This window comes from Pseudomonas sp. LS44, assembly GCF_024730785.1.
Taxonomy (GTDB): domain Bacteria; phylum Pseudomonadota; class Gammaproteobacteria; order Pseudomonadales; family Pseudomonadaceae; genus Aquipseudomonas.
In genome coordinates this window covers 572919-630589 of the sequence record NZ_CP102830.1, presented here as the reverse complement: position 1 = coordinate 630589, position 57671 = coordinate 572919, and the positions used below count along the sequence as shown (strand labels likewise).

General features: G+C 64.4%; 44 protein-coding genes and 3 pseudogenes (1 of these 47 only partly in view). 15 read left to right on the top strand and 32 right to left on the bottom strand.

The features are described from left to right. The 7 genes from NVV93_RS02830 to NVV93_RS02800 form a co-directional block, all read right to left on the bottom strand. Positions 1–723 carry the 5' portion of a magnesium transporter CorA family protein gene (locus NVV93_RS02830; RefSeq protein WP_258252949.1) on the bottom strand. The gene continues 225 nt to the left of window position 1, outside the view, so only the first 723 of its 948 coding nucleotides appear in the window; its start codon is at positions 721–723; its stop codon lies off the left edge, out of view. Between the two features lie 9 nt (positions 724–732). Then, a complete protein-coding gene (locus NVV93_RS02825; protein WP_258252948.1) occupies positions 733–2319 on the bottom strand; it encodes a RimK family protein in 1587 nt (528 codons plus the stop codon). A 747-nt stretch (positions 2320–3066) separates the two neighbouring features. Then, positions 3067–3504 (bottom strand): thioesterase family protein, encoded by a 438-nt coding sequence (locus tag NVV93_RS02820; RefSeq protein ID WP_258252947.1) that lies wholly within the window; start codon positions 3502–3504, stop codon positions 3067–3069. Then, positions 3501–4652, bottom strand: a complete 1152-nt coding sequence (locus NVV93_RS02815) for an iron-containing alcohol dehydrogenase (protein ID WP_258252946.1) — start codon at positions 4650–4652, stop codon at positions 3501–3503. The genes NVV93_RS02820 and NVV93_RS02815 overlap by 4 nt, the downstream gene beginning before the upstream one ends. A gap of 105 nt (positions 4653–4757) precedes the next feature. Beyond that, entirely contained in the window at positions 4758–4970 is a 213-nt protein-coding gene (locus NVV93_RS02810; protein WP_258252945.1) for a hypothetical protein, read from the bottom strand. Positions 4971–5321: 351 nt separating this feature from the next. Next, the gene (locus NVV93_RS02805; RefSeq protein ID WP_258252944.1) at positions 5322–5489 is read right to left on the bottom strand and encodes a helix-turn-helix domain-containing protein; all 168 of its coding nucleotides are present in this window, start codon (positions 5487–5489) and stop codon (positions 5322–5324) included. Between the two features lie 282 nt (positions 5490–5771). Continuing rightward, positions 5772–7175 (bottom strand): DUF1254 domain-containing protein, encoded by a 1404-nt coding sequence (locus NVV93_RS02800; protein ID WP_258252943.1) that lies wholly within the window; start codon positions 7173–7175, stop codon positions 5772–5774. Between the two features lie 121 nt (positions 7176–7296). Here NVV93_RS02800 and NVV93_RS02795 point away from each other — a divergent pair. Continuing rightward, a pseudogene (locus NVV93_RS02795) lies at positions 7297–7416 on the top strand (helix-turn-helix domain-containing protein); the annotation flags it as partial. A 117-nt stretch (positions 7417–7533) separates the two neighbouring features. On the opposite strand, the gene NVV93_RS02790 reads toward NVV93_RS02795, so the two are convergent. The 5 genes from NVV93_RS02790 to NVV93_RS02770 all read right to left on the bottom strand — a co-directional run bounded on the left by NVV93_RS02790 (position 7534) and on the right by NVV93_RS02770 (position 16431). Further along, positions 7534–8310 carry an SDR family NAD(P)-dependent oxidoreductase gene (locus NVV93_RS02790; RefSeq protein WP_258252942.1) on the bottom strand — a complete coding sequence of 259 codons (777 nt, stop codon included), beginning with the start codon at positions 8308–8310 and terminating at the stop codon, positions 7534–7536. Continuing rightward, positions 8310–9494, bottom strand: a complete 1185-nt coding sequence (locus tag NVV93_RS02785) for an acetyl-CoA C-acyltransferase (RefSeq protein WP_258252941.1) — start codon at positions 9492–9494, stop codon at positions 8310–8312. The genes NVV93_RS02790 and NVV93_RS02785 overlap by 1 nt, the downstream gene beginning before the upstream one ends. Positions 9495–9684: 190 nt before the next feature. After that, the gene (locus tag NVV93_RS02780) at positions 9685–11799 is read right to left on the bottom strand and encodes a 3-hydroxyacyl-CoA dehydrogenase NAD-binding domain-containing protein (protein ID WP_258252940.1); all 2115 of its coding nucleotides are present in this window, start codon (positions 11797–11799) and stop codon (positions 9685–9687) included. Positions 11800–11968: 169 nt separating this feature from the next. Next, on the bottom strand, positions 11969–13771 hold the full coding sequence (locus tag NVV93_RS02775) for an acyl-CoA dehydrogenase (RefSeq protein WP_258252939.1): 1803 nt from the start codon (positions 13769–13771) through the stop codon (positions 11969–11971). A gap of 143 nt (positions 13772–13914) precedes the next feature. Next, positions 13915–16431, bottom strand: a complete 2517-nt coding sequence (locus NVV93_RS02770; protein WP_258252938.1) for a LuxR C-terminal-related transcriptional regulator — start codon at positions 16429–16431, stop codon at positions 13915–13917. Between the two features lie 386 nt (positions 16432–16817). On the opposite strand from NVV93_RS02770, the pseudogene NVV93_RS02765 reads away from it, so the two are divergent. The 6 genes and pseudogenes from NVV93_RS02765 to NVV93_RS02740 all read left to right on the top strand — a co-directional run. Beyond that, positions 16818–17009: pseudogene (locus tag NVV93_RS02765) on the top strand (response regulator transcription factor); the annotation flags it as partial. Between the two features lie 246 nt (positions 17010–17255). Beyond that, positions 17256–19103, top strand: coding sequence for a DUF1302 domain-containing protein (locus tag NVV93_RS02760; protein WP_258252937.1), 1848 nt, complete (start codon positions 17256–17258; stop codon positions 19101–19103). A 12-nt stretch (positions 19104–19115) separates the two neighbouring features. After that, a complete protein-coding gene (locus NVV93_RS02755; RefSeq protein ID WP_258252936.1) occupies positions 19116–20489 on the top strand; it encodes a DUF1329 domain-containing protein in 1374 nt (457 codons plus the stop codon). A 111-nt stretch (positions 20490–20600) separates the two neighbouring features. Further along, complete coding sequence (locus NVV93_RS02750; RefSeq protein ID WP_258252935.1) at positions 20601–23174, top strand: LuxR C-terminal-related transcriptional regulator; 2574 nt, start codon at positions 20601–20603, stop codon at positions 23172–23174. 97 nt (positions 23175–23271) lie between these two features. Then, a pseudogene (locus NVV93_RS20080) lies at positions 23272–23394 on the top strand (AraC family transcriptional regulator); the annotation flags it as partial. A gap of 260 nt (positions 23395–23654) precedes the next feature. Continuing rightward, complete coding sequence (locus NVV93_RS02740; RefSeq protein ID WP_258252933.1) at positions 23655–23792, top strand: hypothetical protein; 138 nt, start codon at positions 23655–23657, stop codon at positions 23790–23792. Between the two features lie 91 nt (positions 23793–23883). On the opposite strand, the gene NVV93_RS02735 is transcribed toward NVV93_RS02740, so the two are convergent. From NVV93_RS02735 to NVV93_RS02710, 6 genes are all read right to left on the bottom strand, one after another. Then, positions 23884–24216, bottom strand: coding sequence for a hypothetical protein (locus NVV93_RS02735; protein WP_258252932.1), 333 nt, complete (start codon positions 24214–24216; stop codon positions 23884–23886). Continuing rightward, a complete protein-coding gene (locus NVV93_RS02730) occupies positions 24213–26027 on the bottom strand; it encodes a YfjI family protein (RefSeq protein ID WP_258252931.1) in 1815 nt (604 codons plus the stop codon). Before NVV93_RS02730 ends, NVV93_RS02735 begins: the two co-directional genes overlap by 4 nt. Beyond that, positions 26020–26277, bottom strand: a complete 258-nt coding sequence (locus NVV93_RS02725; RefSeq protein ID WP_258252930.1) for a hypothetical protein — start codon at positions 26275–26277, stop codon at positions 26020–26022. Before NVV93_RS02725 ends, NVV93_RS02730 begins: the two co-directional genes overlap by 8 nt. Beyond that, positions 26274–26480 (bottom strand): AlpA family transcriptional regulator, encoded by a 207-nt coding sequence (locus NVV93_RS02720; protein WP_258252929.1) that lies wholly within the window; start codon positions 26478–26480, stop codon positions 26274–26276. The genes NVV93_RS02725 and NVV93_RS02720 overlap by 4 nt, the downstream gene beginning before the upstream one ends. Positions 26481–26566: 86 nt before the next feature. Further along, complete coding sequence (locus tag NVV93_RS02715; protein ID WP_258252928.1) at positions 26567–27004, bottom strand: hypothetical protein; 438 nt, start codon at positions 27002–27004, stop codon at positions 26567–26569. Beyond that, positions 27004–28251: an integrase arm-type DNA-binding domain-containing protein gene (locus NVV93_RS02710; RefSeq protein ID WP_258252927.1), complete on the bottom strand. Its 1248-nt coding sequence runs from the start codon at positions 28249–28251 to the stop codon at positions 27004–27006. The genes NVV93_RS02715 and NVV93_RS02710 overlap by 1 nt, the downstream gene beginning before the upstream one ends. A 792-nt stretch (positions 28252–29043) precedes the next feature. Here NVV93_RS02710 and NVV93_RS02705 point away from each other — a divergent pair. From NVV93_RS02705 to NVV93_RS02695, 3 genes are all read left to right on the top strand, one after another. Beyond that, positions 29044–29286, top strand: a complete 243-nt coding sequence (locus NVV93_RS02705; RefSeq protein ID WP_258252926.1) for an exodeoxyribonuclease VII small subunit — start codon at positions 29044–29046, stop codon at positions 29284–29286. Continuing rightward, the gene (locus tag NVV93_RS02700) at positions 29283–30170 is read left to right on the top strand and encodes a polyprenyl synthetase family protein (protein ID WP_258252925.1); all 888 of its coding nucleotides are present in this window, start codon (positions 29283–29285) and stop codon (positions 30168–30170) included. The genes NVV93_RS02705 and NVV93_RS02700 overlap by 4 nt, the downstream gene beginning before the upstream one ends. A 205-nt stretch (positions 30171–30375) precedes the next feature. After that, positions 30376–31827, top strand: coding sequence for an amino acid permease (locus NVV93_RS02695; RefSeq protein ID WP_258252924.1), 1452 nt, complete (start codon positions 30376–30378; stop codon positions 31825–31827). 247 nt (positions 31828–32074) lie between these two features. Here NVV93_RS02695 and NVV93_RS02690 read toward each other — a convergent pair whose 3' ends face one another. Continuing rightward, positions 32075–32986 (bottom strand): phosphatase PAP2 family protein, encoded by a 912-nt coding sequence (locus tag NVV93_RS02690; protein WP_258252923.1) that lies wholly within the window; start codon positions 32984–32986, stop codon positions 32075–32077. 213 nt (positions 32987–33199) lie between these two features. Between NVV93_RS02690 and NVV93_RS02685 the strand changes: the two genes are divergently transcribed. From NVV93_RS02685 to dxs, 3 genes are all read left to right on the top strand, one after another. After that, positions 33200–36475 (top strand): carboxyl transferase domain-containing protein, encoded by a 3276-nt coding sequence (locus NVV93_RS02685; RefSeq protein WP_258252922.1) that lies wholly within the window; start codon positions 33200–33202, stop codon positions 36473–36475. Positions 36476–36706: 231 nt separating this feature from the next. Continuing rightward, positions 36707–37663: an alpha/beta fold hydrolase gene (locus tag NVV93_RS02680; RefSeq protein ID WP_258252921.1), complete on the top strand. Its 957-nt coding sequence runs from the start codon at positions 36707–36709 to the stop codon at positions 37661–37663. A 330-nt stretch (positions 37664–37993) separates the two neighbouring features. Further along, on the top strand, positions 37994–39883 hold the full coding sequence (dxs, locus tag NVV93_RS02675) for a 1-deoxy-D-xylulose-5-phosphate synthase (RefSeq protein WP_258252920.1): 1890 nt from the start codon (positions 37994–37996) through the stop codon (positions 39881–39883). Between the two features lie 153 nt (positions 39884–40036). Here the strand turns inward: dxs and NVV93_RS02670 are convergent, their stop codons facing one another. The 4 genes from NVV93_RS02670 to msbA form a co-directional block, all read right to left on the bottom strand. Continuing rightward, a complete protein-coding gene (locus NVV93_RS02670) occupies positions 40037–41248 on the bottom strand; it encodes an acyl-CoA dehydrogenase family protein (RefSeq protein WP_258252919.1) in 1212 nt (403 codons plus the stop codon). A 13-nt stretch (positions 41249–41261) separates the two neighbouring features. After that, on the bottom strand, positions 41262–42545 hold the full coding sequence (locus tag NVV93_RS02665) for an acyl-CoA dehydrogenase family protein (RefSeq protein ID WP_258252918.1): 1284 nt from the start codon (positions 42543–42545) through the stop codon (positions 41262–41264). A 110-nt stretch (positions 42546–42655) separates the two neighbouring features. Beyond that, the gene (gene hldE / locus NVV93_RS02660) at positions 42656–44077 is read right to left on the bottom strand and encodes a bifunctional D-glycero-beta-D-manno-heptose-7-phosphate kinase/D-glycero-beta-D-manno-heptose 1-phosphate adenylyltransferase HldE (protein WP_258252917.1); all 1422 of its coding nucleotides are present in this window, start codon (positions 44075–44077) and stop codon (positions 42656–42658) included. 35 nt (positions 44078–44112) lie between these two features. Further along, a complete protein-coding gene (msbA, locus tag NVV93_RS02655) occupies positions 44113–45921 on the bottom strand; it encodes a lipid A export permease/ATP-binding protein MsbA (RefSeq protein ID WP_258252916.1) in 1809 nt (602 codons plus the stop codon). Positions 45922–46035: 114 nt separating this feature from the next. Between msbA and NVV93_RS02650 the strand changes: the two genes are divergently transcribed. Then, on the top strand, positions 46036–47226 hold the full coding sequence (locus tag NVV93_RS02650; protein ID WP_258252915.1) for an O-antigen ligase family protein: 1191 nt from the start codon (positions 46036–46038) through the stop codon (positions 47224–47226). Next, the gene (locus NVV93_RS02645) at positions 47223–47882 is read left to right on the top strand and encodes a lipopolysaccharide kinase InaA family protein (RefSeq protein WP_258252914.1); all 660 of its coding nucleotides are present in this window, start codon (positions 47223–47225) and stop codon (positions 47880–47882) included. The genes NVV93_RS02650 and NVV93_RS02645 overlap by 4 nt, the downstream gene beginning before the upstream one ends. A gap of 147 nt (positions 47883–48029) precedes the next feature. On the opposite strand, the gene NVV93_RS02640 is transcribed toward NVV93_RS02645, so the two are convergent. The 9 genes from NVV93_RS02640 to NVV93_RS02600 are packed head-to-tail and all read right to left on the bottom strand — an operon-like array spanning position 48030 to position 57614. Beyond that, the gene (locus NVV93_RS02640) at positions 48030–48890 is read right to left on the bottom strand and encodes a glycosyltransferase (RefSeq protein ID WP_258252913.1); all 861 of its coding nucleotides are present in this window, start codon (positions 48888–48890) and stop codon (positions 48030–48032) included. Further along, positions 48887–50035 (bottom strand): glycosyltransferase, encoded by a 1149-nt coding sequence (locus NVV93_RS02635; protein ID WP_258252912.1) that lies wholly within the window; start codon positions 50033–50035, stop codon positions 48887–48889. The genes NVV93_RS02640 and NVV93_RS02635 overlap by 4 nt, the downstream gene beginning before the upstream one ends. Beyond that, a complete protein-coding gene (locus NVV93_RS02630; protein WP_258252911.1) occupies positions 50032–50943 on the bottom strand; it encodes a glycosyltransferase family A protein in 912 nt (303 codons plus the stop codon). Before NVV93_RS02630 ends, NVV93_RS02635 begins: the two co-directional genes overlap by 4 nt. A gap of 4 nt (positions 50944–50947) precedes the next feature. Further along, the gene (locus tag NVV93_RS02625) at positions 50948–52705 is read right to left on the bottom strand and encodes a carbamoyltransferase (RefSeq protein WP_258252910.1); all 1758 of its coding nucleotides are present in this window, start codon (positions 52703–52705) and stop codon (positions 50948–50950) included. A gap of 15 nt (positions 52706–52720) precedes the next feature. Beyond that, positions 52721–54187 carry a lipopolysaccharide kinase InaA family protein gene (locus NVV93_RS02620; protein WP_258252909.1) on the bottom strand — a complete coding sequence of 489 codons (1467 nt, stop codon included), beginning with the start codon at positions 54185–54187 and terminating at the stop codon, positions 52721–52723. Further along, a complete protein-coding gene (locus NVV93_RS02615) occupies positions 54184–54930 on the bottom strand; it encodes a lipopolysaccharide kinase InaA family protein (RefSeq protein ID WP_258252908.1) in 747 nt (248 codons plus the stop codon). Before NVV93_RS02615 ends, NVV93_RS02620 begins: the two co-directional genes overlap by 4 nt. Next, positions 54927–55664 carry a lipopolysaccharide kinase InaA family protein gene (locus tag NVV93_RS02610; RefSeq protein WP_258252907.1) on the bottom strand — a complete coding sequence of 246 codons (738 nt, stop codon included), beginning with the start codon at positions 55662–55664 and terminating at the stop codon, positions 54927–54929. The genes NVV93_RS02615 and NVV93_RS02610 overlap by 4 nt, the downstream gene beginning before the upstream one ends. Next, positions 55661–56491: a lipopolysaccharide core heptose(I) kinase RfaP gene (gene rfaP, locus NVV93_RS02605; RefSeq protein ID WP_258252906.1), complete on the bottom strand. Its 831-nt coding sequence runs from the start codon at positions 56489–56491 to the stop codon at positions 55661–55663. Before rfaP ends, NVV93_RS02610 begins: the two co-directional genes overlap by 4 nt. Positions 56492–56495: 4 nt before the next feature. Next, complete coding sequence (locus tag NVV93_RS02600; RefSeq protein WP_258252905.1) at positions 56496–57614, bottom strand: glycosyltransferase family 4 protein; 1119 nt, start codon at positions 57612–57614, stop codon at positions 56496–56498. Positions 57615–57671: the final 57 nt, after the last annotated feature.

Sequence of the window (57671 nt, the reverse complement as noted above, 5' to 3'; positions counted from 1 at the left end):
GTTGGCGTTCAGCAGATTGCCGCGCGCATCCATCAGCCCCGACAGCACCGAGGCATAGATTTCGGCCTGGCGGATGCACTGCTCGTTCTCGATGATCAGGTCGTCGAGCAGCGCCAGCGCCTCCGGCGGGAATTTCAGCCGCTCGCCTTGATCACGCAGCCGGCCCAGTACCGCACCATTGCTCTGGATGGCGTTCAGGTAGTAGATCAGGCTCTCGCTGAGGCCGAACATCTGCAGCAGATGCCGGTTGTGCAGGGTTTGGTTGAAGCGCTGCTGCAACTCGCGAGCGACCAGTTTGATGACCTTGAGGTGGCCCTGATAGTGATGAATGTTGCTCAGAAGCACTGCCAGCAGAATATCCAGCGGGCGATGCAAGTCGCGGCGCACGTGCAGGTCGCCGAGCAGGGAGTCGGCGTTGGAGATCAGAACTAGCTGGTTCGCGTTGAGCATCATGCCGAAGGACGAGACTTCGAAGGCGCAGCGCTCGTTGCCGGAGTAGCTTTCCGGGCGTTTCCAGATGAGGAACAGTGCCTCGGGAAGAAACTCGACGCGCGACACCTCGTCCGGATCCAGCGCCGAATCCAGGGTATGCGCATCCAGGCCGAAGCTGCGGCGCAGCCAGTCTCGTTCCTCGGCACTCGGTGCAATGCACAGTTGCAACGGGGCCGCATCGTCCTCGCAGGGCAGCAAGGCCCCGTCGTTCAGCAGGTAGCTCTGACGCATCTTGCCACCTCAGCGCGCGGCGCCACGTCGTTTGAGTTCGAGCCGGCGGACGAAGTCCTCCAGCACCTGCCGGTAAAGCTGGTCGCCCAGGTGGGCGTCCTCGATGCCGGCGTCGAGGTTGGGGTTGTCGTTCACCTCGATCACCTTGACGCTGCCGCCGACCTCTTTGAGGTCAACACCGTAGAGCCCATCGCCGATCAGGTTCGCGGTCTTCACCGCCAGATCCACCACCTCCTTGGGCGCATCCTCCACCGCTAGCGTGCGGCATTCGCCGATCACTTCAGTACCCTGGGCCTTGTGGTTAACGATCTGCCAGTGCCCCTTGGACATGAAGTACTGGCAGGCAAAGATCGGCTGGCGATTGAGCACGCCGATGCGCCAGTCGTACTCGGTGAACAGGAACTCCTGCGCCAGCAGCAGCACCGAGTGCTCGAACAACTCGCTACTGGCTGCGCGCAGCTGCTGCGGGTTTTCCACCTTGATCACGCCGCGTGAGAAGCAGCCGTCGGGAATCTTCAGGACCAGCGGAAAGCCCAGACGTTCGCCGACTTTGTCCAGTTCCTGGGGATTGTCACGGTAGAGGATCTCCGTGGCGGGCATGCTCAAGTCGTGGCTGCGCAGCAGGTCGGTGAGGTAGACCTTGTTGGTGCAGCGCAGGATCGAAGTCGGGTCGTCCATCACGATCAACCCCTCGCTCTCGGCCTTCTTGGCAAAGCGGTAGGTATGGTCGTCGACGCTGGTGGTTTCGCGAATCAGCAGCGCGTCGTATTCGGCCAGGCGTGAGTAGTCCTTCTTCTCGATCAGGTCGACGTCGACGCCCAGCATCTTGCCGACCCGTACGAAGTTCTCCAGAGCCTGAGCGTTGGAGGGCGGCAGCTCTTCCTCCGGGTTGTGCAGGATGGCCAGGTCGTAGCGCGTCACTTGGCGTGATTGCGGTGTACGCCAGACTTTGCGGCTGAAGCCATCGAGGGCTTGGGCAAATTGATCCTCCTGATTCTCGCGCAACTTGTGCAGTGAACCAGGGCGCAGACCAGCGATCTGCCAGCCGTCGCCTTTGCGGAAGTCGACCAGCAGGACCGGGCAGGGAAACGCCTCGAACAGCTGGCGAGCGATGTCCTGCAAGGGGGCCAGGTCGGTCTTGCCGAAGTACAGGCTGAGGGTGAAACCTTCGGTGTCGGCACACGGATGCTGCGCCAGCGCCTTCTCTAGCGATTTCTCCAGGTCGTCCAGCGCGAGGCCGTAGAGCGACTTGCGCGCCAGCTCGCTGACGGTGCGTATCGAGGGAATGACCCGGTGTCCGCGTGCTTCCGCCAGCAGCGAGCAGTAATAGCCGTGCCCCAGGTACTTGTAGTTGCGACACAGGTTGATCACTTGAGTCCGCTTGCCGCTCTCGCCACTGCGCGATTGCTCCAGGTACTCCTGCGCGGTGAGCATGTTTTCGCTGGGCAGGTAGGAGGACCAGTCCTCCCTGCGCTCGACGATGATCAGCACCTCGCTGGAGCCTTTCAACACCTCGGCGTTCTGTGCGATTGGCGGAAGCGCCTGCAGCTCACTGGTGAGGAGAGGATGGCAAAGATTGGCTTGTACCGAAGACATCTGTCTGACCTGTTCAGAAATTGACGTCCTCAATAAACCGCCAATTCCGGGAAATGTCTTCGCACTCTACGAAAGCTTTACGCCGGCGATTGGAAACCTTATGCCGACGCTTCACTGAAGCGCAGTTGTCGCCACCCGCCCAAGAATTTAGCAGTGGCTTAGACCTGGGTGCCAAACCTGACTGAGCCGATGGGGCAGAGCAAACGGATGGGTAACCACAGCGACGGCTGGACCTGCAACCGTCGCTATCGACCCCATTGCGTGGACTATCCCCGCTCCGGTAGACACTTCTGAGCGTCGACTGTTGGTTATTTGCACATCATCACCAGCGGCAGCTTCTGGCTGAATTCTGCCGTTGCTGACCGGCAAAGAACGGCCAGGAGTGGACTGTGGCTAACGTTCACGACCAACCTGCTATTCATCTGCGAAAACTGAATACTGCTCGAACGCACTCGCGCCCCGTCACAGGTTGGGCCACTCACCCCGACGTGCATCAGTCCGATACACGGCAGGGCTGTCACGCAGTTAGGGCGCAACCCCGCATGGTTACGGGCACTTGTAACGTTCGGCTTCGGAGAGGTCTGGGCGATTGCAGTCGATACTGCCGCTACCACCGCCCGCGGGTACCGTAGTCCTTCTCGGCCTTGACCTGGCAGGGGGTTCTACCCCATTACCCCTCGCTGATAGGGATACGAAGGAATCGGCGCGCCCCGCCAGCGTTGACGGGGAACGCCTGGGAAGCGAGGACTAGTCGGTCAGGGTGCTCAGCTCGGCGCGCACCAGTTGGGGGATGGCGACCGGCTTGTTGCTGGCCCGATCCACATAGACGTAGACCACGTAGCCGAGCGCGGACACCTCGGTCTCGTCATTGCGAAAGATGCCGAGCTCGTAACGGGCGCTACTGGTGCCCAGGTGGGCGATACGCAGGCCCACGGTCACCTGATCGGGGAAGGTGATCGGCGAAAAGAACGTGCAGCTCGACTCGACGATCAGGCCGATGACCGGGCTGTTGTCGATGTCCAGGGTGCCCTGCTCGACCAGGAACTGGGTGATCGCCGAATCGAAGAACGAGTAGTAGACGACGTTCTGCACGTGGCCATAGGAGTCGTGGTCGCCCCAGCGCGTGCCGAGGGTGTAGGAGCGTCGGAAATTCTCCCGGCGTGGACGGTGGGCTTTGGTGCTCATAGTACTTCTCGGTAGATGGCGCGTACGTCGTCCAGCTGGACCTCGCGCGGGTTGTTGCCGAGCAGACGCTGCTGCTTCATCGCATCCAGCGCCAGGGCTTCGATATCGACCTCGCCGATGCCCACGTCGCGCAGGCGGGTCGGCAGCTTCAGCTCGCCGGCCAGGCCGCCCAGGTGATCGGCCAGGGCGCGGGCTTTGTCGTGGTCGCTGCCAGACACATTGGGCAGGACAATCTCGGCCAGTTGCGCATACAGCGGTGCCACCGCATCCAGATTGAAGCGCATCACCGGGCCTAGCACCAGGGCGTTGGACACCCCGTGCGGCACGTGGAAACGCGCGCCGAGCGGATAGGCCAGGGCATGCACGGCGGCCACCGGCGAGTTGGCGAACGCCATGCCGGCCAGGCAAGCGCCAAGTAGCATGCTTTCCCGCGCCACCATATCGGTGCCGTCGCGGCAGGCTTGGTGGATGCTGCCGGAGAGCAGGCGCAGCGCCTCACGCGCCAGGCAGTCGGAAATCGGGTTTTTCAGGTTTCGGCTGGTGTAGGCCTCGACCGCATGGACCATGGCGTCGATGCCGGTCGCCGCGGTGATATGCGCCGGCAGGCCGAGGGTCAGATCGGCATCCAGCACCGCCAGGTCGGGCAACAGGGTCGGCGAATAGACCACGTTCTTCTCGCCGGCACCGGTGGTGACCACCGACACCGAGGTCACCTCGGAGCCGGTGCCGGCAGTGGTCGGCACCAGGATCAGCGGCAGACGGGCGCCCTTGCTCTGGTTGATCCCGTAGATCTGCGACAACTCTTCGCCGCCGCGCACCAGCAAGGCCGCCAGCTTGGCTGCATCCAGCGAGCTGCCGCCGCCAAAACCGACCACGCAATCCGCGTCGCAGGCCTTGCCGGCTTCCACCGCGGCGAGGATCACCGACTCCGGTGGGTCAGCCTGCACGTCGGCGAACACCTCGACCGGGACGCCCGCTTCGGCAAAACCGGCCAGCACGGGCTCGAGCAGACCGGCAGCCACGACGCCCGCATCGGTCACCAGTAGCACCGAGCTGCCGCCCAGGCCACGCACCTGGGTGGCGAGGCGGGTGGCGGCACCGCGCTCGATGACCATCGAGCGGGTGGTATTGAATGCCATCGATAGCATTGGGAAGAGCCTCAAAAGGATGACTTAGGCAGCCCTCACGCGGCGGTGTCGCGGAGAGCTCTTGAACGAGCCCCTTGAAACACAGGGCACCGTTTCCCCCTTATCTTATGGGATAGGCAAACGACTGTGTTTATGACTACCAGCGCAGTCAATGAACGGCTGGACTTCCTCAAGACTCATCGGGTTGCTCAGTCGGTAGACCCGCCACGGGTCGCCCTGATAGGGCTCGAAGTCATCATCCTTCGCCGAATAAACTTCCAGCCCACGGGCGCCTTCCCGGAACACCGCACCTTCAACCTCGTAGTATTTCTCACCCATAACGTCCTCCTTAACCACAAGATCATGTGGATGCGCGCACGGCGCCTTGGTCAACGGCGCAGAACCATGTTGATTAAACGGAAGCCCAGTCTCGGTCCACAGCTATAAACGGTCTCGGTCTCGGTCTCAGTTCCGGTTCACGACCACTGACGGTTTCGATTCGCGACTGCGCAATTGCATCGCACTTGACCGCCCAATTGCATTGCCGCTGACCAGTCAATTGCATTCGTGCTGACCACCGTTTGCATCTGACTTGACCAGTACACGCCGAAGAGGCGAACGGCAGAGAACGGCCAAAGGCAGCCCTTCAGGCTTAGAGAGCACTCGCCTCCTTCCGCGCAACAGCAACCGCTAAGGCGTGATCACAACCCCGCACTTGCGCCACTGTGCCGGCGTCTGTCCTGCGTGGGTTCTGAACAGCCGCACGAAGAAACTCACGTTCTCGTAGCCCACCTCGTAGGCAATCGCCTTGAACGACAGGCCGGTAGCCAGCAGCAGTTCTTGGCCTTGTCGATCCACACCTTCTGCACATAGAGGCTGGGTGGCAGCCGGGTCGCCTGTTGGAAACGTCGCTTCAGTGTGCGCTCGGCCAGACCGATTTCGCGGCCCATGCTCTCGATAGTGATGGCTTCGGCATAGTGCGACTCGATCCAGTTGCCACCCATCGACGGCTCCATTCCTCTCCAATCGAGACCGAAAAGGTCGGCATGAAGCTGTACTTGCCCAAGTAGCGCGGCCAAAGGCGATGAGGGAAAGACCGCGCAAGGTTGATAGATGGCGCACAACTGGTTTTCCTTGGTTTTATTCGGTTGGCGTCATGGCGGGTAATTGCCACTGCCCATTGCTCACTTCCGGCTTGGGCATGTAGATGCGTAGCACGCCATAGAAGGGGCCGTTGGGGGCGGGCAGCCAGTTGCTTTCCTTGGTCTTGCCGGGCGATTGCCGTTGCACATACAGGGTCAACCCACCATCGGCATCCTTCTTCAGGCTGTCGAGCATGCGCGAGTTGATCAGGTAACGATTGAGGGGGTTGTCGACCAGCAGTTTGCTTTTGCCGTCGTACATGGTCAGCGACCAGAAGGCCTTGGCTGGCGGTAGTTGGCCTTTCTTGAAGCGCAGCGTGTAGCTGTGGCTGGCGGCGTTGACTGGTTTGCCAGTGCTGTCGACGAAGTAGCCGATGTAGCTGGCCTCTTCGGAAGAGTTGCCAAAGATGCCCATGTTGGCACCGGCATAGCGGTACAGGTAATTGTTGTTGAGGTGCTGGCGGCTACCGAAGAGGTCGCCGCTGGTGACCTGGTGGGTGTCCACCTTGGCCTTCTTGAAGGCGGCGAATTCGCTCTTGCCGTCGTCGATACCGGCCTGCAAGGCCTTGAGCTGCTCGGCACTGAGGGTGCTTTCATCGAAAGACAGACCCGGGCCCACGTCGATCTTGGCGAAACGCGCCATCAGCGCCTTCTCGCTGGGGTGGCTGGGGGCAAACGCGAGCATGAAGTCGAGGTAGCGGAACAGCGCCGGCGTGGCGGACATGTCGGCTTGCGGCTTGGGCCAGTCCACCGCTGGAGCTGCGGCGATGGCCGGCTTACCGAGAAAGGCGCTGAGGGTCTTCACGCCATAGCCCTGCTGGATCTGCTTGACCTTGGCCAGGTCCTGGTCATCGAACAGCTGGGTGCGGTACAGGCCGTAGGCGATGGCGCTTTCGCTACGGAGCACGGCGTCGATCCCGGCGGGTTTCTCGCCCTGCCAGGCTGGTCCGGCGATCAGAAAGTTGCCACCTTTATTGCCTGTTGCGCGGGAGCCCAGGTAGGCAAAGTTCTGCGTATAGAGGTCGATCAGCTGGGTGGAGTAGTAGCGGCCCTCTTCGATGGCTGGCAGGGTCAGTACCAATGGCTCGGCACGCAGGTCCATCCAGATAAAGGAGTAGGGCGTGTCCGAGTTGGGGGTGACGAAGGCGCTGTCCTTGGGCGTGAAGATATTCGCCGTGTTGCCGATCTGGTTGAACGCGGCCTTGAAGTTCGGCCCATCTTTATCCACTGCCTGGGTGTAGAGGGTCTTGTACATCTCCACCACCGGGAAGCCGTACAGGTAGGCTTCCTTGGCGATGGCCCGGGCTTCGGCCGGGGTGGCGCTGAAGTCGGCGTGCGCCGCTGCGCTGAGCAGCAAGGAGATGCCGGCTGCTGCCAGGCTGTTGCGTGCAAGTGCGGTCATTGATTTGTGCTCCGATCCATTTGAGAGTTTTATCCGCTTCAATTATTCAGCCGGCATGACGGCCGGTGACTGCCAGCGGTTTCCAGCAGTTCCGGCTTGGGCCAGTAGTAGCGGATGTCTACTTGGCTTCTCCGAACAAAGCGCCTTTCAGCGCGCCTTCAAACGCTGGACCGGCATGACGCCAGGTCAATATCGCAGAAGCCACATTACGCCTTCAGGTAAGTCCTCACCTTCATGGTGAAATACTCGCGGCACACTTGGGCATGCCTAGGCAAGCCGGGGCGATTTATTAACCCCAACCGCAGTTACATAAAACGTAGGGGAGAGCCGTCTGCGCCCCTCCCTGAGCCGGGAAGCCCTACAACGAGCTCACCAGGTGCCCACCATCAACGGCCAACACACTGCCGGTCATGAACGCGCCGGCGTCGCTGGCGAGCAGCAGGAACGGGCCTTCCAGCTCGTGCAGGTTGCCCAGCCGGCCCATCGGCACGCTGTCGCGGATGTAGGCCTGGCCCTTTTCGCTGCTGAAGAACGCGTCGTTCATCTCGGTCTGGAAGTAGCCGGGAGCGATGGCGTTGACGCGGATATCGTGGCGCGCCAGTTCAAGCGCCAGCGACTTGGTCAGCTGCACCACGCCGGCCTTGGCCGCGCAGTAGTGGCTGTAACCGGTGCCGACGCGCAGGCCGAGGATCGAGGCGATGTTGACGATGCTGCCCGGCCGGTCGGCTTTGCTCAGGCGCTGGGCGGCAACCTGGGCGACGCGCCAGACGCCATCCAGGTTGGTCGACAGCATAGCGCGCCAGTCTTCCTCGCTGATTTCCAGCACGCGCTGACCGTTGCCGATGCCGGCGTTGTTGAGCACCACGTCGACCACGCCGAAGCGCGCCTCGGCGGCGTCGAACGCCGCCTCGACGCTGGCGCGGTCGGTGACGTCGAGGGCCACGCTGAGCGCTTCGCCGTTCTCGAACTCGATGTCGCGCTGCACTTCGGCGAGGCGTTCGCCGCGCCGCGCGGCGAGCACCACGTGGGCGCCGGCACGCGCGGCGACCCGCGCCAGGTGCGCACCGATACCGCTGGAGGCGCCGGTGACCAGCACCACCTTGCCGTTCAGGGAGAAGCTACGGAAAGCACTCATCACAACACCTCGAACAGGCCGGCAGCACCCATGCCGCCGCCGACGCACATGGTGATCACCACGTACTTCACGCCGCGGCGCTTACCTTCCAGCAGGGCGTGGCCGACCATCCGCGCGCCGCTCATGCCGTAGGGGTGGCCGATGGCGATGGCGCCGCCGTTGACGTTGAGCTTGGCCGGGTCGATACCGAGTTTCTCGGCGCAGTACAGCACCTGGCAGGCGAAGGCTTCGTTGAGTTCCCACAGGCCGATGTCGTCGACGCTCAGGCCGTGCTGCTTGAGCAGCTTGGGCACCGCCAGTACCGGGCCGATGCCCATCTCTTCCGGGGCCAGACCGGCCATGGCGATGCCGCGATACAGGCCCAGTGGTTGCAGGTTGCGCTGCGAGGCCAGGCGGCCATCCATCAGCACGCAGGCGCTGGCGCCGTCGGACAGCTGGCTGGCGTTGCCGGCGGTGATGCAGCCACCGTCGATCACCGGCTTGAGCTTGCTGAGGTCGCCGAGCACGGTCTGCGGACGGTTGCCTTCGTCGAGGCTGAGGGTGACTTCTTCGAAGCTGACCGCGCCACTGGCCTTGTCGACCACCTGCTTGGTGGCGGTAACCGGCACGATTTCGCCCTCGAACAGCCCGTCGCGCTGGGCGGCGGCGGTGCGCAGCTGCGACTGCAGCGAGTAGGCATCCTGCGCTTCACGGCTGATGCCGTAGCGCGCGGCGACCAGCTCGGCGGTCTGCAGCATCGGCATATAGGCGTGCGCGGCGTGGCGGGTGACCAGCTCGTCGCGCTCGGCCATCGCCCACTCCATGTTCTTGTTCTGCACCAGGCTGATGTGTTCCTGGCCGGCACCGATGGTCACCGCCATGCCGTCGACCATGATCTGCTTGGCGGCGGTGGCAATCGCCATCAGCCCGGACGCGCACTGGCGGTCGAGGGTCTGGCCGCTCACCGACAGCGGCAGTCCGGAGGCCAGCGCGGCCATGCGCCCGAGGTTCCAGCCGGCGGTACCGCCGGGCATCGCGGTGCCCATCACCAGGTCTTCGATCTCGGCGGCGTCGATCCCGGCGCGCTCGACCGCGGCGCGGATCGCATAGCTGGCCATGCTCGGCGACTTGAGGTTGTTGAACGCGCCACGGAAGGCCTTGGCGATCGGGGTACGGACGGTGGAGAGGATGACTGCTTCTTTCATTTGGAGTGGTCCTGGATGTGGGTGTTTGCTTCTGTTCCCTCGCCTCTCTGGGGTGAGGGTTAGGGAGAGGGATGGGCGTTCAGGTCAGCAACTGTGCGCGCCCGTTCCCCTCACTCCCAGCCCCTCTCCCGTAAACGGGAGAGGGGAGCTTGTGCGGCGTTTGCCTATGGCTTGTATGTGGTTGCTGCGTTCAGATCTTCTCGATACGGGTCTTGCCGGCGGCGACCAGGCGCTCCAGCAGCGAGGCCGGCTGGAACCACATTTCGCCGTAGACGCCGAGTTCCTTGCGGTAGCGCTGGATGCCGGCCAGCACCTTGTCCAGGCCGAGGGTTTCCGCGTAGTGCATCGGGCCGCCGACGTGCGCCGGGAAGCCGTAGCCGTTGATCCATACCAGGTCGATGTCGCTGGCTCGCAGGGCGATGCCCTCGTCGAGCAGCTGGATGCCTTCGTTGATCAGCATGAACAGGCAGCGGTCGTGGATTTCCACGTCGGTAATCTCGCTGCGCCGGGCGACGCCCAGCTCGGCGGCGGCGCGCGCGGCGATTTCCGCGACTTCCGGGTCTTCCTTGCGGTCACGGCCTTCGTACAGGTAGAAGCCGCGGCCGGTCTTCTGGCCGTAGCGGCCGAGCTTGTACAGCTCGTTGCCGACGATGTGGTAGCCCGCATCGTGGCTGGTGGCGGCCAGGTTGGATTGGCGCACCAGGAAGTTCACGTCGACGCCGGCCAGGTCGAGCATGGTCAGCACGCCCATGTTCAGGTCGAGGCCGGTGAGCACGTTGTCCACCTGCCCCGGGGTGGCGCCTTCGAGGACCAGGCGGTGTGCCTCGCGCGAGTAGGGTTCGAGCATGCGGTTGCCGATGAAACCGAAGCACACCCCGGAGACCACCGCCAGCTTGCCGATCTGCTTGGCGACTTTCATGGTGGTGGCCAGCACGTCCGGGGCAGTCTCGCGGCCACGCACCACCTCCAGCAGGCGCATGACGTTGGCCGGGCTGAAGAAGTGCAGGCCGATCACGTCCTGCGGGCGCCGGGTGAAGGCGGCGATCTGGTCGACGTCCAGCGACGAGGTGTTGCTGGCGAGGATCGCGCCCGGCTTGCACACCTGATCGAGACGGCGGAACACCTGCTCCTTGATCTCCATCTTCTCGAACACCGCCTCGATCACCAGGTCGGCGTCGGCCAGGTCGGCGTAGTCGAGGGTGCCTTGCAGCAGGGTCATGCGCTGTTCCAGCTGGGCGTCGCTGAGCTTGCCGCGCTTGACGCTGATCTCGTAGTTCTTGCGGATCTGCACCAGGCCGCGGTCCAGCGCCTCGCCCTTGAGCTCCAGCAGCTTCACCGCGATACCGGCGTTGGCGAAGTTCATGGCGATGCCGCCGCCCATGGTGCCGGCGCCGATCACCGCGACCTTGTCGATCTTGCGCAGCGGGGTGTCGCTGCCGATGCCGGGGATCCGCCCGGCTTCGCGCTCGGCGAAGAACACGTGGCGCAGCGCGCGCGATTCGGCGGAGGCTTCGGCCTGTTTGAACAGCGCGCGCTCCTCGGCGAGCCCTTCGCTGAGCGGCAGGCGGCAGCTGGCCTCGACCGCGGCGACCACGCGACGCGGCGCCTGGCGGCTCTTCCAGCGCGGCGCGTTGGCGGCGAGGAACTGGCTGAAGAAGTCCGCGGCGATGCTCTCGCCCGGGTTGGCGAACGGCGTGGTGCGGCGTGCCGGAGCGTTCTGCGCGATCAGCTCGCGGGCCAGTTCGCGGGCGCTGTCGAGCAGCGCCTCGGGGCTGCCGGCCAGGCGGTCGAGCAGGCCCAGTTCGAGGGCGCGTGCGGCGTTCATCGGCTGACCGGAGAGCATCAGGTCCAGCGCCGGCTCGACGCCGATCAGGCGCGGCAGGCGCTGGGTGCCGCCGGCGCCGGGCAGCAGGCCGAGGTTGATTTCCGGCAGGCCGAGGCGTGCCTTGGGCTCGCCAACGCGGTAACCGCAGGCCAGCGCCAGCTCCAGGCCGCCGCCGAGGGCGAAGGTGCCGATCGCGGCGATCAGCAGCTTGTCGATGCTGGTCAGACGCACCAGCACGTCGGGCAGCGAGGGCGCGGCGTGCGAAGCGCTGCTGCCGAATTCGGTGATGTCGGCACCGGCCGAAAACACACCCGTGTCGCCGTGCAGGATGATGGCTTTCACGCTGGCGTCGGCGGCAGCGCGTTCGCAGGCGTCGAGAATCGCGGCGCGCAGCGACTGGCCGAGGGAGTTGACCGGCGGGCGGGCCAGGCCGATCAGTGCCAGGCCGTCTTCGAGGCGGTAATTGATCAGGTCGCTCATGATGATTCCCTGTAACGTTTGAATACGGTTGATGAATGGAAACGGCGCGCGTTCAGCAGCGGCTCAAGTCCCGTAGGAGCGAATTAATTCGCGATGCAGGCCGCTTGGTGCCGCCCGCTTTTCGCGAATGAATTCGCTCCTACAGCCAGGCTCTGCCGGCAAGCTGCCGTTAGAACCAGTTGCTCTGCATGTCGTAGCTCAGGCGATTGCCGGCGCCGAGCAGGCGCGCCTTGGCCTCCAGCCCGGCCAGCTCCCAGTCCATGAAATAACGCGCGGCGTGCAGCTTGCCCCGGTAGAAGTCGGCCTCATTGCCGGTGGCGCCGGCGTGCAGGGCGCGGCTGGCGACCAGTGCCTGACGCAGCCAGATCCAGCCGACCAGCACCCGGCCGAACAGGTCGAGGTAGGCGGTGGCGTTGGAGAGGCCGAGGTTGGCATCGGCGGCGACCTGCGCCTGCAGATCGACGGTGACCCGCTCGAGGATGGCCAGCGCATCGGCCAGGGCCGCGGCCAGCGGCGCGCAGACGCTGTCGCCGGCGGCCTGGGTCAGGCTGGCGCGGACTTCGGTGAGGAACAGCCGGTAGCCCTTGCCACCGCGCTGACCGACCTTGCGGCCGAGCAGGTCGAGGCCGTGGATACCCTCGGTGCCTTCATGAATCGGGTTCAGGCGGTTGTCGCGGTAGTACTGTTCCAGCGGGTACTCGCGGATGTAGCCGGAGCCGCCGAGGATCTGGATGCCGAGATCGGAGGCAATCACGCCGTACTTCGACGGATAGGACTTGACCATCGGGATCAGCAGGTCGAGCAGTTCGGCGGCGTCCTCGCGGGCGGCCTGCTCGGGCGCGGTGTGGGCGTCCTCGAACAAGCTGCTGGCGTACAGGCACAGCGACAGGCTGCCCTCGGCGTAAACCTTCTGCTGCAGCAGCATGCGCCGCACGTCAGCGTGCTCGACGATGCGAACCTGCGGCGCCAGCGGGTCCTTGCTGCCCGGCAGGCGGCCCTGCGGACGCTCGCGGGCGTAGTCGAGGGCATGGATGTAGCTCTGGTAAGCCAGCGCCGAAGCGCCCAGGGCCACCCCGATGCGCGCCTCGTTCATCAGCTGGAACATGTAGGCGAGGCCCTTGTTGGCCTCGCCTACCAGGTAGCCGACCGCGCCGTCCTTCTCGCCGAAGCTGAGCACGGTGGAGGTGGTGTTGCGGTAACCCAGCTTGTGCAGCAGGCCGGCCAGCGCCACGTCGTTGCGTGCGCCGCGGCTGCCGTCAGCGTTGACCAGGAATTTCGGCACCAGGAACAGCGAGATGCCCTTGACCCCGGCCGGTGCGCCGTCGATGCGCGCCAGGACCATGTGCACGATGTTGTCGGTCAGCTCGTGGTCGCCGCCGGAGATGAACATCTTCTGGCCGAACACCCGGTAACTGCCGTCCTCGGCCGGCCGCGCGGTGGTGCGGATGTCGCCGAGCGCCGAGCCCTGGCCCGGTTCGGTCAGCGCCATGGTGCCGCTGTAGCGGCCGTCGAGCATCGGCGGCAGGAAGCGCTGGCGCAGGGTATCGCCGGCGAAACCCTTGACCAGGTTGGCGGCGCCGATGGTCAGGAAGGAGTAGCCGGCGGTGGCGATGTTGGCGGCGTTGAAGTAGGCCATGCAGGCGCGCAGCAGCACTTCCGGCAGCTGCAGGCCGCCGTCCTCGGCGTCGTGGTGCGCGGCATGAAAGCCGGCGGCGGCGAGGGCGTCCCAGGCGGCCTTGGTTTCCGGGATCAGGCTGACCTTCTCGCCGTCGAAGGTCGGCTCGTTAGCGTCGGCCTTCTGGTTGTGCGGCGCCAGGTACTCGGCGGCGATGGCGCGTGCGGTCTCCAAGGTGGCGTCGAACACGGCGCGGTCGTGCTCGGCATAGCGCGGGCGTTGCAGCAGCGCTTCGGTGTCGAGCATCTCGTAGAGCTGGAAGCTCAGTTCGCGCTCGTTGAGCAGCTTGTCAGTCATGGTGTTCTCGTCAGGCGGAGATAGGCCCAGCGATGCCGGGCCGAACTGACAAGCGTTGTAGCAGCCGCGCGATGGCGCGCGCGTCCAACCGAGGGTGGATTTACGGGTGGAGGCGGTGGAAATCAGGTGGAGTACAGGCCCAATCAGTGATCCAGCAACTTCAGGCGCCGCGCGGCCTGCAGTGCCGTCTCGCGGTCTGTGGCATCCAGCTTGCGAAAGAGTTTGTTGATGTGGGTCTTCACCGTACTCAGGCCAATGAACAACCCCTCCGCGATCTGCTGGTTGCCCTGTCCACTGGCCATGCGCCGCAGCACGTCCTGCTCACGACGGGTCAGGGGCTCGACCAGCGTCTCATGCACACCCTCCCCCGCCAGCAACCCTGGCAGCCAAGTCGTCAATTGCTCGCGAGGCGGCAGCGGTTCGAGCCCAGCCTGTCGACGGTACTGCGGATTGAACAGCTGGCGCAGCTCCTCCCGCAGACCGCGACCTTCCCGGTGGAGCAATTGGCCAAAGCCGTACAGCACCGCCAGTTGCAGTGCCTGCTCGAGGCTCGCCTCCATCTCGGTCCGACGATTCAGGTCCAGGTTCAGAGTGGCCTCAAGCAGATGCCATTGAAGCTGCAGCAGCAGGTTGCCCTCCGCCAGGGCCTTGTGCAGCGATTCGTCGGCAATACGCGCCGCCGCCCCATGCTGCCCCAGGTGCCGCTGGACCCAGGCGTACGCCAGATGCTCTTCCGGCATCACCTCGCCATAGTACCGACGGCACCAGTGCCACTCTTCCAGCCAGACGAGAATGAACTCTTCGTCGTGCTCGCGCACCGCCAGATGCACACGTCCAGCGCCAGCCAGCCGATACAGGCCGAACAGTTGGTAGTGGCGAGCCAGGCGCCGCGCCTCATCCCAGCGGCGGCGCGCCTGTTCTACATCTCCCCGGGCTTCCGCCAGACAGGCCTGGTGATGCAGGACCCAGGGAAGCGCCGCGCAGTGCACCACATCGAGTGCAAGGGCTTCTGCCTGCGCCAGGCGCTGTGCCGCCGCCTCGAACTGGTTGCGTTGCAGCAGCACCAGTCCCTGACCCAGATGCAGGTAGAGGTCGTAGAAACTCTGCGAGACGCTGACTGGAAGCTCCTGGGCCAGCCCCAGGAAACGCTGCTCCGCCTCAGCAAGTTGGCCACGGCTCAGCTCAATCTGCGCAAGCAGCAGGTGCAGGCTGTTGGTGTAGCCACGGAAGCCCAGCGTGGTCAGCTCCTCCAGGGCCACAGTGGCGCAGCGATGCGCCTCTTCCGATCGGCCCAGGGCGAACAGGCAGCTGGCCTGATTGAACTGCAGTACCGCGCCTGCCGCATTCCGCTGCGGATACTGCTGCAGTGCCTCGGTCACCAGTCGCAGGCCGTGGTTGAAGTTCCCGCCAAGCACCGCGAGCCGACTGCGCAGAAAAGCCACCGTCTGGTGAGAGCGTTCGGGGCGATGAAGGGGCGCCGACTCGCTGCGCAGCAGACGTTGCAGACGCAGCAGGCAGTTGCGTGCGCGGGCGATGTCGTTCGTGGCGATAACCGTGCTGGCTTCGGTAATCGCCAGGGTCAAGTGATCGCTGTCCTGCTCGGGCAGGACAGCCAGGAAATCAACGATGGAGCCGATCCGGCCCTGGCGCAGCAAGTCAAAGCTGTGCTGCTCGACTACCGCCAGGAGGCGGTTGTACTCACGTGCCCGCCCCAGTTGCTGAACAGCCTCCGCATAGCGTCTATTGTCCAGCAGCCAGTCGGCCGCCTTCCGGTGCAGCGTCTGCAGCACTTCCGGGGGGCGGCCCTGCAATCGCAGGTAACCGGTGCCGCGCACTGCCGGGTGGTAACGGTAGGTCGGGCGTTCGTCCGGACGCTGCGGGGTCAACAGGTCCCGACGCAGCAGTCGGCGGATGGCCTCGTCGGCCCGGGCATTGCCGCTGAGCTGAGCGGCCAGCCGCTCATCGAACGAGCCCACTACCGATGTGCACTCAATGAATCGCACCAGATCCACCGGGAGATCAGCCAACAACGACTCCTCCAGGAAGCTGGCGACGTGAGTCGTCATCCGCGCCTTTATGCCCTCCGGACTGAATCCGGGCTCCTCTGCATGAGCCGCCAGTCCCAGAAGTACGGCACTGATCCAACCCTCGCTGCTAGCACGAAGCCGGTATATGGCGTCGGCACTCAGGCTTAGCCCACGCGCTTGGGCCAGCGCCTCAATCTGAGCGCTATCGAGAGACAGATCAGTCGCCTCCAGCAACTGCAAGCGCTGATCGCGACGCAATTGGCTGATAGCCAGCGCCGGCAGACCCTGGCTCGCGCCCACCAGATGCAGAGTCGAAGGGCCGAATTCCAGCAATTCGTTCAGATACGCGCAGGCGCCACGGGCCCGCAGGTGATGGAGATCGTCGAGGAATAGTGTGAAGCGCTCGCTGCGTCGCTCCAGGTAGTCGACAATCACACCCCAAAGTGCCTCCTCCGAAGCACCCGGTAGTTCAGACGGCAGTCCCAGTGCCGCAGCCAGGTGAGTCAGGAACACCCGCGGCCTATTGTCGGCCGTTGCGCAACGCATCCAGGCCCAGGCGCCCTTCAGGCTGGCGGCATACTGCGCCATGAGGATGCTCTTGCCATAACCCAGCGGAGCACTTAGCAGACTCAACCTGCAAGCGCCTTGTCCCGCTTCCTCCAACCGCTTCAGTAACGGCAGGCGCACTACCTCGCCGGTCGGAAGCGAAGGCGGTCTGAGTCGCCCTTGGTTCAGCGCCGGGACAGGCATCATCAGGGCCGCGATTGATCTGCTGGAAAGGTTAGGCAATGTTGGAATTCCTAGTATCGATGGCATTCTTATTCAACCTGAAACGCGCACATATGGTCGATCTCCCCCTGAAGAAGAACCGCGAATCGTCACGGTCGCCCCCTAGCAGCTGCCCGTCTCGTTGATTGCACAAGAGGTGCTGCATAGCCATCGATGGCCTGTCCCGGGGATAGTCCAAGCATAGGCCGGGGATGTCTACCGGAGCGGGGGTAGTCCAGGACGGCGTGCCAATCTTGAGTGCACGCGAACTGGAGGTGCTGACGCTGATCGCCCAGGGCCGCTCCAACCTGGAGATCGCCGAGCGCCTGTTTATCTCTCTGTACACGGTGAAGACCCACGCCCGGCGCATCAACAGCAAGTTCAAGGTCGAGCGGCGTACCCAGGCGGTGACGCAAGCCAAGGGGCTCGGGCTACTGGACTGAGCCAGGCTCGGCAAATCGCTCCCTAGCCTTCCGCCAGGCGAGTCACCCGCCAGGGGCAGCCTCGCCAGGCTGGCTTTGGCGCTTCTGCGGTCCGCGCAAAGCTGCGCCGTAGAGCTGTTGTCGGGTTGTGGGTGCGCTCGAGTACTCCTTTGTGGTGATACGAGAAAATCCGCACTTAGTGCGCTTATCCAGCCAAGGCGCTCTGGGTAGGGTGCGCACCTGCTTTCATCCAGACAGGAATGCCGCATGTCAACAATAAAAAGGCCTCTAATCCTCCGTCCCCAAGCGCTAGCACTGGCTGTCTCCCTGGGCTTGAGTGCCCAGGCGCAGGCCGTGAACTTCAATATCGGGGAAATCGAAGGGCAATTCGATTCGTCGCTGTCGGTAGGCGCCAGTTGGTCGATGCGTTCGCCCGACCCTGATCTGTACAGCACGTTTAGCGGTGGTAAGGGTCAGTCCTCCACCACCGACGACGGCCGCCTGAACTTCAAGAAGGGCGAAACCTTCTCGAAGATCTTCAAGGGCATCCACGACCTCGAGCTGAAGTACGGCGACAGTGGCGTGTTCGTACGCGGTAAGTACTGGTATGACTTCGAGCTGAAGGACGAAAGCCGTCTGTTCAAAGACATCGACGACCAAGGCCGCAAGGAAGGCGCCAAGTCCGCTGGATATCAGCTGCTGGATGCCTTCGTCTACCACAACTACACCATCGGCGAGCTGCCGGGCAGCGCGCGGGTCGGCAAGCAAGTGGTGAGCTGGGGCGAGAGCACCTTCATCGGTAACTCGATCAACAGCATCAACCCGGTCGACGCCGCGGCGTTCCGCCGTCCGGGCGCCGAGCTCAAGGAAGGCTTGATTCCGGTCAACATGCTCTATGTCTCGCAGAGCCTGACCGACAGCCTGTCAGCCGAGGCCTTCTACCAGCTGGAGTGGGACCAGACCGTCATCGACAACTGCGGTACCTTCTTCTCCACTGCCGATATCGTCGCCGACGGCTGCGCCACCAACCTCACCGCTGCCTCGCCGACCATCAAGCCGCTGCAGCCGATCGCCGCCGCCCGTGGCCAAGGCTTCGATGTCACCGGCGAGGGGGTGATTATCCCGCGCTCCGGTGACCGTGATGCACGCGATTCCGGCCAGTTCGGCACCGCCCTGCGCTGGCTCGGCGAGGAAACCGAGTACGCCGCGTACTTCATGAACTACCACAGCCGCACCCCGTTCCTCAGCAATACCACTGCGAGCAGAGCGACTCTGGGGCAAATCGGTGGCATCTCCGCTGCAGGCGCTGCCGCAGGCCGCGCGGCCGCTTTGGCGCAGGGTGCAACGGCGGCCCAGGCACTCGCCGCGGCCCAAGCAGCAGGCTCCGGCCTGGCGCAGAGCACCGTGCTCGGCAACTCCAGCTACTTCATGGAGTACCCGGAAGACATCCAGCTCTATGGTCTGAGCTTCTCCACCACGCTGTCCACCGGCACCGCCTGGGGCGGTGAAATCAGCTACCGGCCGAATGCGCCGGTACAGCTGAACACCACCGACATGACCCGCACCCTGCTCAATCCGATCGCCCCGGGGACTTCGCCGATCGCCACCGCGGCGGGCCAGGACAACCACGGCTACCGGCGCAAGGAGATCACCCAGGCGCAGACCAGCCTGACGCACTTCTTCGATCAGGTGCTGGGCGCCGAGCGCCTGACCCTGGTCGGTGAAGTCGGCCTGACACACGTCGGCGGCCTGGAGTCCACTCGCGAGCTGCGTTACGGCCGCGACCCGCTGTACGGCAACTTCGGCTTCGAGGGCGATACCCACGGTTTCGTCACCGCCAACTCCTGGGGCTACCGTGCCCGCGCGATCCTCGATTACTCAAACGTGATCGCCGGCATCAACTTCAAACCGAACCTGGCCTGGTCGCATGACGTCGACGGCTACGGCCCCAACGGCCTGTTCAACGAAGGCGCCAAGGCCGTCAGCCTGGGGGTCGATGCCGAATACCGGAACACCTACACCGCCAGCCTCAGTTACACCGATTTCTTCGGCGGTGCGTACAACACCCTGATCGACCGCGACTTCCTCGCGCTCAGCGCTGGCGTGAACTTCTAAGAGGTAAAAACCATGACTACTCGTAAGATCATGCTTCAATGCGGCGCCTTGGCCCTGAGCCTGCTGGCCGCCAACGTAATGGCCGCGGTGAGCGCCGAGCAGGCCGCCAAACTCGGCACCAGCCTGACCCCGCTGGGTGGGGAGAAGGTCGGCAACGCCGACGGCTCGATTCCGGCCTGGACCGGCGGTCTGGCGAAAAACGCGGCGGCGGTGGATGCCAAGGGCTTCCTCGCCGATCCGTTCGCCGGCGAGAAGCCGCTGTTCACTATCACCGCGAAGAACCTCGAGCAGTACAAAGCCAAGCTGTCCGAAGGCCAGCTGGCGATGTTCGAGCGCTACCCGGACAGCTACAGCATGCCGGTCTATGCCAGTCACCGCACCGCCGCGGTGCCGGAGCAGGTCTACCAGGCGGCCAAGATCAGCGCGGTGAAGACCACCCTGATGGAAGGCGGCAACGGCCTGAAGGACTTCACTGATAGCCGCTACTACGCCTTCCCAATTCCGAAAGACGGCCTGGAAGTGGTGTGGAACCACATCACCCGTTACCGCGGCGGCAACCTGCACCGCCAGACCGCGCAGGCTACCCCGCAGACCAACGGCAGCTACACCCTGGTGAGCTTCGACGAAACCGTCGGGGTTCCCGGCGAGATGCCCGACCTGACGCCGGAGAAGGCGGCCAACGCGCTGCTGTTCTTCAAGCAGCGGGTCACCGCGCCGGCACGCCTGGCCGGTAACGTGCTGCTGGTGCACGACTCGCTGGACCAGGTTGCCGAGCCGCGCATGGCGTGGATCTACAACGCCGGCCAGCGCCGCGTGCGCCGCGCCCCGCAGGTGTCCTACGACGGCCCGGGCACAGCCGCTGACGGCCTGCGCACCTCCGACAACCTCGATATGTATAATGGCGCGCCGAATCGTTACGACTGGAAGCTGATCGGCAAGCGCGAGCTGTACATCCCGTACAACAACTACCGTCTGGCCTCGCCGCAGGTTAAGTACAGCGATATCCTCAAGGCCGGTCACACCAACCAGGAACTGGCGCGCTACGAGCTGCACCGGGTCTGGGAAGTGGAAGCCACGCTGAAAAGCGGCGAGCGCAACATCTATGGCAAGCGCCGCTTCTTCCTCGACGAGGACTCCTGGCAGATCGCCGTCTCCGAGCTGTATGACGGTCGCGGCCAACTGTGGCGCGTCGGCCAGTCCATGCTGGTGCAGCAATACGCGGTGCAGACTCCGGTGTATGCCATGGAAGCCCTGTACGACCTGATCGCCGGTCGCTACGTGGCCAGCGCCATGACCAACGAAGAGAAGAGCGCCATCCAGTACGGCACCAAGGCTTCGGCCATCGAGTACACGCCTGCCGCGCTGCGCAACGCCGGCGTGCGTTGATCGCTTAGGCAGTTAGGAAAAGGCGACCTTGAGGGGTCGCCTTTTTTATTTTCCAACAGGCCCTAATCAAGGGCTGCCGGCACCGCTGCCGGGCCCCAGAGAGTCGATGCAATGAGCAGACATGCCCGCCCGCACAATCGCCTTCCGCGCCTGCCGCCCGCCCATGTGCCGCGCCCGCGACTGAGCCGCGCGCTGCTGACGAACGATTGCCGGCTGACGCTACTCTGTGCGCCCGCCGGATTCGGCAAGAGCGTGTTGCTCAACGAGTGTGCTCGCCAGGCGCCGGCCGACACCCGGATGCTTTGGCTAGATCTGGGCGGCCGTACGCTGAGCCCTGCCGATCTACTCGGCCGTTTGGCCGCGGCCTTGGACTTGACGCCCGGGCCCGGCGAGCCCGAGGACGAGCTCTGGCGCCTGCTCGATCGCTTCGCGCAACCCCTGTGGATCATGCTGGACGACTACCCGCGGCAGCCCAGCGTGGCGCTGGACGACTGCCTCGGCCGTCTGCTCGAGCAAACCCCGCCGACCCTGCGCTGGTGGATCGGTGGGCGGCGGCGTCCGGCCTGGAGTCTGCCGCGCCTGCTGCTACAGGGCGAATTGCAGGAACTGGACGCGCAGGCCCTGGCGCTGAACGCCGCGGAGCTGCAGCAACTGCTGGCGGCGCAGGGCTTGGAGTTGCCGACAGAGCTGGGCGAGCGCCTGCTGCACGACTACGAGGGCTGGCCGGCGGGCATCGGCCTGCTGCTGCTCAAAGCCGATCCGGCGCTGCTGCGCGAGCGGCTGGTCGCCGGCACGCCGCTGCTGCGCGAGTACATCGCCCGCGAGGTGCTCGGCGGCCTGCCGCCGCCACTCAGCCGGGCGCTGTTGGTGCTGGCGCACCTGCTGCGCTTCTCGGCCGCGCTGTGCGAGCAGCTGCTGGAGGTGGACAGCAGCGAGTTGCTCGACGAGCTGCGCAATCGGCAGTTGGTGGTCAGCCATGGCCTGGAGCGTTCGAGCGAGTGGTTCCGCCTCTCGCGGCCACTGGCGCAGAGTCTCAAGCGTCTGCCCGGCGGGCTACCGCTGCCGCAGCTGCACCAGCGCGCCAGTCAGTGGTTCTTCCAGCACGGGCTGATGCGCGAGGCGGTGGAGCACGCCCTGTGGGCGGAGCAGCCGGAGCTGGCGGCCAGCTACCTGCAGCGCTTCGGTCAGGAGCAGCTGCTGGTCGAGCAGAGCGGCACCCAGTTTCTGCAATGGCGCAGCGAGCTGCCGAGCACACTGTTCACCAGCACGCCGCGGGTGATCACCCTGCTCGGCTGGGCGCTGCTGCTCTGTGCACGGCTCGACCAGGTGGAGGCCTGCATGGCCGACCTGGCGCGCTTCCTGCCCCAGGCCGATGTCCACCGTCAGCGCCAGCTGCTGGCCCAGTGGCAGGCGGTGATCGGCGTGCAGCAGCGCCAGCTCGGCCGCCGCAGTGCCCGCCAGCACTGCCTGGAGGCGCTCGAGGTGCTGTCCGAGACAGCTTGGTCGCAGCGCGTGCTGTGTTATCAGGCCCTGGCCCAGCAGGCGCTGGCGCTGGGCGAGCTGGACGAGGCGCGGCGCTGCGGCGACGCGGGCCTGAAGCTGGCCCGACTCAAGGGCAGCCTGGTCTTCGAGGGCTTGCTCAACGTCGATCAGCTTCATCTGCTGGCCATGTGCGGCGAGTTCGAGCGCGGCGTGGAGCTGGCCGATAAGGCCTTGCAACAGGTATCCACGGCCCAGCGCCACGGCCCGGTGCTGGCGCGTCTGCGCCTGTTGCATGGCAGCCTGTTGGCCAGCCAGGGCCGCACGGAGGAGGCGTATGCCGCCTACCGGGTCGGCCTGCAGGAGGCGGAAGTCTGTGAGGATGCCTACCTGCTGTTCGGCTACCTGGGCCTGGCCGAGCTGGCCGCCGATGCCGGTGATCATGCCCAGGCGCTCCAGCTACTGCGCGAGGCCGAGCGGCAGATGCAGTTGCTGCAGGTCTCGGAGGAGCGCTACCGCGGCGTGCTGCAGTTGGCCGATGGGGCGCTGTGCCTGCGTCGGGGCGACTGGCAGGCGGCGCGGGAAATCCTGCAGCCCTTGTTCGAGCATTATCAGCGCCAGGAACTGCTGCCACCCTCCGGCTTCTATGACCTGCTGCCGCGGCTGCGCCATTACCTGGTCCTGGCCGATCTGCGCGCGGGCCTGCTGGCTCCGGCCCTCGCGGCCTTGCATGTGCTGCACGCCGAATGCCGGGAGCAGGGTCTGCTGGCTCTCGCCTGCGAGTGTCGTTTCAGCCTGGTCGAGGCGCTGCTGGCCGAAGGCAACCAGGCGGCGGCCGAGCACGAGCTGCGCGGCGCCTTGGCCGAAGCGCAGAGCATGCAGCTGGTGCGCCCGCTGCTGGAGTTTCATGCACGCCAGCCCGAGCTTTTGCAGCAGCATGTCGGCGAGGGGCAGCGTCAATATCTGCAGCAGAGGCCGGTGCCTGACGCGGAGCAAGGCAAGGACAAGGCCTCGCCGTTGACCGCGCGCGAGCTGGAGGTGCTGCAGCTGATCGCCCAGGGCCGCTCCAACCAGGAGATCGCCGAGCTGATGTTCATTTCCCTGCATACGGTGAAGACCCACGCCCGCCGCATCAATGGCAAGCTCAAGGTCGAGCGGCGCACCCAGGCGCTGGTGCAGGCCAAGGCACTGGGGTTGCTGGACTGAGGCGCAGGGGGCCGTTGCGCCTCCCCCCCCGACCCATTGCGCCGCTCTGCGCAAATCCATCCTTCGCCCGCTTATCCATCCCCAACACACTGGGTAGGGTGCCGCCTTCGCCCAAACCGATCTCATGCTGCACCTGCTACGCCGACGTCTGTCGCCCGGGATCGCCGACGCGGTTGGCAAAGCCTTGCTGCTCGATCGCCGGCATTTGCAGTCGCCCTTCGCCGTCGCAGCTGCCGCATTCCTATGCAACAAGTACAGCTCAACACCTCGCAGTCTCTACGAGAACCACCTCAGCGAGCTGAAGGGTCTTGTTGCTGAACTCACAGCCTGCGATCACGAACATCCCTCCAAGTGATTTTCAGGGGTCGGTGACAGCAATGTCCTCGGCCATCGGATTCGCAGAATGGACACAGTGTACGGCCCGTCAATCAGAAGCGGATTGGAGAAGGCAGAGCCGCTCGACAAGAGAGGAAGCAACTCATGATTCACAACACCTACGCGCAGAACAACACAGCACTACTTTTGGTCGACCCATACAACGATTTTCTGGCGGAGGGCGGCAAGGCCTGGCCGTTTATAGGGTGGACAACGTTTACTGGTCCACCTGCTGGTAACTGACCGCTTTTGGCCGTTCTCTGCCGGTCACCTCTTCGGCGTGTTTTGGTCAAGTCGGATGCAAGTTGTGGTCAGCGGCAATGCAACTGGGCGGTCAAGTGCGCTGCAATTTCGCAGCTTTCCATTCTGGGTGACTGCGGACCAGTTGGGCGGCGAAGCGTGGGTGCATTCCACATTGCTCGGCAAGGTCGTGCGAGTCGATAAAGCCGTGCTCCATCAGATAGGTCGGCGAGCATTCCAGCAGGGCAGCGACACGGGCGAGCCATCGGCAATGGAGCGCTTGAACTATGGCCGACTTTTGCGCCTTCAGATCGGCCAGCAGTTCATCAGGTGGCTGCACGTCGGCGCTCCAGATCAGACGCTTGCCATCCAGAGCCAGAACCAATCCTTCAGCCTCGGCCATCCGGATCAGTTCGGTGGTGGTCATATCTCCCCTTCGTACTTTGGTGGGGCGGCTACATTGGCTACAACGGCTACAAGCTCCGAGCTAGAGCTTGCTGAGGCTGGCGACAGATTGGCTACAGGTGGCGACAACGGGGAGGGCTGAGGCTCGGAGTAGCCATTTGTAGCCAGTGCGTTGCCACTGGCAAACCGCTCTAGCATAGGTCCTGTAGCCGTTGTAGCCGTTGTAGCCGTTGTGGCCAATGGATTGATGCTGAATTGCTTGCCGTCGTGGGTGAACAGCCAGTGATGAGCAACCAGGATGCCCAGGAGGGCGTTACGCTCGGCGGCGTTCTTGCGGACACAGCGGGGGCCCCTCTGTTGCAGTGCCCGGGCTTCGAACGCGTGCCAATTGTTCTTCAATAACCATTCCAGAAGTTGTTGAGCCTTCAGTATTTGCGGATTCATGGCCGGGTTGGTTATGCGCAGGGCTTCGCCCAGATACCAGTGCATAAGCCTCGCGGCGCGCTCGATCAGATCGGCGCCAATGTTCGTTCTGTCCTCTACTATGGCCATCACGCCGGCGATGCGCAGAAGGTTCTCCGCGCTCTTCGCAGCGGTCGCCTTAATTTCTTGCAGGTCGCCCAATGGCCCTAACTGCCCCTCGACGGCGTCATGCTCGGCTATCCATGCAGTCATCGCCTCAGGTGTCAGTATCAGCGATGACGGATCAAGTTCGCCGTGTTCATCCCTTGTCGGCTCGCGCTCCAGCAGGGCCGCCATGCGCTGCCAGCAGCGACCTAGCCTTCTGTCCTGCGTGGGATCAATTTCCCGATAGAAGCGGGTCCCGGCCAACGATTCCGGCCACGCGATCAGGAGGCGCCCCAGGACGCCCTGCCCTTTCAGGATGGGGTCGTTCAGTACGGTCGTTGCAACGATGGGCTGAGTCATCAGGTGCACGCTCAGCTTGCAGCCGCTGCGCGATGCGGTTTCTCCATCTGCTCCGCGGGTGCGGTTGAGGGGTGCCCCGTCCCAGCGCTTGGACAGCCAGGCCGCGCTTCTGAGGATGTTTTCCGGTTTGCTGGCATAGCCGCCGAAGAACTGGCCGCCTTCATCGCTGAACAATCCTTGCGAGGGCTGGCCGTGCAGCAGGGACTTTTCCAGACCTTCGATAGTGGGCTCTTCGGAGAGAATGAAGGGTGAGACCGGTGCCTCCGGCTCTACTAGTTTGCCGAGTTCGGCGGCAACTGTCTCAGGGTTGTCTTTGACTTTATCCAGCAGGGCTGAGCGAGCCTTTTGATGGGCAGCGCAGTAATTGCGGTGTTCCTTAGTTTTAGCCTTGAATTGATGAATCAAGTCTTTCTGGTATTGATGGTGGGCTCGCAGTGCCCAGCGATCAGCCGATGACTTGCGGTCGCCCGATTCGGCCACGGTCAAGAAGTACAGTGACAGCGGGATCAACTGGCCGTCGCGCTTGACATTGGCATGGGCCTGGGCAGCCATAGCGGCAGCGGCAAGAACCGTCTGGGCAGCCATAACCTCCGGCACCTGCACAGCTTCGACAATAGCCCTGGCAGCGCCGCCCAGGCAGTCGCCCAAGGCATCCAGCGGATAGGGGGCGGCGGCTTCCACGTCGGGCAGTAGTGGGATGGGTTCCCGATAATCCTGTTCCGGCAGTTCGGCCAGACGTTGGCTTTGTTGGTCGATGCTGGCTTGAGCACATGCCATCTTGTCGATACGGTCCGTGTTCAGCGGGGCGCCGTTGTTCACCTCGTCGCGCACATCTTCGATAACCTGCTTGGCCTCGGCTATCTCGCGCTGATAGTGCTGGCGTGCCTCCTCGTTGGGATCATTCATGCTGTCCACCCTGCGGCGAGAGGTGGGCGCGTATCTGTCGAGCAACTACTCGGGCGGTCTCCAGGGCGTTCCGGTATTGGGTGGTGTCACCGTCGAATTGCTGCCGACCCGACTGGTATTCGCTCTGCTCCAGAATGTCGGCGATCAACCGGACTTCCCGGCTGCTGGCGTCGGTGGTAACGTTTTGACGTTCACTGCTGTTTCGACAAAGCCCGGTTGCCGCCGGGCTTTGTCGTTTTTGGAGAGTCATTCCTGGCCCTCTAGCTTGGCATCAATAAAAGCTTGGACGGCCAGGCTGCTCCAGCCGACCGAGCGTCGGGATATTCGATGGCATAGCGGAAATTCACCGCGTGCCATGTATTCATAGATTGAGCTGCGCTTGTAGCCAGTCTTGGCCATCACGGTCGGCAGTCGCCAAATTTCGTCGGGGGTGTTGCTGCGGGTGTCGGTCATAACCGTCTCTCTCCTCGTTTCGGAACGGACGGTTACGGATTTAATGGCAGAAAGAATGGGAACGCGGACGCTGTTTACCGAAAAAGTTACTTGGAGCTTTTCCTTGGTTTGCCAATGCCAGAAACACGCTTGCCGACAGCTTCTCTGCTAACCCCAAACTCCTCGGCTACTTTGGTGCAAACGGCAGTTTTGCTCAGGTGCGGATTGGCCGCGTAAATTTCCTCGCCCCGGGCCTGCCAGCGATCCCACACCGGCTGGCGCTCATCACGGAGTTGTGCGGCACCGAGGAATCCGTTCTGAATGTTTTGCGCCTCTTCAAACCCCCAGGCTATCCACGCCTCGGCAGCGTCCATAAGCCTATCTTTACAACGTTTCCGACTGATAGCGTCGCCGTCGCCGGCGACGTACAGATATCCCAACTGGACAAGTTCATTGAAAGCCGCTTTTTTCGCCGGTGATGTATAGACATCCCCATCCTTAAACTCGAATTTGACGCGGAGGTTACGAGCCTTTCTTCTGCTCATCACTCCGCCCTCCGCACCAGCGGCACGACATTGCCACCTGCTGGCGCTGTCGTGCAGTAGGCCGCCCAATCAGCCATCAGCGCTCGGCGCTTCTCCAGAAAATCGGAGCGGGAATACGCCCCCTCGGTCTGGTCGCGCTCATCATGGGCTAGCGCCAATTCGCACACTTCACGCGGGTAATGCGTGGATTCATTCGCCCAATCTCGGAAGCTCGACCGGAAGCCGTGGCGGGTCACGTCGTCGTGCCCCAAGCCGTGCAGCAGATTGCGGATCGCGTTGGCGTGCATGACACCGGACTTACCTTGGCCGGGGAACAGGTACGGGCTGCCCTCGATGCGCGGCATGGCCTCCAGCATTGCGCTGACCTCGGCGGCCAGGGGTACAGCGAAAGCTTTGCGCATTTTCATCCGCTCGGCGGGCAGCGACCAGACACCAGAGTCCAGGTCGAACTCGTCCCACGCAGCAAAGCGCACCATCTGCGCACGCGCCCCGGTCAAAATCATCAGCCGGGCGGCTACGCCGGCGCGGCTCTCGTCCTGAGCCAGTGTCTGCATCAGGGCCGGCACACCTTGCCACTTCATCGCGGGGAAGTGCTGACGCTGGCGGGCCTTTTTCTTCTCGGCCTTCGACAGCAGATTGTCCAGGTGTCCGCGCCAGCGGGCCGGGTTGTCGCCTTCGCGCAAGCGGCGGGCCTTGGCGGCATCCAACACTTGCTCAACCTGGCCGCGTACCTCATCAGCGGTACGGGTTTTGGCTGCCCAGATCGGTTGTAGCACCTTTAAAACGTGCTCGGTCTGAATCTCGGCGGCAGGCATCTTGCCGATATGGGGGAAGGCGTACAGCTCCAGCTTGCGCAGCCAGCCCCTGCGCCACTTCTCCGACCAGCTCGCGCCGTGGGCTTGCTGATATTCAGTCGCCAACGTGTCGAACGTAATGCGACGGGCCTGCGCCTGGCGCTCAGCCTCGCGCTTCGCTTCGCGGGCAGCATCACGGGCGGCGAGCGGGTCAGCACCAGCAGCCAAAGCCTTGCGCTGGTCTGCGGCCAGTTGCCGGGCCTCGGCGAGCGTAACGGCGGGATATGGGCCTAAACCCATCTCCCGACCCCTCCCTTCCAGCTTGTAGCGAAAAATCCAGCTCGATGCGCCGGCTTTGCTGACCTGGAAATACAGCCCGTCACCATCGTTGGTTTTGCCCGGTACGCCAGCCCTCGCAAGGGACTCGACTGTTTTGCCCGTCAGCTTGCCCATACAGCCCTCCAAAATCCTGACCCACACCTCCCGACCCACACTTTGACCCACACCTTGGCGGTGGATTTTTGCGCAAACAGTCGGAAGGCTTCGGACGCATGATAGGCTGCAAGCCCCGTAACTACTAGGGCTTAACGGAATCCGTCGAACTCTAACGGACGCTAGTTAAGCCGGCCACAAGCCGGCTTTTTTATTGCCCGTAAAAACACCCGAAGCACCGCAACGACTAACGGCAGGGATCTGTGAGCCATCACCAGCGTGTTCCGCAGTCGAATGCCAGCGCGGCAATCAATGCGAAAGACAACGGACTGACGTGCATGGCGTGCCCTCCGATTGTGGATGCTCCAGGTAGAAGCGGCGCCAAACGGGAAAGTTCAGCCAAGAGGATGATCGGCGCGCCACCCTTGAGGAACGCTGGCGTCGGCGGTTCAGCCCCCAGAAAGCCGGCAAATGCCGGCTCGTTGCGCTCCCTCAAGTTGGCTGATTAGAGCCATCGTTGCCGTCGATACCCGGATCGTCCGGCAATAGGGTCGACGAGCTGATCGGCGTCCTCATCCTCACGAGGTGGATTGATCAGGTCGGGATTGCGCGGATCTTGGCTGGCGTGCTGGCTGGTCATGGCTCACCCTGCAGGAGGTCACGAGTGGCCTCCTGCATTTCGAGACGGGCGACAATCCATTCGCTCAAGGGAAATATCGGTCGCCGCCCCGGCGCAGACGGTCCGGGCGATTTGCCCTGGCGCGCGACGCTCTGCTAGTGTCGCGCCGCTGATTTCCCGCCGAGAATGCCACCATGGCCCGCAAGAAAACCTCCCCCGATTTCGAACAGTCGCTCACCGAACTGCAAACCCTGGTCGAGCGCCTGGAAAGCGGCGAGCTGTCGCTGGAAGACTCGCTGACCACCTTCGAGCAAGGCATCCGTCTGACCCGCGAATGCCAGGGCGCCCTGGCCCAGGCAGAGCAGAAAGTGCAGATCCTCCTCGAACGCGATGGCGAACTGCAGGAAGCTCCGTTCGATGCGGACGAGCAGGCATGATCGATAGCTACCAACAACATTGCCAGCGGCGCGTCGATGCGGCGCTGGATGTCCTGATGCAAGCGCCGCGCGGCGAGCTTGAACGCCTCTACCAGGCCATGCGCTACAGCGTGATGAACGGTGGCAAGCGAGTCCGCCCGCTCCTCGCCTACGCCGCGTGCCAGGCGCTCGGCGGAGCCGAGGCCCAGGCCGACGGCGCCGCCTGCGCAGTGGAGCTGATCCACGCCTATTCGCTGGTACATGACGACCTGCCGGCGATGGACGACGACGATCTGCGGCGCGGCCAGCCCACTACTCACAAAGCCTTCGACGAAGCCAGCGCAATCCTCGCCGGCGACGGCCTGCAGAGCCTGGCGTTCGAAGTTCTCGCCGATCCTCTGCGCAACCCGCATGCCGCCGAGATTCGCCTGGCTATGCTGACCGCGCTGAGCCGTGCGGCAGGCCCTTCGGGCATGGTCGGCGGGCAAGCCATCGACCTCGGCTCGGTCGGCCAAACGCTGGATCAACAGGCACTGGAGATCATGCACCGGCACAAGACCGGCGCCTTGATCGAAGCCAGCGTGCAACTCGGCGCGCTGGCCAGCGGCCGCGCCGACGCCACCAGCCTCCAGGCGTTGCACAGCTATGCGCAGGCTGTGGGGCTGGCGTTTCAGGTGCAGGACGACATCCTCGACGTGGAAAGCGACACCGCCACCCTGGGGAAAACCCAGGGTAAGGATCAAGCCAACCACAAGCCCACCTACCCCGCCCTGCTCGGCTTGGAGGCGGCCAAGGCCTATGCCCTGGAGCTGCGCGATCAGGCCCTGCTGGCGTTGCAGCCATTCGATGGCAACGCCGAACCGCTGCGCGAGCTGGCGCGCTATATCGTCGAACGACGCAGCTGAGCCGCCGCCAGCAGACAATCCCCCTGTCGCGGAGCCGGCGCAGTTATCCACCGCGTCCTGGCTCGCAAAGTCACACCACTCATCCGCGCGGTAGTCCTACTGGTGCCGCCGTTGCGCTGGATCAAATTTTTACTCCGCTCCCGGCTCTATAACGATCAGCACATGTCTAGGCTCGAGGTCGGATAACTGACCCAAGGAGTGGTACATGAAAGTTGAAAGTGAAATCCAAACAGCCGTGGACAGCGGCAAGGTCGGGCTATTCGGCCTGACGGCCCTGATCGTCGGCAGCGCCATCGGCTCGGGCATCTTCGCCCTGCCCGCTACCCTCACCGGCGGTGCCGGCACCCTCGGCATCCTATTCGGCTGGACCATCGTCGCCCTCGGCATGCTTGCCCTGGTGTCCGTCTACCGCAACCTCACCCTACGCCAGAAAGACATCGACGACGGTATCTACGGCTGGTCGAAAGCTGGTTTCGGGCACATCGGCGGCTTCCTCGGCGCCTACGGCCACGGCGCCGGCGACGCCATCGGCAACGCCTCCTACCTGGTAGTGATCTTCAGCGCCCTCGGCGCTTTCGGGGTGTTCTCGTACTTCGGCGAGGGCACCACCTGGCCAGCCATCATCGCCGCCTCGGCGCTGTTGTGGATCATCAACGGCCTGGTGCTGCGCGGCGTGAAGACCAGCACCACGGTGAACAACATCGCCACCGTGGCCAAAGTGGTGCCGATCGTGCTGTTCATCGCCTTCGCCATCTACCACTTCGACAGCAAGATCTTCATGACCGACTTCTACGGTAGCAGTCATGACGCCTCGGTCTTCGACCAGAGCAAGACCGTGTTGCTGGCCGCCATGTGGACGCTGATCGGCCTGGAGTCCGGCACCATCTACGCCACCCGTGCCCGCAAACAGTCGGATGTCGCCAAGGCCTCGACGATCGGCGCAATCATCGTCTGCGTGCTGCTGGTCGGTACCTCGGTGCTGGCCCTCGGCATCTTGCCGGCAGCGCAGATCACCGCTCTGCATCAACCTTCGATGGCCGGTCTGATGGCCGCCATGGTCGGCCCCTGGGGCGGCATCCTGATCGATATCTGTCTGATCGTCTCGGTGCTCGGTGCGCTGATCGCCTGGGTCGCCCTGAGCGCCGAGGAAGTGATGCTCGCCGGACGCGGTAAAAGCGCCACCCAGTGGATCGGTCGACTCAACGCCAATGGCGCGCCGCGCAACGCCATGTGGCTGACCACCGGCATTGCCCAGGTGATGATGCTGGTCGCCGGTTTCAGCCACGCCGGCTACCTGGCCTTGCTGGCCTTCTCCACCTCGCTGGCACTGCTGCCTTACCTGCTGTCCTCGCTGTATGCGTTCAAGTGCGGGCTGGCCGGCAAGGGCTATGAAGGCGATCGCGCCCGCGGCCGCGCAGGGGAAACCCTGCTGGCCGGTATCGCCATCGCCTTCGTGGTGTTCATGCTCTACGGCGCCGGCCTGAAATACGTACTGCTTGCCGCCGTGGTGTGGATGATCGGCTTGCCGCTGTTCATCCTTGGCAAACGCGAGCAACGGCAGAAACTCAACGCCGCCGAATGGCTGGTGTGCCTGGTCGTGGTTGGCATGGCCCTGGCCGCATTGATCGGTCTGTGGACCGGGCATCTGAGCCTGTAACACGACTGCACCACGACGCCGGCCGGTAACCGGCTGGACCGAACAGCAGAGCGCCGGACATTGTCCGGCGCTCTGCTGTTGGCAACCCTCGTCAGCCTGCCGATATCGGCGACGGCTTCACCTCGGCACTGTGCTACGCCACCAGCAGCCTTGCCTGGACCAGCAGCCAGGCATCGCCAGGGTCACGAACAGTTCACCATTCGCCGGCATCGCCCGCTCCCCCGGCGTGCTGCTGCGCGAGTACACCCTACGCGTCCACCAACTCGGCGCTTGGCGCTGCTGGCATCCGGCGCGCCGGCAGCAGGCGTACCTTGACCAGCAGCCACGGCATTAGCAGGGTGACGAACAGGCCCATCGCCAGGCCGCGCAGCATCTGCCAGTACAGCGGCTCGAGCGCGACATTGGCGCCGACAAACTTGAGCAGCTTTTGCAGCAGGACAAAGCCCAGCGCACCCAGCACGCCGGCCAGCACGCAGCGCCACAGCGCTACCGCGCTACTGAAATCGAGCAGCCGCTGCTCAATGCGCCAACCGGCAATGGCGCCCACCAACAGACCGGTGAACAACGGCACATAATCCGGCGCCTCACCCGGCCACAGTGCCAGGCTGACCGCGCTAATTAGCACCACGCCCAGCATCGGCCAGGCCACATGCGCCTCGCGCCACCACGCCCAGTCCTTGACCCTCGCGAACACCAGCAAGGTCACCCCGCCGAGCAGCGCGCCGACCAGCACGTCCTCGACATCGTGAGCACCGAGATACAGGCGACTGAGGATCACCCCCAGGCAAATCAGCCCGCAGACCACCCAGAACCAGGCGCGGCGCATTTCGTAGGCCAGGCCCAGCCACAGCACCACGGCCATCTGCGCATGGCCGCTGGGCAAGCCGAAGCTTTCCCCGACGCGGTCGTCCAGGCGCAGTTCCAGCGGCGGCCGCGGATCTTGAAAGAGGTCCTTGAACAACGCGTTGAGCCACGCGGTTACCCCGAGCAGCAGTAGCAGGCGAAAGAACGTGCCCTTGTTCCAGGCCCAGTAGCCGATCGGCACGGCGAACAGCAGGAAGGTTCCATACCCTAGCCAGGTAAAGCCGTTGGCTACCTGGGTCAGCTCTGGCGAGCGCAATGGCAGCACCCAATCCAGGCTGTGCAGCAATTCAAACATGACGATTCCTTATTGTTATGGGTTAGCACTGGTCGATGACCAGCCAGTCGATTGAACCAGCGAGACACCCGGTGCCGCCAGTGTTTCGCCGTAAAGAATCGTAGCGCTGGTGATAAGGCTGCACGGGGTACCGACATTCGGCTGACTAGACCAAGCTTCAGCCCGCCGGCCCAGCTACCTATGCTGCAGCTATCACCTGATCGGGAACCCGCCATGCCTTTCGCCGCCCTGCTGATCGCCAACCGTGGCGAAATCGCCATTCGCATTGCCCGCGCCTGCGCCGAGCTGGATATCCGCAGCGTCGCCGTGTACGCCGAAGACGACGGCGCGTCGCTGCACGTGCGCAAGGCCGACCAGGCGGTGCCGCTCAAGGGTCGCGGGGTGCCGGCTTATCTGGACATCGAACAGCTGATCGGCATCGCCCGCGCACACGGCTGCACGGCGATTCATCCCGGCTACGGCTTTCTCGCCGAGAACGCCGGATTCGCACGCCGCTGCCAGGCTGCCGGCCTGACCTTCGTCGGCCCGAGCGCAGCGGTGCTCGAACTGTTCGGCGACAAGGCCCAGGCGCGCGCCCTGGCCGAGCGCTGCGGGGTACCGCTGGTGGCGGGGATCAACCGTGCGGTGACGCTCGACGAGGCGCGCGAGTTTCTCGCCGAGCACGGCGCGCTGATGCTCAAGGCGTTGGCCGGCGGCGGCGGCCGCGGCATGCGCGCGGTCCATGACATGGCCGAGTTGGACGACGCCTACGCGCGCTGTCAATCGGAGGCGCAAGCGGCGTTCGGCAACCCCGCGCTGTACGTCGAACAACTGGTAGCACACGCCCGGCACATCGAAATCCAGGTGCTCGGCGACAGCAGCGGCGCGGTCAGCCATGTGTGGGAGCGCGAGTGCAGCCTGCAGCGTCGCCACCAGAAATTAGTGGAAGTTGCCCCCAGCCCCGGCTTGCCCGCTGCCACCCGCAACGCGCTGATCGACGCGGCGCTGCGCCTGGCCGGCGAAGTGGCCTATCAAGGCCTCGGCACCTTCGAATTCCTCCTCGATGAGGCGCAGCCGGGACGCTTCTATTTCATGGAAGCCAATCCGCGCATCCAGGTCGAGCACACCGTCACCGAACAAATTACCGGCGTCGATCTGCTGCATACCCAGCTCAGACTCGCCGCCGGCCACAGCCTCGCCGAACTGGATCTAAGCACGCCACCCGCGACGCAGGGCTACGCCGTGCAAGTGCGCGTCAACCTGGAAAGCATGCACGCCGACGGCAGCACCCGCCCGGCCGCCGGCACGCTCAGCGCCTACGAACCGCCGTCCGGCCCCGGTCTGCGTGTCGACGGTTACGGCTATGCCGGCTACCCGGTCAGCCCCAGCTACGACTCGCTGCTGGCCAAGGTGATCGCCCAGGCGGCGGATTATCCGAGCGCCCTGCGCCGCGCCTACCGGGCGCTGTGCGAATTCCGTCTGGAAGGCGTGGCGAGCAACCTGCACCTGCTGCAAAACCTGCTGCGCCTGCCCGAGGTGGCAAGCAACCAGGTCGACACCCGTTACGTCGAACGCCACCTCGCCGACTTGCTGGCCGCCCAGGCGCAGGCCCATCCGCACCTGTACTTCGCCAACTGCACGGCCGCCGACAGCGCCCAAGTCGCGGCCAATGAGGTACCGCCCGGCTGCCTGCCGCTGACTACGCCGAGCACCGGCGTACTGGTGAGCCTGGAAGTGGCCGAGGGCGACGGCGTGGCGCTCGGTCAGCAGATCGCCGTGCTCGAAGCGATGAAGATGGAGTTCGTGGTCACGGCCAGCCATAGCGGCATGGTCCGCCTGCTCACCGCGCAACCGGGCCAGGCGCTCAACGAAGGCCAGCCGTTGCTGTTCATCGAGCCGGCGGAGGTGGCCGGTACCGCCGCACAGACCGAGGAAAGCCGCGACCTGGCGCAGATCCGCGCCGACCTGGCTGAAGTGCTCGAACGCCATGCCGTGCTCGGCGACGCACGCCGCCCACAGGCCGTGGCGCGGCGGCGCAAGACTGGCCAGCGCACCACCCGCGAGAACCTCGCCGCGCTGCTGGATGCCGACAGCTTCATCGAATACGGCGCCCTGGCCCTGGCCGCACGCCGGCGGCGCAGTTCGCTCGAGGAGCTGATCGAACAGAGTCCGGCGGACGGCCTGATCGCCGGCATCGGCACGGTCAACGCCACGCAATTCGGTGACCAGGCGGCGCGCTGCATGGCCATAGCCTACGACTACACGGTGTTCGCCGGCACCCAGGGGATGATGAATCACAAGAAAACCGACCGCATGCTGCAGCTCGCCGAGCAGTGGCGGCTGCCGCTGGTGTTATTCGCCGAGGGCGGTGGCGGGCGGCCGGGCGACAGCGATTTCGTCGGCGTCGCCGGGCTGGACTGCCACACCTTCGTCGGCATGGCCAAGCTGTCCGGCCTGGTGCCGCTGGTCGGCGTGGTCTCGGGGCGCTGCTTCGCCGGTAACGCGGCGCTGCTCGGCTGCTGCGATGTGATCATCGCCGCCCAGGACACCACCCTGGGCATGGCCGGGCCGGCGATGATCGAAGGTGGCGGGCTAGGCAGTTTCACGCCGGAACAGGTCGGCCCGGTCAGCGTGCAGGCGCCCAACGGGGTGATCGATGTGCTGGTCGCCGACGAAGCCGAGGCGGTGCGCGTCGCCAAGCAATACCTGGGGTATTTCCAAGGGCCGCTGAGCGACTGGCAGTGCGTCGACCAACGCGAGCTGCGCCAGGTCATTCCGGAAAACCGTCTGCGTATCTACGACATCCGTCGGGTCATCGAGTTGCTTGCAGATACTGGCAGCGTGCTGGAACTGCGCCGCCAGTTCGCGCCCGGGCTGATCACCGCGCTGGTGCGCATCGAAGGCCAGGCGTTCGGCCTGATCGCCAACAACCCTGCGCATCTGGGCGGCGCCATCGACGCGCTGGCCGGCGACAAAGCCGCGCGCTTTATGCAGCTGTGCGACGCCTTCGACCTGCCGATCATCTCGCTGTGCGACACCCCCGGCTTCATGGTCGGCCCGGAGGCGGAGAAGCAGGCCACGGTGCGCCACGTGTCGCGCATCTTCGTCGCCGCGGCCAGCCTCAGCGTGCCGTTCTTCACTGTGGTGCTGCGCAAGGGCTACGGCCTCGGCGCCCAGGCGATGGCCGCCGGCAGTTTCCACTCGCCACTGTTCACCATCGCCTGGCCGAGCGCCGAGTTCGGCGCCATGGGCCTGGAGGGCGCGGTGCGCCTCGGTTTCTCCAAGGAACTGGCGGCCCAGGCCGACCCCGCGGCGCGTCAGGCGCTGTTCGACAAACTGGTGGCCAAGGCCTACGACAGCGGCAAGGCGATCAACATGGCCAGCTTCCTCGAGATCGATGCGGTGATCGATCCGCAGGACACCCGCGCCTGGCTGCTCCGGGGCCTCAACGCAGCGCCTCAGCCGCCCAAGCGCGAGGGCAAGAAACGCCCGTTCGTGGACACCTGGTAGCCGACCAAGGCCTCGCGGCCCCAGCATCCGCTGGTCGACGCGTGAGTTGCTCGACCAGCACTTGGAGCCGCCAGGCGACAGAAGGGCGCAGCTGGCACCAATCCAAGCTGCACGTCCTGCCGCTGGCCGCGGTCTCAACGGCATGGGATTGAGAGCAGCCGCTAGCGCTCGCGGAGAGCGGGCGCGGCGGCGAGCTAGGCAGCGTCACTTTCAGATTTAGGAGCTCCGCTAATGCCCATCGAACACGAACTGCTCGCCGTCAACGACATCACCCTCAGCCTGTACAGCGCCGGCCCGCCGCTGGGTCGCCCGGTGTGGCTGCTGCACGGTTTCCCCGAGTGCTGGCATTCCTGGCGCCAGCAGATCGGTGCGCTGGCCGAGGCCGGCTATCGCGTGCTGATTCCGGAAATGCGCGGCTACGGCCAGAGCAGCGCGCCGCCCGAGCCAGAGGCTTACGAGCTGCTGACCCTGTGCGCCGACATTCAAGAGGCGATGGACGCCCTCGGCCAGGATGAAGTCTGCGTCATCGGCCACGATTGGGGTGCGCCGGTGGCCTGGCATCTGGGCCTGCTCGAGCCGGAGCGGGTCAAGGTGCTCGGCGCCCTGTCGGTGCCATTTGGCGGACGGCCCAAGCGGCCGGCCATCGACATCATGCGCGAGGCCAACCGCGACCGTTTCAACTACATCCTGTACTTCCAAGAGCCCGGCGTGGCGGAGCGCGAGCTGGACGCCGACATCCCGCGCAGCCTGCGCCTGCTGCTGCTCGGCGGCAGCGGCGACGTGTTCCTGCAGGCCAAACCGGCCGATGCCCGCCTGCTCGATGGCATGCCCGAACCGCACGGCTATCCGGAGTGGTGCAGCGCCGAGGATTTCGCCGTGTACCTACGCACCTTCGAGCGCGGCTTTCGCGGCCCACTGAACTGGTATCGCAACTTCACCCGCAATTGGCAGCGCACCGAATCGCTCGCCGAGCGCAAGATCGAGCAACCCAGTCTGTTCCTGCTCGGCGATCAGGACCCGGTGGGCAAACTCGAGGCCTACACCGTCAAGCGCATGGCCGAACTGGTGCCCAATCTCGAACAGCATGTGCTGGCCGATTGCGGTCACTGGATTCAGAACCAGTGCGCCGAGCAGATGAACAGTCTGTTGCTGGATTTCCTCGCTCGCCACTATCCAGCGGCACTGTAGCCCGGATGAAATCCGGGAAAACCGGCAATCGCCCCCGGATTGCATCCGGGCTACGGACCCGATCGCATGCTCGTTCTTCCCTCTCCCGCGCGCGGGAGAGGGAGCAGTCCGCGTACGCTGGTTGGTTCCCCCTCTCCGAACTGCCTCATAGCTCGCCTTTCCTCCCCTCTCCCACTGGTGGGAGAGGGGCCGGGGGAGAGGGTGTGCACCCGCCAACCGGCTCGCAATCGCCAACCGGCCGCTTCATCTACACCCTCGCCTCGCCGATTGGGCAGCTTTCGGCGCTTCGGGTAAACTGCCGCATCTTTTGTACGCCTATAACGAACCCTGATGCCGACGACTTTCCACGAGATTCCCCGTGACCGCCCTGCCACCCCGCTGCTCGACCGCGCGGCGACGCCGGATCAGTTGCGCCGGCTGGCCGAAGCCGAGCTGGAAACCCTGGCCGATGAGTTGCGCCAAGACCTGCTGTACACCGTCGGACAAACCGGCGGGCACTTCGGCGCGGGCCTCGGCGTAGTCGAGCTGACCATCGCCCTGCACTATGTGTTCGACACCCCCGACGACCGCCTGGTGTGGGACGTCGGTCATCAGGCCTACCCGCACAAAATCCTCACTGGGCGCCGCGAGCGCATGCTCAGCCTGCGCCAGAAGGACGGCGTCGCCGCCTTCCCGCGCCGCTCGGAAAGCGAGTACGACACCTTCGGCGTCGGCCATTCCAGCACCAGCATCAGCGCTGCCTTGGGCATGGCCATCGCCGCCAAGCTGCAGGGCAGCAAGCGCAAGAGCGTGGCGGTGATCGGCGACGGCGCACTGACCGCCGGCATGGCCTTCGAGGCGCTTAACCATGCCTCCGACGTCAAGGCCAACATGCTCGTGGTGCTCAACGACAACGACATGTCGATCTCGCGCAACGTCGGCGGGTTGTCCAATTACCTGGCGAAGATTCTCTCCAGCCGCACCTACGCGAGCATGCGCGAGGGCAGCAAGAAGGTCCTGTCGCGCCTGCCCGGCGCCTGGGAGATCGCCCGCAAGGCCGAAGAGCACGCCAAGGGCATGCTGGTCCCTGGCACCCTGTTCGAGGAGCTCGGCTGGAACTACGTCGGCCCCATCGACGGCCACGACCTGCCGACACTGCTGGCCACCCTGCGCAACATGCGCGACCTCGAAGGCCCGCAGTTCCTGCATGTGATCACCACCAAGGGCAAGGGCTTTGCCCCGGCTGAGGCCGACCCGATCGGTTATCACGCGATCACCAAGCTCGAACCGATCAACGCTCCCGTTGCACCCAAGCAAGCCTCCGGACCGAAATATTCCAGCGTGTTCGGCGAGTGGTTGTGCGACATGGCTGCCAGCGATGAGCGCCTGCTCGGCATCACCCCGGCGATGAAAGAAGGCTCGGATCTGGTGGCCTTCAGCGAACGCTTCCCGGCACGCTATTTCGACGTCGCCATCGCCGAGCAGCACGCCGTGACATTGGCCGCCGGCATGGCCTGCGAAGGTGCCAAACCGGTGGTGGCGATTTACTCGACCTTCCTGCAGCGCGCCTACGATCAGCTGATCCACGACGTCGCGGTGCAGGACCTCGACGTGCTGTTCGCCATCGACCGCGCCGGGCTAGTTGGCGAAGACGGCCCGACCCACGCCGGCAGCTTCGATCTGACCTATCTGCGCTGCATCCCCGGCATGCTGGTGATGACCCCCAGCGACGAGAACGAGCTGCGCCGCATGCTCACCACCGGCTATCTGTTCGATGGCCCGGCGGCGGTGCGCTACCCACGCGGCAGCGGCCCGAATACACCGATTGAGCAGGCGCTTGAGCCGCTGGAAATCGGCAAGGGCGTGATCCGTCGCCAAGGCGAGAAAATCGCGTTACTGGTGTTCGGCGTGCAGCTAGCCGATGCGCTGGTCGTCGGCGAAACGCTGAATGCGACGGTGGTCGACATGCGCTTCGTCAAACCGCTCGATGAAGCACTGGTCCGCGAGCTGGCTGCCAGCCACGACTTGCTGGTGAGCATCGAGGAAAACTCGGTCATGGGCGGCGCCGGTAGCGCGGTCGGCGAGTTCCTCGCCACCGAGCAACTGCTCAAGCCACTGCTGCAGCTGGGCCTGCCGGACTATTACGTCGAGCACGCCAAACCGGCACAGATGCTCGCCGAATGCGGCCTGGATGCCGCCGGTATCGAGCGCAGCGTACGGGCCCGCCTGGCGCAGCTGTAGCCCACGGCGCTTTTCAAAGCGGCGGGTTGCACCCGCCCTACAGGTCGCTGATCGAATAGCCCGCAGGATGGGGCGAGCGCAGCACCGTAGCCCGGATGCAATCCGGGGCTGGCCCATGCGTCCACTCCGAATAGGCCAACCGTACCGCCGGCGCTACTTCAGCTCGCTGGAACTCTTGCCCAGCAGACGCCGGGCAATGATCAGCAACTGGATCTGTTGGGTGCCTTCGAAGATGTCGAGGATCTTCGAGTCGCGCGCCCACTTCTCCAGCAGTTCATCCTCGCCATAACCCAGCGTCCCAGCCAGCTCGACGCATTTCAGCGTCACTTCATTGGCGACCCGCCCGGCCTTGGCCTTGGCGATCGAGGCCTCTTTGGAATTGGGCAGCTTGTTATCGGCCATCCACGCCGCCTTCATGGTCAGCAGGCGCGCCGCTTCCCATTCGGCTTCCAGGCGATAGAGCGTCGCTTCGGCATGACTGGCGACCAGTAGCGGCTTGTCATAGGCGAACGAACAGCCCGATTGCTGGAGCAACTCACGAGTGCGATCCAAAGCCGCTTTGGCCACCCCAATGGCCATCCCGGCGACCAGCGGACGGGTGTTATCGAAGGTTTCCATCACCCCGGCAAAGCCCTTCTGCACATCGATTTCGGCATTGCCGAGCAAATTGGCGGCCGGCACCCGGCAGTCGTTGAAGCTGATCGAGGCGGTGTCCGAGGCCTTGATGCCGAGCTTCTTCTCCAGCCGGGTGACGCTCATGCCCGGCGTGCCGTGCTCGACCACGAAGGATTTGATCGCCGCCCGGCCGAGGCTTTTGTCCAGCGTCGCCCAGACCACTACCGCGGCCGCGCGCTGGCCGGAGGTGACGAAGATCTTCTCGCCGTTGAGGATGTAGTCATCGCCATCCTTGATCGCCGTGGTGCGGATCGCCGCCGAGTCGGAACCGCAGCCCGGCTCGGTGATCGCCATCGCCGCCCAGGTGCCGCGAAAGCGCTGCAACTGCTCCTCGTTGGCCACCGCGGCGATGGCCGCATTGCCCAGGCCCTGGCGCGGCATGGCCAGGAGCAGGCCGACATCGCCCCAACACAGCTCGATCACGCCGAGCAGCGCGGCCAGGTTGCCGCCGTTCTTGATCCCCGCGTGCGGCTCCTGCTCGGCGCCACGCTTGCTCGCCGAGGTGGCGCCCACGGCGTCCGGCGAGCCGGCGTTCATGCCGTCGAGCAAGGCGGCGAGTAGATCGAGCTCCTTCGGGTAGGTGTGCTCAGCCTTGTCGTACTTGCGCGACAGCGGGCGGAAATAATTAGCCGCCACCTGCTGCGCCTGCTTGCTCAGGCCACTGAATTTTTTCGGGATTTCCAGGTTCATGAGTGTCGTCCCTTTATAACTGCAAGCCGCCGGCCATCAAAGCCACGGCACGTAGATCGCGATACCAGCGCTCGGCCGGATGCTCCTGGGTAAAGCCGTGACCGCCGAGCAATTGCAGCGCGTCGGTGCCGATCTTCATCGCCTTCTCGGCGCACAGCAGTCGCGCCAGGTAGGCCTCGCGATGAAACGGCAGGCCGGCCTCGGCACGCGCACAGGCGCGCCAGACCATCAAGCGCATGGCATCCACTTCGATGGCGAGGTCAGCAACCATGAACGCCACGCCTTGCCGATGACTGATCGGCTCGCCAAACGCGACGCGCTCGTTGCAGTAGCCGACCACGTAATCCAGGGCCGCCTGCGCGGTGCCCACTGCCAGCGCGCACCAGGCCAACGCGGCGTGGTCGAGGAAACTCTGGTAATCGAAGTCGCTGGCGGCCAAGCGCTGTGCGGCGGCGACTTTGACGTTCTTCAGGGTGATGCGTGCCGTGCCGCCGGCCTTGAGACCCATCGCCGGCTCGGCTGTACGGGTTACGCCCTTGGCGTCGGCGGGCAGCAGAAATAGCGCCGGGCCCTGCTCGCTGTGCGCCGCAATAATCAGCTGACTGGCCTCCAGGCCGCGCAGCACCAGGCATTTCTCGCCGGATAGCACGTAGTGCTGGCCCTTGCGCTTGGCCTGGGTGCGCAGCTTGAGCGGATCGAACAGCACCTGCGCTTCGTTCACGGCGATGGCGATAAGCGGCGCTGGTGCGTCGGTGACGAACGCCGGCAGCCAGCGCGCCTGCTGCTCGGGCGCGGCCCAGCGGCGGATACAGTTGGCCGCCGACAGCGGCACCAGCAGCGCCGCCGCCAAGGCCAGGTCGCCCTGCCCAAGTGCCTCGGCGATCAGTGCATTGCTGAGCGTAGTGCGCGAGCCGGCCAGACCGCCGTGCGCTTCACCGACGCCGTAATGCGCCAGCCCCAGCTCGTGAGCCTGATTGAGCAGTGCCGCGGGGATCGTCGCCTGGGCATCGGCATCGTGCGCCGCCGGGCGCAACACCTCGGCGGCAAAGGCACCCAACATCTCCACCAGCATCTGCTGATCGTCGCTCAGGGACAGATCGAACAATTCGTCGACGCCCGGCGCGCGCGCCACACTGCGCGGCTTGGCAGCCCGTTCGGCGGCCAAGCGAAAGCCCGCACGGCTACCGGTGTAGACGAGTTTTTCGATGGATTTGCGGAGTTTCAGGCGATCAGGCCAGTCGGCCTGGGCCATGCGATTGAGCATGGCCAGGGCGCGTCCTCGGGCATCGGAACTCATGGGCGGCTCGCTCCATACGGCAGGAAGATGCCCGAAGCATGCGCGCCGCCGCCACTCGCGCCAATGACCGGCCTGCCGCGCCGGGCTGGCAGGTCAGTCAGTTACCCCAATCAGCGGCTGCGGATTTTCTCGACGATGGCGGTGGTCGAGCTGTTTTCCACCAGACCGAGCACTTTCACCGTGCCGCCATAGGATTTGACCAGCTCGGCACCGACCACCTGGTCGATGCCGTAGTCGCCGCCCTTGACCAGCACGTCCGGCCTGACCTGGGCGAGCAACTGTTCCGGGGTGTCTTCGCTGAAGCTCACCACCCAGTCGACCGCTTCCAGGCCGGCGAGCACCGCCATCCGCCGGTCGACCGCGTTAATCGGTCGACCCGGGCCCTTCAGGCGGCTGACCGAGGCGTCGTCGTTGACCGCCAGAATCAGTCGATCGCCCTGGGCGCGCGCCTGCTCCAGATAGGTCACATGGCCGGCGTGCAGGATGTCGAAGCAGCCATTGGTGAAGACGATCTTCTCGCCATGGGCGCGGGCGTCCTCGATGCTAGTGAGCAGTTGCTCGAGGCTCAGCACGCCACGCTCAGAACCCTCCTCGCGCTGCACGGCGCGGCGCAGTTCCGGAGCACTGATCGCCGCAGTACCGAGCTTGCCGACCACGATACCGGCGGCCAGGTTGGCCAGTGCCACGGCTTGCGGCAGTTCTTCGCCAGCAGCCAGCGATGCGGCCAGGGTGGAAATCACCGTGTCACCGGCACCGGTGACATCGAACACTTCGCGGGCCCGGGCCGGCAGGTGCAAGGCCGGCTGGTCGGGGCGCAGCAGGGTCATGCCGTGCTCGCCGCGCGTCACCAGCAGGGCACCGAGCTCCAGCTCGTGCATCAATTGCGCGCCCTTGCTGACCAGCTCGTTCTCGTCGGCGCAACCGCCGACGATAGTTTCGAACTCATGCAGATTGGGAGTGATCAGGCTGGCGCCACGGTAGATGCTGAAATCCTTGCCCTTAGGGTCAGCCAGCACCCGCACACCACGCGCGCGGGCGATCTGGATCAGCGCCTGATGGTTCTTCAGCGCGCCCTTGCCGTAGTCGGAGAGGACCAGCACCTTGACGCCGTCGAGCAGCGCATCGACATCCCGCGCCAGCGCCGCGGCATCGGTGGCGAACGGCTCTTCGAAGTCCATCCGCAGCAGCTGCTGGTGGCGGCTCATGACCCGCAGCTTGACGATGGTCGGTTGCAGCGGCAGGCGCTGGAAACGGGTTTTCACCCCGGCGCCGGCCAGGCTGGCGGCCAGGCTGGCGGCGGCCTCGTCCTCGCCGGTGACACCGATCAGCGACGCCGGTGCACCGAGCGCGGCGATGTTCAGGGCGACGTTGGCGGCACCGCCCGGACGGTCCTCGATTTGATCGACACGCACCACCGGCACCGGCGCTTCGGGGGAAATCCGCGAGGTACTGCCGTGCCAGTAACGATCGAGCATGACATCACCGACCACCAGCACGGGGGCCTGATCGAAACGGGGCATGGCTAACTTCATGGCAACTCCGGGCCTTGGATAAGGGGGTAATTTTATCAGGCGATATCCGCGGGCGCGCCTTCTTCCAGGCCCATGGCGTGCAAGCGGGCATAGTAGCCCTTGAGCGCCAGCAACTCGGCGTGGGTACCGCGCTCGACGATACGCCCCTGATCCATCACCAGGATCAGGTCAGCCTTCTCGATGGTCGACAGGCGATGTGCGATCACCAGCGTCGTGCGCCCTTGCATGACGCGATCCAGTGCGGCCTGGATATGCCGTTCGGACTCGGTATCCAAGGCCGAAGTCGCCTCATCCAGCACCAGCAGCGGGGAATTCTTGAGCAGGGCCCGGGCGATCGCCAGGCGCTGGCGCTGGCCGCCGGACAGCAGCACGCCGTTCTCGCCCACCTCGGTGTCGAAGCCGCGCGCCAGCTTGTCGATGAATTCCTTGGCATAGGCCGCCTCGGCCGCCTGCTCGATATCCGCCCGCGGCGCGTCAGCCAAGTCGCCGTAGGCGATGTTGTTGGCGACGCTGTCGCTGAACAGGGTCACCTGCTGGGTGACCAGGGCGATGTGCCGGCGCAGGTTGCGTAGGCGGTACTGCTCGACATCGACGCCATCGAGCAGGATCTGCCCTTGCTCGTGGTGATAGAAGCGCGGGATCAGGTTGGCCAGGGTCGACTTGCCGCTGCCGGAACGGCCGACCAGGGCGATCATCTGCCCGGGTTCGGCGGTGAAACTGATGTCGTCCAGCACGCGCTTGTCCGCGCCGGGATACTGGAAGCTCAGGTTGCGCACTTCCAGGCGGCCGCTGACGCGCTCGCGCTCCACAGTGCCATCGTCGCGCTCCGCCACTTCATCCAGCTGCTCGAAAATGCTCTCGGCACCGGCCACACCGCGCTGCACCGTCGAACTGACTTCCGACAGCTGGCGGATCGGCTTGGGCAATAGGCCGGCGATAGTGATGTAGGCGACCAGATCGCCCGCCGAGGCGTCGCCACGCAACCAGAGCACGAGGAACATCAACACCGCCATGGCGCTGAAGATCACCAGCTGCAGCATCGGGGTGTAGACCGCACTGGTCTTGGTCATGCGCAACTGCTTGTCGGTGTTGCTCTGGCTGGCGGCGAGGAAGCGCTTCTGCTCGTAGGGTTCACCGCCGAAGCTGCGCACCACCCGGTAGCCCTGGATGGTTTCCGAGGCCACATGGGTGACGTCGCCCATAGCCACCTGGATCTTCTTGCTCTGCTTGCGAAACTTGCCACTAGCGCTGCTGACCATCAGAGCGATCAGCGGCAGGATGGCGAGCATCACCAGGGTCAGCTTCCAGTTCATCCATAACAGGGTGGCAAACAAGAAAATCACCGTCATGCCTTCGCGGATCACCACTTTGATCGCATCGGTGGCAGCCCCGGTGACCATGGTGACGTTGAAGGTGATGCGCGAGATCAGGTGGCCGGAGTTGTGGCTGTCGAAATAGCGGTTGGGCAGCACCAGCAGGTTGTTGAACAAGGCCACCCGCAGGTCATGCACCAGCCCCAGGGAAACCTTGGCCAGGAAGTAGTTGCCGAGGAAGGAGCCCAATCCTTGCCACAGGGCAATCAGCACAATCAGCAAGGGTACCGCCTGCAACAATTTCAGGTCGCGCAGATAGGGAATCTGCGGGAAGAGCACGGCGTCGGGATTGGTCAGGCCATCGACGAAGTATTTGAGCATGCCGCCCAGCATCGGCTGGGTGGAGGCGAAGATGATGAAGCCGAGAATACTGACCAGGAACAGGCCGGCGTAAGGCTTCACATAACCCAGCAAGCGGAAATAGATTTTCAGACTGGAAGGCCGCGAGGCACTCGGATGCTGATCGCTCATGCGCCCATGCTTTGACGTAGGAAAGGGCGACCAGCTTAGCACAGCGACGGCTGCCACTTCCCGGCGGATGCTTTAAGATGCCGGCGTCCCTGGCCACATATGCAGAACTCTCGCGTGCCTCTCTCCGCCTCGCCACCGTTTTCCCGTCTCCAACTGAACCAATTCATCGCACGGCGCTGGCTGCCTCTAGGCTACCTCGTCCTGCTCAGCGGATTGTTCTGGGTAGGCGAGCGCAACCACTACTCCAAGCTCTACTATCTCCTGATGGCCTTCCCCGCCTTGCTCGGCCTGATCGCCCAGCCCCGCGCACTGCTGCAGCTGCTGCGCACCCCCATCGTATTGGCCTTCCTCGCCTTCGCCGCCTGGCTACTGCTCAGTCTGAGCTGGACCAGCAGCACAGAAAATCTCGCCTCGCTAGCCAAACGTCCGCTCTATGTGTTCATGTTGTTCGCCAGTTGCACCCTGATGGTGCTGCACGACGAGCGCATGTTGCCGCGCCTGCTTCGGCTAGGCGCAGGACTGGCCCTGGTAGCCGCCCTCGTGATCCAGTCACTGCATTTCCTCACCCAGCCGCCGGATGGCCGCTTGATCGGCACCGGCGGACTGATCAATCCGCTGCTGACCTCCCACGTTCTCGGCTTCTTCTGCATCTATTGGCTCGCCGCCTGGGCCACGGAAGGGAAATCCCTGCGCGTCTATGGCCTCCTCGGCGCAGCCGTGCTGCTAGGCGCCGTCCTCGCCACCGGCTCACGCACCCCCTTGATGGCCATTGGTCTGGCCAGCCTCTGGTTAGCCCTGATGGCACCGCAGCGGCGCACGCTTTACTTGATCGGCGGCCTGAGCATTGCGGGCCTCCTATTGGCGCTGTGCTTTCCCGATCTGCTCCTAGCCCGGGGACTGTCTTATCGCCCTCAACTCTGGACCGCAGCCTTTGAACAGCATCAAACGCAGCCATGGCTGGGGCTTGGCTACGATGCCCCTTTGCAGCTCTGGATCGAGGGATTCACCTTTCCTTATGTCGACCCCCATAACGTTGGGCTGGCCGTAGCATTAGAGCTGGGCCTGGTAGGCTTGCTGCTCTGGCTGGTGCTGTACGGAATGGTGCTGGGTACCTGCGTCCACCATCGGGCAGATCAGCGCTTCCAACTCGCCTCGACTTTGGTGATCTACGGCTTGGCGGCGGGCATGACCGAAGGCAGCAGTTTCCTCTCCCGCCCCAACGAAAGCTGGTTCCTCATCTGGATACCGCTGTCCATGGTGGCCGCTCTCTCTATCAGCCAGCGCCTGCAGGCGGCCAAACCATGAGAACCTTGAGCCTCGGCGAGCTGGAAACTCTGTTGCAGGACGCCCAGGTCATCGAAGAGGATGGCTATGGCCTCAAGGTCGCACACCTGGTGGGCGGCGACTTCCTCAAGCTCTACCGGCGCAAACGCTTGCTCTCCTCCGCCCTATGGTCGGCGCCGGCACAACGTTTTGCCGACAATGCTCGGCGCCTGAACCAGCTGGGTATCCCGGCCCCGACCATCGTCGAGACCGTGCTGATCCCCGACCGCAGCCTGAACGGCGTGCGTTATCAGCCGCTGCCTGGGGAAACCCTGCGTGGCCGCTGGCGGGCTCTGGATGAAAACAGCCGCAGCAGCGAAATCAAGCGTTTCGGCGCTTTCCTGGGGCAACTCCATCAGCTCGGCGTGTACTTCCGCTCCCTGCATCTGGGCAATGTGCTGTACCTGCCGGACGATAGTTTTGGCCTGATCGACCTCTCAGACATGAAGATCGCCGGCCGACCCTTGGCGCGCTGGAAGCGCAGGCGCAACCTGCAACATATGTTGCGCTATGCAGAAGACATTACCTGGCTGGCCCGCCTGCACCGCAGCGCCTTGCTGAGTGGTTACTACCTAAGCTGCGGTAGCCAGGCCGCCCGGCAACTGGCCAAGGATCTAGAGCGCCTTTACCCCAGCTGAAGATGCTCAATGAGTGCGCCACTACAACGCCTACGACAACCGCTTGGCAAAACCACCCCAATACCTAGGCGCGCGGCGGGCCTAGGAAAAGCCCCTCAAGCCTGCTCGCCGGACATCACGGCCTTCCTCGGCCATGCGCGCACGCGGTCAGCCTAGTAGGAGGCGCCCCAAGGCCCGCAGCGTCTTGCTATCCCAATAGCGCAGCGGCAATCGCCCGAGCAACTCGCGCGCCAGCGGCTTATCCTCCCGCGCGCACTTGAGCAACATCGAGTTGATAAAGCGCGCGCAGACCTTGGCATAGGCCGGATGTGCGCTGAACTGGGCGTAGGTGCTCAGCACATTGTCGATCATGAAGCGGCGGTTCTTGTAGGCATTGCTGCCGTGAACGCGGTATTGGGCCAGCACCTCGGCCAACACATCGATGAAGTACCCGGCGCGGGTGATCTTCAGCTCGACCAGCAGGTCCTCGAGGCGCACCGAGGGATCGAAACCACCGACCCGCTCCAGCGCCTCGCGACGGAACAACAGGGTGGGCGCCGGCGCACCCGGCTTGTCGCCCTGAAACACATCCTCAAAATCCAGACGCCGGAAGGGTCGCTCGCGCTCACGTCCAGCCACCGGCCGCCCATCGGCATCAATGGTTTGAATATTGCCGGCACAGATGCCGGCTTCCGGCTTGCCCGCCATGTAAGCCACCTGAGTGGCGATACGGCCCGGCAGCATGATGTCGTCGGAGCCGAAAGGCGCGATCAGGCTGCCGCGAGAACGAGCGATCGCGTCGTTGAGCGTGCGCGCCAGGCCCTGGTTGGTCTGGACGCGAAAGTCGAAACCATGCTGCGCCTGCAATCGACGGATGCGCTCGACGCTGTCGTCCTGCGAGCCATCGTCGACCACCAGCAGTTCGATCTGCGCATAGGTCTGCGCCAGCACACTCAGAATGCTCGCCTCGATGTACGGCGCATGGTTGTAGGAGGCGATGATCACGCTGACCAGCGGCGGCGCGCTCATGGCGTCCCCCGCGGGCCGCCGGCGAGCAGCTCTTCCAGTAGCTCACGGTACTGTTGGCGGAAATCCTCGACGGCATGGGCGCGACACAGATAGGCATACGCGCGTTCGCCCTCCGCCGTGCGTGCTTCCGGACTCAGCGTCAGCACCGCGCGCAGCTGCTCAGCCAAGCCCTGCGGCTGGCCGACCGGGAAGATGCGCCCGCCACAGTCTTCGAGGATCGGTCGCAGGCTGTCGATGTCCGAGCCGATCACCGGCAGGTGGCCACTCATGCCCTCCAGCAGCGCCAGCGGCAAGCCTTCGCTAAGCGACGGCATGACGAACACATCGAAGGCCCGCACGTACTGCAGGGCATCGTCCTTGGCCCCGAGCAGCAGGACCCGGCCCTGCAGGCCGTGCCACGCGATCGCGGCCTCCAACTCGACCCGCGAGCGGCCTTCGCCGATGATCGCCAACATCGCCGCCGGCTGCTCGTCTTTGACCGCAGCGAACGCCTCCAGCAGGTGGATATGGCCCTTGACCGGAACCAGCCGGCCGATGGTGCCGAACACAAAGGCAGCGGCCGGCAGACCGAGCAGCTCACGGGCCTGCTGGCGCGGATGCTGAAGCTTCTCGGCGCGCACGATATCGATGGCGTTGTTGATCTGCCGGGTGTTGCTTGCAGTGAAGCCGGCGCCACAGTTGACCAGGTCATCGCGCACCGCCCGCGACACCCCAACCAGCCGCCAGGCCGACGTGAGCAGACGGCGCATCTCCCAGCGGCGATAGGCCCGGTCGTACTCGCCCAGACCGTGCAGGACGCCGATGCACGCAGGCACCTTCAACCAGCGATTGAGCAGCATCAGCATGTTGATCGGTTTGAAGCGATGCGCGATCACCGCGTCGTAGCGCTCCGCCCGGCAATGGCGAAACAGGGCCCACAACGCACGCAGACGCAGGCCCTTGGTTGCGCCTTGGCTGAAGCCGAAATAAATGGAACGCGGGGCCCGGCTTTCCGGCTCGCCGGGGCCCGGACGACCGCGCAGGAACGCGGTGGCGACCTCGAAGCGCTCCGCCGGCAGCCCTTGAATGACCTGCTCGGCCAAATCCGACGCGTTGACGTTGTAGCGGTTCTGCAATTGCAGCACTTTGAAGCGACGCTGGCTCACCGATTCCGCCCTTTGGATTTGAACAATACGCGCAGCGCCTTGCGCGTATAAGACCAGCGCAGCAGAACTGCGAAGTCGGCGCGTACCGCCTGGCGATAGAACTGCATGGCCGTGTCGAACTCACCGGCGCTGGCGAACGTGCGGAACAGCGACAGGCAGCGTTGGGCCAAAAACGCGGACTTCAGATCCTGCAGTTCGGCCGGCATGCGCGCCGGCGCAAACACTTCATCCACCAGCTCCAGACCGGTGGCCCGCGCATGCGTCAGGTTATGGCGCAGGCTGGTGGCGTGGCGGTGGATTAACGCCACTGGCTGATTCAGCACGCTGCAGGGGAACCCGGCCAACACCTGGGCGAACACCGGGATGTCCTCGGTACTGCGAAAGCGTTCGGGATAGCGGCCCGGGCCGAACACCTCGCGGTGCATGGCACAGGCGCCATTGGACAGGGCCACCGTCTTGTCGATCAGGTAGCCCCTCACACGCTGCCGCGGCGTCGCCGGCAAGGCCTTCACCTCGTGCAGCTTGCGCTTGCCGTCGGCAAACACCGACCTGTGCGCGCCGATCACCATCCGCGAGTCCGGGTTGGCCACGATGTGCTCGGCCAGCGCGGCCAATGCACCCTGGGCGAGCTCGTCGTCGGCATCGAGAAACACCAAAAAATCGCCGGTGGCCTCATCGATACCCAGATTGCGCACCGACGCCAACCCGCTATTCGCCTTGCGGATCGCCCGGAAGCGTCCCGGGTGCTCGGCCAGCAATTGGTCGAGCACCTGCGGCGTGTCGTCGGTGGAGCCGTCGTCGATGACGATCAGCTCGGCGGGTGCCTCGTCGAGCTGGGCCAGCACCGAGCGCACTGCGCGCGGCAGCGTCGCGGCGTAGTTGTACGCCGGGATAACGACGCTCAGCATTAACTCACGCGCCTGCGTCATACCCGTCCGCACCCTCCTTGACCACCAGAATGTCCTCCATGATCAGGTACTGCAGATCCGAGCCGAAGAACATGTTCAGCGCATCGGTCGGTGAGCAGATCATCGGTTCGCCACGGCGGTTCAGCGAGGTGTTCAGCGACACGCCGTTGCCGGTGAGGTTTTCCAGTTCTTTCATCATGTCGTAGTAGCGCGGGTTGTATTCGCGCTTGAGCACCTGGGCGCGCGAGGTGCCGTCCTCGTGCACGACTTCCGGCACGCGGGTCTTCCACTCTTCGGCGACTTCAAAAGTGAAGGTCATGAACGGTGCCGGATGGTCGATCTTGATCATTTGCGGCGCGACGGTGTCGAGCATCGACGGACAGAACGGTCTCCAACGCTCGCGAAACTTGATCTGCGCGTTGATGCGATCGGCGACCCCGGCAATGCTCGGGCAGCCGATGATCGAACGGCCGCCGAGGGCGCGCGGACCGAACTCCATGCGCCCCTGGAACCAGGCCACCGGATTGCCGGCGACCATGATCTCGGCGATGCGCCGCGGCATGTCGTCAATCTGCTGCCACTTGGGCTGGCTCGGGTGCTTGGCACAGGCGGCGATCACGTCTTCGTTCGAGTACGCCGGGCCGAGATAGACGTGCTCCATCTTCTCCACCGGCACGCCGCGCTGATGCGACACATAGGCCGCCGCGCCGACTGCGGTACCGGCGTCGCCGGAAGCCGGCTGAACGAACAGCTCCTTCACTTCCGGACGGGCGATGATTTTCTGGTTGAGCTTGACGTTCAGCGCGCAGCCGCCGGCAAAGGCAATCTTGCCAGTCTCCTTGAGGATGTCGCCGAGGTAGTGGTCGATCATCTGCAGCGCGAGCTTCTCGAACAGCGCTTGCATGCTGGCCGCGTAATGGATGTACGGGTCATCGGCGATGTCGCCTTCGCGCTTGGGGCCGAGCCACTCGATCAGCTTGGGCGAGAAGTAGAAGCCTTTGCCCTTTTCTTTATAACGACGCAGGCCGATGACGTTGGCGTACTCGGTGTTGATCACCAGTTCGCCATTCTCGAATTTGGCCAGGCGCGAAAAATCGTACTTGCTGGCATCGCCGTAGGGCGCCATGCCCATGACTTTGAATTCGCCGTCGAGCATCTCGAAACCGAGGAATTCGGTGATCGCACCGTACAGGCCGCCAAGCGAATCCGGATCGTAGAACTCTTTGAGCTTGTGAATCTTGCCGTTCTCGCCGTAGCCGAAGAAGGTGGTGGCGTACTCACCCTTGCCGTCGATGCCGAGGATCGCGGTTTTCTCGGTGAAGCCCGAGCAGTGGTAGGCACTGGAGGCATGCGCCAGGTGGTGCTCGACCGGCTGGATCTTGATCCTCTTCAGATCGAAACCGAGTTGCTGCAGGCACCACTGAATGCGCTTGTGATAGCGCTTGTAGCGGCGATTGCCCATCAGGATGGCGTCGAGGGCGCGATCCGGCGCGTAGGCGTAACGCTTGGCGTAATGCCAGCGGGCCTTGCCAAACAGACTGATCGGCGCGAACGGAATCGCCACCACATCGACATCTTCGGGCTTGATCCCGGCCTGCTCCAGGCAGAACTTGGCCGACTCGTAGGGCATACGATTCTTCGCGTGCTTATCGCGCACGAAGCGCTCTTCTTCGACGGCAGCGATTAGTTTGCCGTCGATATACAGCGCGGCGGAGGGATCATGACTGAGGGCGCCGGAAAGGCCGAGAATCGTCAATGCCACAGGTCTAGCCTCTTTCTAATCTTCTGAGCAGATGTCGGACACCTGCGGTAAACGTCGGTCAAGCAAACGGTGCAGCGCCGAATCGGCAGGCCAATTGCGCAAAAAACGCGCTCTGTCCCGCGCGTAGCCGCGGGCGAAAGCTCGGCGACTGTGATGTTGATGCATAGCATCAAGATCGATCAGCGCCCAATTGCCGCCACCTGGCTGCTCCTGCCAGAACAGGTTGGTACCCTTTAAATCACCATGACTGATGCGCTCGCGAATCAGGCTGGCGAACAGCCTATCCAGTGCGAGCAGCTGGTGTTCCGGGGGTGAATCGTCCAAGTAATGCTGGAAATTCGCGAGTATATCCTGACCATCGCAGCATTCGGTAATCAGGTAGGCGCGCCCGCGCAACCAGCACCAACGCCGCTCGATCAGTGCCAGCGGGCGCGGCGTGGCGATGCCCAGCAGCTGCAGGCGATGGCCTTCGCGCCAGCTGTGCCAGGCGCGGCTGGGGCGCCAGAAACGCCTGAACCAATGCAGCAAATTTTTGATGTTGTAGCGCTTGATCACCAGCGGCTGGCCATCGAGTATGACCTTGGCCACAGTCGCCGAGCCACCGTCTTTGTAGATCTGGCCTTGCTCCGCCCAGCTATCGGGCGCTTGCAACAGCAGCTGCAATGGCACCTCGCGCTCCCGCCACAGCGCCTGCAAGCCAAAGGCGCCGCGCTGCACACTGAACAGAGTGCAATCGCGGCCGACCTTCTTCAGGTAGCTGCGCAGGCGCCAGCGCCGCACCTTGGCGACTTCCTTGAGCAAAGCTTCGAGCGGCAGGGCATGTTCGCTGTTGGCCAGCAGGTAGTGCACCAGTAATTCCTCGATATGCGGCTCGAGTGCCGGTGGCAGCTGAGCGAAGAACACCCCGAGATTGGCCAGCACCTGCTCGCGACCGAGTGGCTGCCCGGGCGTTTGCCCCTGCACGCTGCCGCCGTCGATCAGATACAGCTGGCCGTTATGGCGGAGCAGATTGTCCAGGTGCAGATCGGCCTGCCACAGGCCTTTGCCATGCAGCGCGGCAATCGCTTCGAGGGCCGCGCCGAGTACCGCGCGCTGCGGCTCGGAGACCGGCGCCTGGTCCTGCACTGCCGCCCAGACATCGCCAAGGCTTTCGGCGCCGTCGAGGTAATCGAACAGCAGCCAACCGCCCTCGCCTTCGATCAAGCCGCTGGCGAGCAGTGCCGGCGTTGGCAGGTTCTGCTCAGCGAGCGAACGCGCGCCTTGCAGCTCACGCAGAAAATAGCGTGACGCACGGCGACCGACCAATAACTTGGCCAGCACCTTGCGCCCGCGCCAGTCGCCGACACCGACATAACGGCGGCCAGGCAAGACGCGCAGCAGGCTGTCCACGCGCAAGGTCGAGGAGCCGGCAGCGTCTGCCAGCTCCAGCTCCAGCGGCAACCGTGGCGAGCGGCCAGCTGCGCTCAATTCGCTTAGGGTCATCGGTACGCCTCTTTGTAGCGGCGGCGCGCCAGCAAGCGCCGCGACCAATTATGCAGATCGTCACGATCGCCCAGATAAGCGTCCAGCAAGCGCTCCACATCCGTCTCATCCCAACCCCTGGCGCGGCGCAGCAGCGGCTCGAGATCCTTGACCCGGTCGTAGCGACCGAACAGCAGTGGCCGGGCTTTTTCCAGATCGATCAGGCAGGCCTGGAAGTTATCGTCGGTTTCACGCAGGAAAATATGCTTGGGATAGAGGCAGCCATGCATCTGCCCCGCTGCGTGTAACCGCCGGGCCAGTTGGCCACACGTGCGCAGGATGGCCGCACGCCGCTCGGCGGCTATTTCATCCCAGCGCTGCAGCCAATGCTCGAGGTCCTGCCAGCCATCCAGCGCGCGAGTCAGGAGAATCGCGCGTTGCTCGCCAGGCAGGCGTCGTTCGGCAAAGAACGCCGCCCGCAAGACCGGAATGCCGCGCTCGTGATAACGCTGGATATTGCGGAATTCACGGGCGAAAGTCGGCTCACCGAACGGGTGCAGTGGGCTGCGGGTCAGGTAGTTGCTTTGCCGCTTCAGGTAATAGGCCGCCTCGCCCAGATCCAGGCGATAGACGCTGCTCCAGCCGCCGCGCCCGGTATTCGGCTCGTCTACCGCTTCCAGTTGGAGCGCCCACAAGGCCTCGAAGTCGGCCAAGCCATGGCGCTCCAGCAAGGCGCGATCCTCTGCGGCGATAAAGTCGTTCATTCGCGCCCCTCGAAAAACTCGACGATCTGGCGGATGCGTTTCTTATCGCTGGCGTTCAGACGCTGGCGATCGCGGTATTGCAGGTAGAAACGCAAGCGCTGGCTGGCCGACAGCTGCTGCTTGGCGACTTTGTCCAGACAGGCGAGGTCTTTGACGATGCGCCGGCGCAGCATGGCGCCGCTCCAGAAGTCACCCGCCGGGCAATCGATGAAGAACAGCTCGGCCTGCTGGTTGACCAGCAAATTACGCCACTTCAAATCATTGTGGGCAAAGTGATGGTCATGCAGGACTCGCGTAGCCTTGGCCAATTGGCGGCTGATCGTGTCGACCCAGCGCGCATCCCGCAAGCGCGGGTCATTATTCCGGGCCAGCACGCCCAGGTCATCGGTGCCGAGCAGTTCCGCGGTGATCACCGCTCCGCGGGCGAACTTGCCGTGCTGACGTTCCAGGCCGTAAGCCACCAGCGGCGCGGTGGCGATGCCCCATTTGGCGAAGTGCTTGAGGTTCTGCCACTCGGCCTTGACCCGTGGCCGGCCGAGGTAACGGCGCAAACCTTTACCGCCACCCCAGTAGCGTTTGACGTAATAACGCCGCCCCAGATGCTCGACGCGCAAGACTTCGGACAGCGTATCGCGCGTAATTTCTTCGCCTTGCAGGGCGAACACCGCGTCGAGATCGGCAAACAGCGCAGCCGCCGATGGCTCCAATTGCTCCGCCACTGTCCAGCCGCTCATCCTTGTGCCCCCGGAGCGTATTTACGCTGATAGCGGAGCAGCAGGCGCTCGGCCTTGCGCTCCAGCCAAGCCAGCAGGCGCGCTTCGTCACGCAAAATCCCACGCAGCGACTGCTCGCCCTGTGTCGCTAAGAAATAGCCCTTGAGGAAACGCAGCTTGTCGCGCCGGCTCAGACCAATGTTCAGCGCCGAGAAATACAGCCCGGCCAGGTCCTTGTCGCGCCAGCGGCGCGGTGTGCTCTCACGCGTTTGTGCACGGTGCAGGTCGATCAGCGACAGCTTGAGATTGTCGGCCGTCGGCACTTGGTCGGTATGCAGGAGGAAATGACAGATATAGCAATCGCGATGATTGACCCCGGCGCGGTGCATGGTGCCGGTCATCCGCGCCACTTCGGCGATCAGCGCACGCTTGAGGCGCGGCTCAGGCGGCTGCTCGCGCCACGTCTGGGTGAACACTTCGAGGTCGACGGTCGGCGCCAGTTCTTCGGTGATGATGAACGAGTGACGGCTCGCCGGATTGGTGCCGCGCTCGCCATAGGCGACGGCGGTCATGGTCGGTACGCCGGCCTCATGCAGGCGGTGGAGAGCCCGCCATTCCTGGCCTGCGCCGAGTACCGGCAATTTGGCACTGAGCAGATTCTTGGCAATTTCGCCCCAGCCGATGCCGCGGTGGATCTTGACGAAATAGCCGCGCCCGGCGACCTCGGTGCGCAGCGTGCGCCGGCCCTCCAACTCGCGGTACACCTGGCCCTGTAGCTGCTCGACCGCGGCGAACGGATCGCGACCGGCCCACAGGCTCTTGAACGGCTCGCTGAGGATCACAGTCATGCGTTCACCGCCCAGCCAGGATCACGTCTGCCGCGTGTTGCGGCATGGAGTACAGGTCGGCGCTGTCCGCGAAGGCCAGGCCGTTGTGCGCCCAGGCCATGCGCTGGGCGTCATCGCCAAGCATCTCGGCGAGCTGGCGATTCAAGTTGTCCTGCTCGAACGGGCTGGGCACCACACGCCCGCAATCGGCCTCGGCGATGTAATGGGCATAGCCGCAGACATCGCTGACCAGCACCGGCAAACCGGCGACCAGCGCCTCGAGCAGTACAGTACCGGTGTTCTCGTTGTAAGCCGGATGGATCAGCAGGTCGGCGCCGAGCAAAAAACGCGGGATGTCGCTGCGGCCCTTGAGGATCTGCACCTGGTCCGACAGACCAAGGGTCTTGATCTGCAACAGGAACGGCTTGGGATCGTCCTGACCGATGACGATCAGCCGAGTGCGTTTGCGCAGCTTGCGCGGCAGCGCGGCGAGCGCCTTGAGGCTGCGATCCAGGCCTTTGGTCTTGAAGCCGGAGCCGATCTGCACCAGCAGCAGGTCGTCGTCCTGGAGGCCGAACTCACCACGGAACTCGGCGCGCACGTCGGCGGCATTGGCCGGCGCGCGGCGGTCGGCGGCAATGCCCGGCGGCAGCAGGTGAAAGCGCGACGCCGGGGTGGCGTAGTGCTGGACGAACAAGGGCTGCTGCACCTCAGAGATCATCAGGATCTCAGTCTTCGCTTCAGGGGCGAAGACCGCCCGCTCGTAGTCGGCGAAGTGCTTGTAGCGACCCCATTTGCGGTACAGCGGGCTGCGCAGGGTCTGCGCCTTATCTTCGAAGCACGGATCGGCGGCGTAGTAGACATCCAGACCGGGCATCTTGTTGAAACCAACCACCCGATCAACCGGCCGCCGCGCCAGGTCGGCTTGTACCCAGGCGGTGAATTTCTCGTTGCGCTTGTGGTTGAACAGCGCCTTGACGGGCACCACCAGCACCTCGAAACCGTCTGGCACCTCGCCTTCCCAGATCATCGTGTAGACGCGAATGGCGTGGCCACGCTGCTGGCATTCCAGGGCGATGCGCAGGAAGTCGCGCTGCAGGCCGCCGAACGGAAAGTACTTGTAGAGGACGAACGCGAGGGTCATGTGATCGTTAAATCCTTGTCGAACAGCGGGAGCGGCCGGTGACCGCAAAAGGTGCCA

Excerpts from the sequence above, each read along its gene's own strand:
- NVV93_RS02825 (WP_258252948.1), bottom strand. The coding sequence starts at position 2,319 with ATGTCTTCGGTACAAGCCAATCTTTGCCATCCTCTCCTCACCAGTGAG.
- NVV93_RS02820 (WP_258252947.1), bottom strand. The coding sequence starts at position 3,504 with ATGAGCACCAAAGCCCACCGTCCACGCCGGGAGAATTTCCGACGCTCC.
- NVV93_RS02815 (WP_258252946.1), bottom strand. The coding sequence starts at position 4,652 with ATGCTATCGATGGCATTCAATACCACCCGCTCGATGGTCATCGAGCGC.
- NVV93_RS02810 (WP_258252945.1), bottom strand. The coding sequence starts at position 4,970 with ATGGGTGAGAAATACTACGAGGTTGAAGGTGCGGTGTTCCGGGAAGGC.
- NVV93_RS02800 (WP_258252943.1), bottom strand. The coding sequence starts at position 7,175 with ATGACCGCACTTGCACGCAACAGCCTGGCAGCAGCCGGCATCTCCTTG.
- NVV93_RS02790 (WP_258252942.1), bottom strand. The coding sequence starts at position 8,310 with ATGAGTGCTTTCCGTAGCTTCTCCCTGAACGGCAAGGTGGTGCTGGTC.
- NVV93_RS02785 (WP_258252941.1), bottom strand. The coding sequence starts at position 9,494 with ATGAAAGAAGCAGTCATCCTCTCCACCGTCCGTACCCCGATCGCCAAG.
- NVV93_RS02780 (WP_258252940.1), bottom strand. The coding sequence starts at position 11,799 with ATGAGCGACCTGATCAATTACCGCCTCGAAGACGGCCTGGCACTGATC.
- NVV93_RS02775 (WP_258252939.1), bottom strand. The coding sequence starts at position 13,771 with ATGACTGACAAGCTGCTCAACGAGCGCGAACTGAGCTTCCAGCTCTAC.
- NVV93_RS02760 (WP_258252937.1), top strand. The coding sequence starts at position 17,256 with ATGTCAACAATAAAAAGGCCTCTAATCCTCCGTCCCCAAGCGCTAGCA.
- NVV93_RS02755 (WP_258252936.1), top strand. The coding sequence starts at position 19,116 with ATGACTACTCGTAAGATCATGCTTCAATGCGGCGCCTTGGCCCTGAGC.
- NVV93_RS02750 (WP_258252935.1), top strand. The coding sequence starts at position 20,601 with ATGAGCAGACATGCCCGCCCGCACAATCGCCTTCCGCGCCTGCCGCCC.
- NVV93_RS02740 (WP_258252933.1), top strand. The coding sequence starts at position 23,655 with ATGATTCACAACACCTACGCGCAGAACAACACAGCACTACTTTTGGTC.
- NVV93_RS02735 (WP_258252932.1), bottom strand. The coding sequence starts at position 24,216 with ATGACCACCACCGAACTGATCCGGATGGCCGAGGCTGAAGGATTGGTT.
- NVV93_RS02730 (WP_258252931.1), bottom strand. The coding sequence starts at position 26,027 with ATGAATGATCCCAACGAGGAGGCACGCCAGCACTATCAGCGCGAGATA.
- NVV93_RS02725 (WP_258252930.1), bottom strand. The coding sequence starts at position 26,277 with ATGACTCTCCAAAAACGACAAAGCCCGGCGGCAACCGGGCTTTGTCGA.
- NVV93_RS02720 (WP_258252929.1), bottom strand. The coding sequence starts at position 26,480 with ATGACCGACACCCGCAGCAACACCCCCGACGAAATTTGGCGACTGCCG.
- NVV93_RS02715 (WP_258252928.1), bottom strand. The coding sequence starts at position 27,004 with ATGAGCAGAAGAAAGGCTCGTAACCTCCGCGTCAAATTCGAGTTTAAG.
- NVV93_RS02710 (WP_258252927.1), bottom strand. The coding sequence starts at position 28,251 with ATGGGCAAGCTGACGGGCAAAACAGTCGAGTCCCTTGCGAGGGCTGGC.
- NVV93_RS02705 (WP_258252926.1), top strand. The coding sequence starts at position 29,044 with ATGGCCCGCAAGAAAACCTCCCCCGATTTCGAACAGTCGCTCACCGAA.
- NVV93_RS02700 (WP_258252925.1), top strand. The coding sequence starts at position 29,283 with ATGATCGATAGCTACCAACAACATTGCCAGCGGCGCGTCGATGCGGCG.
- NVV93_RS02695 (WP_258252924.1), top strand. The coding sequence starts at position 30,376 with ATGAAAGTTGAAAGTGAAATCCAAACAGCCGTGGACAGCGGCAAGGTC.
- NVV93_RS02690 (WP_258252923.1), bottom strand. The coding sequence starts at position 32,986 with ATGTTTGAATTGCTGCACAGCCTGGATTGGGTGCTGCCATTGCGCTCG.
- NVV93_RS02685 (WP_258252922.1), top strand. The coding sequence starts at position 33,200 with ATGCCTTTCGCCGCCCTGCTGATCGCCAACCGTGGCGAAATCGCCATT.
- NVV93_RS02680 (WP_258252921.1), top strand. The coding sequence starts at position 36,707 with ATGCCCATCGAACACGAACTGCTCGCCGTCAACGACATCACCCTCAGC.
- dxs (WP_258252920.1), top strand. The coding sequence starts at position 37,994 with ATGCCGACGACTTTCCACGAGATTCCCCGTGACCGCCCTGCCACCCCG.
- NVV93_RS02670 (WP_258252919.1), bottom strand. The coding sequence starts at position 41,248 with ATGAACCTGGAAATCCCGAAAAAATTCAGTGGCCTGAGCAAGCAGGCG.
- NVV93_RS02665 (WP_258252918.1), bottom strand. The coding sequence starts at position 42,545 with ATGAGTTCCGATGCCCGAGGACGCGCCCTGGCCATGCTCAATCGCATG.
- hldE (WP_258252917.1), bottom strand. The coding sequence starts at position 44,077 with ATGAAGTTAGCCATGCCCCGTTTCGATCAGGCCCCCGTGCTGGTGGTC.
- msbA (WP_258252916.1), bottom strand. The coding sequence starts at position 45,921 with ATGAGCGATCAGCATCCGAGTGCCTCGCGGCCTTCCAGTCTGAAAATC.
- NVV93_RS02645 (WP_258252914.1), top strand. The coding sequence starts at position 47,223 with ATGAGAACCTTGAGCCTCGGCGAGCTGGAAACTCTGTTGCAGGACGCC.
- NVV93_RS02640 (WP_258252913.1), bottom strand. The coding sequence starts at position 48,890 with ATGAGCGCGCCGCCGCTGGTCAGCGTGATCATCGCCTCCTACAACCAT.
- NVV93_RS02630 (WP_258252911.1), bottom strand. The coding sequence starts at position 50,943 with ATGCTGAGCGTCGTTATCCCGGCGTACAACTACGCCGCGACGCTGCCG.
- NVV93_RS02620 (WP_258252909.1), bottom strand. The coding sequence starts at position 54,187 with ATGACCCTAAGCGAATTGAGCGCAGCTGGCCGCTCGCCACGGTTGCCG.
- NVV93_RS02615 (WP_258252908.1), bottom strand. The coding sequence starts at position 54,930 with ATGAACGACTTTATCGCCGCAGAGGATCGCGCCTTGCTGGAGCGCCAT.
- NVV93_RS02610 (WP_258252907.1), bottom strand. The coding sequence starts at position 55,664 with ATGAGCGGCTGGACAGTGGCGGAGCAATTGGAGCCATCGGCGGCTGCG.
- rfaP (WP_258252906.1), bottom strand. The coding sequence starts at position 56,491 with ATGACTGTGATCCTCAGCGAGCCGTTCAAGAGCCTGTGGGCCGGTCGC.
- NVV93_RS02600 (WP_258252905.1), bottom strand. The coding sequence starts at position 57,614 with ATGACCCTCGCGTTCGTCCTCTACAAGTACTTTCCGTTCGGCGGCCTG.